The 57,671-nt window shown below is 43.8% G+C and carries 41 protein-coding genes (1 of these 41 running past the window's edge); 30 read left to right on the top strand and 11 right to left on the bottom strand.

Annotation, left to right across the window (positions count from 1 at the left end):
* Nucleotides 1–148: 148 nt before the first annotated feature.
* From ACFFGT_RS03355 to ACFFGT_RS03320, 8 genes are all read left to right on the top strand, one after another.
* Nucleotides 149–595, top strand: a complete 447-nt coding sequence (locus ACFFGT_RS03355; RefSeq protein ID WP_377021091.1) for a Fur family transcriptional regulator — start codon at nt 149–151, stop codon at nt 593–595.
* Nucleotides 592–1,413 (top strand): N-acetylmuramoyl-L-alanine amidase family protein, encoded by an 822-nt coding sequence (locus ACFFGT_RS03350; RefSeq protein ID WP_377021090.1) that lies wholly within the window; start codon nt 592–594, stop codon nt 1,411–1,413. The genes ACFFGT_RS03355 and ACFFGT_RS03350 overlap by 4 nt, the downstream gene beginning before the upstream one ends.
* Nucleotides 1,414–1,564: 151 nt before the next feature.
* Nucleotides 1,565–3,871 (top strand): glycoside hydrolase family 20 protein, encoded by a 2,307-nt coding sequence (locus tag ACFFGT_RS03345; protein WP_377021089.1) that lies wholly within the window; start codon nt 1,565–1,567, stop codon nt 3,869–3,871.
* A 229-nt stretch (nt 3,872–4,100) separates the two neighbouring features.
* On the top strand, nt 4,101–5,522 hold the full coding sequence (locus ACFFGT_RS03340; RefSeq protein WP_377021088.1) for a serine/threonine protein kinase: 1,422 nt from the start codon (nt 4,101–4,103) through the stop codon (nt 5,520–5,522).
* A gap of 18 nt (nt 5,523–5,540) precedes the next feature.
* Nucleotides 5,541–6,506 carry a hypothetical protein gene (locus tag ACFFGT_RS03335; RefSeq protein WP_377021087.1) on the top strand — a complete coding sequence of 322 codons (966 nt, stop codon included), beginning with the start codon at nt 5,541–5,543 and terminating at the stop codon, nt 6,504–6,506.
* Nucleotides 6,507–6,596: 90 nt separating this feature from the next.
* Nucleotides 6,597–8,024 (top strand): PP2C family protein-serine/threonine phosphatase, encoded by a 1,428-nt coding sequence (locus ACFFGT_RS03330; RefSeq protein ID WP_377021086.1) that lies wholly within the window; start codon nt 6,597–6,599, stop codon nt 8,022–8,024.
* Between the two features lie 3 nt (nt 8,025–8,027).
* Nucleotides 8,028–12,104 carry an FtsW/RodA/SpoVE family cell cycle protein gene (locus tag ACFFGT_RS03325; protein WP_377021085.1) on the top strand — a complete coding sequence of 1,359 codons (4,077 nt, stop codon included), beginning with the start codon at nt 8,028–8,030 and terminating at the stop codon, nt 12,102–12,104.
* Between the two features lie 24 nt (nt 12,105–12,128).
* The gene (locus ACFFGT_RS03320) at nt 12,129–12,920 is read left to right on the top strand and encodes an FHA domain-containing protein (protein WP_377021084.1); all 792 of its coding nucleotides are present in this window, start codon (nt 12,129–12,131) and stop codon (nt 12,918–12,920) included.
* Between the two features lie 426 nt (nt 12,921–13,346).
* Here ACFFGT_RS03320 and ACFFGT_RS03315 read toward each other — a convergent pair whose 3' ends face one another.
* Nucleotides 13,347–13,649 carry a GIY-YIG nuclease family protein gene (locus ACFFGT_RS03315; RefSeq protein ID WP_377021083.1) on the bottom strand — a complete coding sequence of 101 codons (303 nt, stop codon included), beginning with the start codon at nt 13,647–13,649 and terminating at the stop codon, nt 13,347–13,349.
* 302 nt (nt 13,650–13,951) lie between these two features.
* Between ACFFGT_RS03315 and ACFFGT_RS03310 the strand changes: the two genes are divergently transcribed.
* The 3 genes from ACFFGT_RS03310 (at nt 13,952) to ACFFGT_RS03300 (ending at nt 16,355) form a co-directional block, all read left to right on the top strand.
* The gene (locus tag ACFFGT_RS03310; RefSeq protein WP_377021082.1) at nt 13,952–14,887 is read left to right on the top strand and encodes a ring-cleaving dioxygenase; all 936 of its coding nucleotides are present in this window, start codon (nt 13,952–13,954) and stop codon (nt 14,885–14,887) included.
* Nucleotides 14,888–14,889: 2 nt separating this feature from the next.
* Complete coding sequence (locus tag ACFFGT_RS03305) at nt 14,890–15,513, top strand: alpha/beta hydrolase (protein ID WP_377021081.1); 624 nt, start codon at nt 14,890–14,892, stop codon at nt 15,511–15,513.
* Between the two features lie 260 nt (nt 15,514–15,773).
* Nucleotides 15,774–16,355, top strand: coding sequence for an RNA polymerase sigma-70 factor (locus ACFFGT_RS03300; protein WP_377021080.1), 582 nt, complete (start codon nt 15,774–15,776; stop codon nt 16,353–16,355).
* 195 nt (nt 16,356–16,550) lie between these two features.
* On the opposite strand, the gene ACFFGT_RS03295 is transcribed toward ACFFGT_RS03300, so the two are convergent.
* Complete coding sequence (locus ACFFGT_RS03295; protein WP_377021079.1) at nt 16,551–17,378, bottom strand: hypothetical protein; 828 nt, start codon at nt 17,376–17,378, stop codon at nt 16,551–16,553.
* Nucleotides 17,379–17,628: 250 nt separating this feature from the next.
* On the opposite strand from ACFFGT_RS03295, the gene ACFFGT_RS03290 reads away from it, so the two are divergent.
* The 8 genes from ACFFGT_RS03290 (at nt 17,629) to ACFFGT_RS03255 (ending at nt 34,986) form a co-directional block, all read left to right on the top strand.
* Nucleotides 17,629–18,789 (top strand): FecR family protein, encoded by a 1,161-nt coding sequence (locus ACFFGT_RS03290; RefSeq protein WP_377021078.1) that lies wholly within the window; start codon nt 17,629–17,631, stop codon nt 18,787–18,789.
* Nucleotides 18,790–19,054: 265 nt separating this feature from the next.
* Nucleotides 19,055–22,405, top strand: a complete 3,351-nt coding sequence (locus ACFFGT_RS03285) for a TonB-dependent receptor (RefSeq protein WP_377021077.1) — start codon at nt 19,055–19,057, stop codon at nt 22,403–22,405.
* Nucleotides 22,406–22,459: 54 nt separating this feature from the next.
* A complete protein-coding gene (locus ACFFGT_RS03280) occupies nt 22,460–23,956 on the top strand; it encodes a RagB/SusD family nutrient uptake outer membrane protein (RefSeq protein WP_377021076.1) in 1,497 nt (498 codons plus the stop codon).
* Nucleotides 23,957–24,128: 172 nt separating this feature from the next.
* Nucleotides 24,129–26,900, top strand: a complete 2,772-nt coding sequence (locus tag ACFFGT_RS03275) for a family 78 glycoside hydrolase catalytic domain (RefSeq protein ID WP_377021075.1) — start codon at nt 24,129–24,131, stop codon at nt 26,898–26,900.
* A 9-nt stretch (nt 26,901–26,909) separates the two neighbouring features.
* Nucleotides 26,910–28,070 carry an acyltransferase family protein gene (locus tag ACFFGT_RS03270; protein ID WP_377021074.1) on the top strand — a complete coding sequence of 387 codons (1,161 nt, stop codon included), beginning with the start codon at nt 26,910–26,912 and terminating at the stop codon, nt 28,068–28,070.
* 21 nt (nt 28,071–28,091) lie between these two features.
* Entirely contained in the window at nt 28,092–30,362 is a 2,271-nt protein-coding gene (locus ACFFGT_RS03265; RefSeq protein WP_377021073.1) for a beta-N-acetylhexosaminidase, read from the top strand.
* Nucleotides 30,363–30,500: 138 nt separating this feature from the next.
* A complete protein-coding gene (locus ACFFGT_RS03260) occupies nt 30,501–32,807 on the top strand; it encodes a glycoside hydrolase family 3 N-terminal domain-containing protein (RefSeq protein WP_377021072.1) in 2,307 nt (768 codons plus the stop codon).
* 4 nt (nt 32,808–32,811) lie between these two features.
* Nucleotides 32,812–34,986: a GH92 family glycosyl hydrolase gene (locus ACFFGT_RS03255; protein ID WP_377021071.1), complete on the top strand. Its 2,175-nt coding sequence runs from the start codon at nt 32,812–32,814 to the stop codon at nt 34,984–34,986.
* A 118-nt stretch (nt 34,987–35,104) separates the two neighbouring features.
* Here the strand turns inward: ACFFGT_RS03255 and ACFFGT_RS03250 are convergent, their stop codons facing one another.
* On the bottom strand, nt 35,105–35,998 hold the full coding sequence (locus ACFFGT_RS03250; protein WP_377021070.1) for an SDR family oxidoreductase: 894 nt from the start codon (nt 35,996–35,998) through the stop codon (nt 35,105–35,107).
* 18 nt (nt 35,999–36,016) lie between these two features.
* On the opposite strand from ACFFGT_RS03250, the gene ACFFGT_RS03245 reads away from it, so the two are divergent.
* Nucleotides 36,017–36,535: a lipocalin family protein gene (locus ACFFGT_RS03245; RefSeq protein WP_377021069.1), complete on the top strand. Its 519-nt coding sequence runs from the start codon at nt 36,017–36,019 to the stop codon at nt 36,533–36,535.
* A 359-nt stretch (nt 36,536–36,894) separates the two neighbouring features.
* On the opposite strand, the gene ACFFGT_RS03240 is transcribed toward ACFFGT_RS03245, so the two are convergent.
* Nucleotides 36,895–37,509, bottom strand: a complete 615-nt coding sequence (locus ACFFGT_RS03240; RefSeq protein WP_377021068.1) for a NanQ anomerase/TabA/YiaL family protein — start codon at nt 37,507–37,509, stop codon at nt 36,895–36,897.
* A 275-nt stretch (nt 37,510–37,784) separates the two neighbouring features.
* On the opposite strand from ACFFGT_RS03240, the gene kduI reads away from it, so the two are divergent.
* The 3 genes from kduI (at nt 37,785) to ACFFGT_RS03225 (ending at nt 40,809) form a co-directional block, all read left to right on the top strand.
* Nucleotides 37,785–38,615 carry a 5-dehydro-4-deoxy-D-glucuronate isomerase gene (kduI, locus tag ACFFGT_RS03235; RefSeq protein ID WP_377021067.1) on the top strand — a complete coding sequence of 277 codons (831 nt, stop codon included), beginning with the start codon at nt 37,785–37,787 and terminating at the stop codon, nt 38,613–38,615.
* A gap of 27 nt (nt 38,616–38,642) precedes the next feature.
* Nucleotides 38,643–39,458, top strand: coding sequence for an SDR family oxidoreductase (locus ACFFGT_RS03230; RefSeq protein ID WP_377021066.1), 816 nt, complete (start codon nt 38,643–38,645; stop codon nt 39,456–39,458).
* Between the two features lie 571 nt (nt 39,459–40,029).
* Entirely contained in the window at nt 40,030–40,809 is a 780-nt protein-coding gene (locus ACFFGT_RS03225; protein ID WP_377021065.1) for a hypothetical protein, read from the top strand.
* Nucleotides 40,810–41,188: 379 nt separating this feature from the next.
* On the opposite strand, the gene ACFFGT_RS03220 is transcribed toward ACFFGT_RS03225, so the two are convergent.
* From ACFFGT_RS03220 to ACFFGT_RS03210, 3 genes are all read right to left on the bottom strand, one after another.
* The gene (locus tag ACFFGT_RS03220; protein ID WP_377021064.1) at nt 41,189–42,973 is read right to left on the bottom strand and encodes a DUF885 domain-containing protein; all 1,785 of its coding nucleotides are present in this window, start codon (nt 42,971–42,973) and stop codon (nt 41,189–41,191) included.
* A 226-nt stretch (nt 42,974–43,199) separates the two neighbouring features.
* A complete protein-coding gene (locus ACFFGT_RS03215; protein ID WP_377021063.1) occupies nt 43,200–44,681 on the bottom strand; it encodes an OmpP1/FadL family transporter in 1,482 nt (493 codons plus the stop codon).
* 33 nt (nt 44,682–44,714) lie between these two features.
* The gene (locus tag ACFFGT_RS03210; RefSeq protein ID WP_377021062.1) at nt 44,715–45,602 is read right to left on the bottom strand and encodes a hypothetical protein; all 888 of its coding nucleotides are present in this window, start codon (nt 45,600–45,602) and stop codon (nt 44,715–44,717) included.
* A 100-nt stretch (nt 45,603–45,702) separates the two neighbouring features.
* Here ACFFGT_RS03210 and proS point away from each other — a divergent pair, with 100 nt between their 5' ends.
* From proS to ACFFGT_RS03195, 3 genes are all read left to right on the top strand, one after another.
* Nucleotides 45,703–47,175 (top strand): proline--tRNA ligase, encoded by a 1,473-nt coding sequence (gene proS / locus ACFFGT_RS03205; RefSeq protein ID WP_377021061.1) that lies wholly within the window; start codon nt 45,703–45,705, stop codon nt 47,173–47,175.
* Nucleotides 47,176–47,317: 142 nt separating this feature from the next.
* On the top strand, nt 47,318–48,457 hold the full coding sequence (locus tag ACFFGT_RS03200) for a cystathionine gamma-synthase (RefSeq protein ID WP_377021060.1): 1,140 nt from the start codon (nt 47,318–47,320) through the stop codon (nt 48,455–48,457).
* Between the two features lie 117 nt (nt 48,458–48,574).
* Entirely contained in the window at nt 48,575–49,369 is a 795-nt protein-coding gene (locus ACFFGT_RS03195) for a TIGR02757 family protein (RefSeq protein WP_377021059.1), read from the top strand.
* Nucleotides 49,370–49,371: 2 nt separating this feature from the next.
* Here ACFFGT_RS03195 and ACFFGT_RS03190 read toward each other — a convergent pair whose 3' ends face one another.
* Nucleotides 49,372–50,331 (bottom strand): hypothetical protein, encoded by a 960-nt coding sequence (locus tag ACFFGT_RS03190; RefSeq protein ID WP_377021058.1) that lies wholly within the window; start codon nt 50,329–50,331, stop codon nt 49,372–49,374.
* A gap of 96 nt (nt 50,332–50,427) precedes the next feature.
* Nucleotides 50,428–51,486 carry a nucleoid-associated protein gene (locus tag ACFFGT_RS03185; RefSeq protein ID WP_377021057.1) on the bottom strand — a complete coding sequence of 353 codons (1,059 nt, stop codon included), beginning with the start codon at nt 51,484–51,486 and terminating at the stop codon, nt 50,428–50,430.
* A 203-nt stretch (nt 51,487–51,689) separates the two neighbouring features.
* Between ACFFGT_RS03185 and mnmE the strand changes: the two genes are divergently transcribed.
* The 3 genes from mnmE (at nt 51,690) to ACFFGT_RS03170 (ending at nt 55,171) form a co-directional block, all read left to right on the top strand.
* On the top strand, nt 51,690–53,057 hold the full coding sequence (mnmE, locus tag ACFFGT_RS03180) for a tRNA uridine-5-carboxymethylaminomethyl(34) synthesis GTPase MnmE (RefSeq protein WP_377021056.1): 1,368 nt from the start codon (nt 51,690–51,692) through the stop codon (nt 53,055–53,057).
* 339 nt (nt 53,058–53,396) lie between these two features.
* A complete protein-coding gene (locus ACFFGT_RS03175; RefSeq protein ID WP_377021055.1) occupies nt 53,397–54,032 on the top strand; it encodes a helix-turn-helix domain-containing protein in 636 nt (211 codons plus the stop codon).
* 2 nt (nt 54,033–54,034) lie between these two features.
* Entirely contained in the window at nt 54,035–55,171 is a 1,137-nt protein-coding gene (locus ACFFGT_RS03170) for a tyrosine-type recombinase/integrase (RefSeq protein ID WP_377021054.1), read from the top strand.
* A gap of 14 nt (nt 55,172–55,185) precedes the next feature.
* Here the strand turns inward: ACFFGT_RS03170 and ACFFGT_RS03165 are convergent, their stop codons facing one another.
* Nucleotides 55,186–57,021, bottom strand: coding sequence for a DUF4365 domain-containing protein (locus tag ACFFGT_RS03165; protein ID WP_377021053.1), 1,836 nt, complete (start codon nt 57,019–57,021; stop codon nt 55,186–55,188).
* A 53-nt stretch (nt 57,022–57,074) separates the two neighbouring features.
* Entirely contained in the window at nt 57,075–57,425 is a 351-nt protein-coding gene (locus ACFFGT_RS03160; protein WP_377021052.1) for a helix-turn-helix domain-containing protein, read from the bottom strand.
* Between the two features lie 110 nt (nt 57,426–57,535).
* On the opposite strand from ACFFGT_RS03160, the gene ACFFGT_RS03155 reads away from it, so the two are divergent.
* Nucleotides 57,536–57,671, top strand: partial view of a hypothetical protein gene (locus tag ACFFGT_RS03155; protein WP_377021051.1) — the 5' portion only. Its footprint extends 56 nt past the window's final position; 136 of the gene's 192 nt are visible here — the first part of the coding sequence; its start codon is at nt 57,536–57,538; its stop codon lies off the right edge, out of view.

Genomic DNA, 57,671 nt, shown 5'->3' with positions numbered 1-57,671 from the left:
ACGAGAGCAACGATGTCGGGGTGAGTAGATACAATATGTTATACTAACGATATAAAAAATACCGTTATAAAAGCTTGCTATTAATGCTGCATATTATAAACCATTGTTAAATTTACAGCCTTATAATAAATAAAGCCCTGATTAATACATGACACAAACCCGCGATATCCATCATTTTGAGCACCTGCTTGATAAGCATCATCTGAAAAAAACTGCGCCAAGGCTGCGGGTTTTGTCTATGATGTCGTCAAGACATTCGGCTACCTCACAGCCCGATCTTGAGAGCCTGATGCATGATATAGACAGGGTTACCCTTTACCGCATTCTTAACGCTTTTGAAGAAAAAGGGATCATTCACAAAGTATTTGATCTAAACGGTACGGCCAACTATGCGCTATGTTCGTCAAACTGTAATGAGCATGACCACCATGACGAGCACCTGCATTTTAATTGTACACAGTGCAAAAATGTATATTGCCTTAATGATATGAATTTGCCTGCCATAAATCTTCCTGCTGGTTTTGAGCCGCACGGCTTTACTTTGTATGCTCAGGGTTTATGCCCTAAATGCAGTAAAAAGGTGGTGAAAAAATGAAAGGCATCAGTACTTTTTTCAGGATGGTGATCCTGTTTTTTATATTGCTCCCTTTCAGTTCATTCGCGCAGCAAAAAGATACTATACCGGCTGCTACAACCACTTTTAAGTTTAAAACGGTTATTATTGATGCCGGGCATGGCGGTAAAGATGCCGGGGCACGTGGCTCGCATTCGTTTGAGAAAAATGTAACCCTGTCTATAGCCCTGAAGCTTAAGGCTGCAATGGATACGGCAATTACCGATGTAAAATCCATCCTTACCCGTGCCGATGATACTTTTATCCCGCTAAACCAACGCTCGGCTATTGCCAATCAAAATCATGGCAACCTGTTCATTTCTATACATTGTAACTCGTCGCCCGAGGGTACTGCTGCCCGTGCACATAAACAAAAAGGCGTATTGCTATTAGTGTACGGCTTTCATCGTCTGAAGGAGCAGGAAGAGGCTGTGCGTGAAAACTCCTCCATATTCCAGGAAAAGGATTATAAGCAAAATTATGAGAGTTACGATGAAAGCGATCCTTCAAACCTCATCATCCTCAATGCCTATATCCAGAAATACCGCAAACAAAGTATCCGTTTTGGTGACCTGCTTGATGATGAGTTTACCGGTGTGGATGGCAGGGAAAGCAACGGTGTAAAGGAACAGGGTGTATTAGTACTGGCCCATAGCGCCATGCCTGCCGTACTGATAGAAACCGGTTTTATCAACAACCCGGAAGAGGAAGAGTACCTAAACTCGGACGAAGGACAGCATGAAATAGTAATGTCGATCATCAGGGCGCTCAGGAATTACCGGAAGGCAATAGGGGCATAATAAAAATTAAGCTCGCAAAGACGCCAGGTTTTTAATCTGCTATCCTTTGCGGCTTCGCGCCTTGCGTGAAAATATCTAACTCTGATCAATAAAGCGATTTCATTATCCACCTTTCCGCAAAAAAAGTATATTCGGCTTTACATTTACTTTGATGGTCAAGCTGTTTACATCCCTTTTAAAACCAATAAAAATTGCAGGCTTTATTTTGATATGTGTTGCCTTTGCTTTACCGGGTAAAGCTCAGATCGCGCCTCAGGGTATAATTCCACAGCCTGTGGAAGTAAAGTATGGCAATGGAGCTTATGCTTTTTTTGAACATCGCATTGGTTTGAGCGATGGCGTGAGCCCGGATAACATTATCTTTTTTAAAAATTATTTCCGTTCCTTAGCCGGTAAGGACTTATCCATTAGCAGGTCGGCGCTTGAAATTTGCGATATCTACCTGAAATTGGATGCAAACAAAGTCAGGGAAAGCGAAGGATATAAATTGGTTGTTGACAGTCGGGGTGTAGTTATTATTGCGCACGATCAGGCTGGTATTTTTTACGGTCTGCAATCGTTAATACAATTACTTAAAGTCAAAGACGGAAAAGTTGAAGTCCAATTTTGCGGGATTACCGATCATCCCTGCTTCCCCTATCGCGGGATGCACCTCGATGTAAGCCGTCACTTTTTTGAACCGGCGGCCATCAAAAAATGGATAGACCTGCTGGCGCTTTACAAGATCAATACCTTTCACTGGCACCTTACCGATGATCAGGGCTGGCGCATCGAAATAAAAAAATACCCTTTATTGCAAAGCATTTCGGCTTATCGGGATGAAACCATCATCGGCCATAAAAAAGACAGTCCGCACAGGTTTGATGGGAAACGTTATGGAGGGTATTACACACAGGATGAGGTTAAGGAGATTGTAAAATATGCTACCCAAAGACATATCACGGTGATCCCTGAAATTGAAATGCCCGGCCATGCTTTGGCGGCACTGGCCGCTTATCCGCAATTGGGTTGTACCGGCGGCCCGTATAAAACAGCTACCTATTGGGGGATTTTTGATGACGTGTATTGCGCGGGTAACGATGAGACTTTTGCCTTTTTACAAAACGTGATGGACGAGGTGCTGCCGCTGTTCCCATCAAAATATATTCACATAGGTGGTGACGAATGCCCTAAAACCAAATGGAAAACCTGCCCTAAATGTCAAAAGCGAATTAAGGACGAACATTTGAAAGATGAAAAAGAGCTGCAAAGCTATTTCATAGGAAGGATGGAAAAATACCTGAACAGCAAAGGCCGGCAAATCATAGGCTGGGACGAAATACTGGAAGGCGGACTTACCCCCGGCGCAACCGTAATGAGCTGGACAGGCGAAGAAGGTGGCATAGCCGCTGCCAAGCAGCACCACGACGCCATCATGACGCCCGAAAAGTATGTGTACCTGGATTACTACCAGTCCCTTTACCCTGCCGAACCATTGGCCGGCGGCGGGTACACCCCGCTAAGCAAGGTTTATAATTATGAACCAATAACCAGCGAACTAAGCGGCGATGAAGCCCAATACATAAAAGGTGTACAAGCCAATGCCTGGAGCGAATACATGGCCAGTCCGGCACAAGCCGAGCGACAGCTATTTCCGAGGATGCTTGCTTTGGCAGAGGTAGCCTGGAGTTCAAAGCAAAATAAAAGCTACCCTGGTTTTTTAAAACGCCTGCGGTATCAGCAGCCTTTGCTCAAAAAACTAAATATAGATGCTGCCGATGTGTTTGACGAGATCACCGATTCGGTAACTGAAACTGCCGATCACCGGGTAGCATTAAGCCTGCAAACCACCTTGCCCGGTGCTGAAATATTTTACAGTGCCGATGGTAGCGAACCGGGATTAAATGCCAAGCAATACAATGAGCCTGTAATTGTTGATGCAACCGGAACCATCAAAGCTTCCGTTTTTTTAAACAGTAAACAGGTTGGCCGGGTTTATGAAAAATCGTTTACTATTCATAAAGCAATAGGTAAAAAGATAACCCTTAAAAATCAGCCGCAGGGTGGCTTTAATCCCGGTAATACCTTTGGTTTGGTAAACGGTGTGTTTGGCAGTGGGCTTTATAATGATGGGCAATGGTACGGCTTCAGCGGCGATGATCTGGAAGCCGTAGTTGACTTGGGCTCAGTGCAAAGCGTATCACAATTAGGCATCAACATATTAAAATACCACTGGCAAAAAATGTGGGAACCAACACTGCTTACCTTTGAAATATCGGCAGATGGTAATAATTATACCGAAGTTTACCGCCAAACTGATTTTCCGGATAATGGCATCAACGCTGTAAGGGCAAACATTCAAACACAACAGGCCCGGTACATCAGGGTAAAAGGAACTAACAAGGGTATTATCCCACCCGGCGAATATATACCGGGGGCAAAAGCATGGCTGATGGTGGATGAGATAGTGATACTTTAGATGTGCAGATGTTTTAAATGTGCAGATTTCAGATGTGCAGATGTGCAAATGAATTTTGCTTAATTAATAAGGATGATTAAATGAATTAATAATCTGCACATCTGCATATTTGCACATCCTCACATCTGCACATTTTTTTTATATTTTTATACCAAACACTAATGCCTGCGTTATGTTGAGTAAAATGTTTAATATTTGTCACTAATACTGATACCCCAAGTATAACTCAATGAGCAAAGTATTTACTATTACCGAAGGTTTGGAAAACATGGGGGCTTTACGAACGGGCGGTCAGGGCTCTGTTTATAAAGGCCGCCGTTACGGGCCAATTATCACAGCGGTAAAACTCCTGCCCACACCTATTCACACCGAAAGCACCGACGATAAAAATTTTCGCAATTTCCAGAACGAGGTCGAAAAACTAAAAAAGGTAAACGAAGAGCCTAACCCCAATGTGGTTAAGATCCTTAATTCGGGTATTACCGAAAGTGGTTCGTTCCCTTTTATCGAAATGGAATATATTGATGGCCCCGATCTGGAAGACCTGCTGAAACCACCTCATGAGGCCATCTTCAGTATTAAAGAGGTTATCAAACTGGCCGATCAGCTGGCAAATGCTCTATCTCACTGTCACAAAGTTTCGGTAAAGCATGGCGATATCAAAAGTAACAACGTAAAATTCAATGTACATACCGGCAACTACGTGCTGCTTGATTTTGGTCTTTCGGCCATGTCTGATGATCAGCGTCGCACCAGTATCCGCCATGCAGGGGCTATCGAATTTATGGCCCCCGAGCAAAACGAGGGGCTGATGTATTTCCAAACGGATGTATACAGCTACGGTATCATTCTGTACGAATTATTAGCCGGGCAGGTACCTTTCCCATTAAAAGATAATGGCGAAACTGCCCGTAACGCGGTAATGCTGGCCCATATGGAGTCGGAAATTCCGGATGTATTGGAGCTGCGCCGAAAAAACCTGCCCGCAAGCTGGTCGGACGAGCAGAAGGAAATGCAAATGCAGGTACCTGCCTGGTTGCTGAAGGTGGTAGCCAAGTGCTTGCAAAAAGAGATTAGTAACCGGTACGCCAATGGCATTGAGTTACAGGAAGCTTTGATGCAGGGCAGCATCGGGGCTATCAGTCCAACGCACCCTGACGAATCATGGAATACCGAAGTTTTACTGAAGGAAAATGAACGCCTGCAGGGGCTGGTATTGTATTACCAGGAAAACGAGAACAAGCAGCCTGTACAGGTAGTTAACAGCGCACCTGTTGATCCCAAAGCCGTACGGATGTCAAAGCCTATCTTTATTATGTTCATGATCTTACTTTGCGGTTTCACTGTGTTTTCGGCAGTAGTGATGGACAAGTTTGGAGGGCGTATTTATCATGGTGTGGTTAACAGGCTGTTTAAACCTTCAAAAAAGCCTGCTGATTCTGCTGCTACTAAGGTTATTCTGCCGGCAAAAAAAGACTCGGTTCAGCCAAAGCCTGAAAATTTTAGAGATGAAAGCAATATCCCGCCGGAAGTTGACTCAACAGCCGATTCGATATTGCGGAATATACAACGTGCAAAACAACAAAAAGAAGATACCCAGTTTTATCGCGACAGCATAAAAAAAGCGGATACTTCTAACTTAAACTTTTAATGATTTAGCAGATACGAAATGGAACCTAAATCAACATTTTGGAAACGGATTGGTCTTCAGGACTGGTTTTTACCCAACGGGAAACCCGTAAACGCGGAGGCTGTAAAAATAAAAGCGCTCACGCCCGATGACGTGTATTTATACATTATCGAAAAATTCAAGGAATCTATCAAGCAGCTTTCCTTTGCCGACAGAATAGTTTTTTACCATGAATTTATCATCAGCTTTAATGAGGAAGATTACCAGGACTTTGTGAACAACCGTTCGGGCTTGTTCGGCATTATCGTTAATGAATCGGTAAAAAAGTTTTATGAGCTGCTGCGCGAGCACCAGGAAGTGGGCAAAAAGGTAGAGCCTTCAAGTTCAAAATGGGTATTCAGGCTGGTATCTCACCCTGATTATAAACGGGGAGATAAGGGCTTTATAGGCAAACTGCTACCCGGAACCAGCACTAAAAAGGAGGCGAACTTACGGGTTACCTTTATTCCTCGTCAAACAGGTGTTGCCCAAACGCTGGATATCAGTAACGAGGTTTTAAAAGGCTTTACTTATTACAGCGAGGGCTATTATGAACTGCCTTATGCTAATGACCTTCATTATAACGAAAAGGATGTAGCTAAACCCGGTACGAAAGTACTGGCCCGCCTGGAAACCATTATGCCCGATAAACAGTTTGTAGGCCGTAAGGTGGAGTATCTGATTAAGGATGATGATATTGTAGTGTCGGGTAATGATGAGGAAAGGGATGAGCAGGCCGTGTTTAAAGTACCGTCGGAATGGGTGAATACGCCGCACCTGCGCATCAGGTTAAATAAGGCCGATGGCAAGTTTTACCTGGCATCATTTGGTGAGCGTACCCTGATCAACGAGTTGGAAGTGGCCGGAAGCGATGTAAACTCGCCGCTATGGGTTGAGTTGCCGTTTAACTCCAGGGTACTGCTTAATGGTATTGTAGGTATCAACATTTTTAAACCCGAACCATAATGTCACAAATATTATCAGTAGGGCTGCTGGCTGTATGTGTGCTGTTATTGGTAGCTCATTTTATCGACATAAAAAAATCCAGTAAAAACCATGGCAAATAATTTTTTCGGGATAACAGATACCGGTAGACAAAGGCAAAACAACGAAGACGTTTTTATTGCCGAAAAATCTGGCGATGGTAATTTCATCATTGCCTGTGTGGTTGATGGGGTTGGCGGTTATGCAGGCGGCGAAATTGCTGCCGAAATTGCCCGCGCCACCATCCTGGAGCAGTTGCAATTTATAGCAGGCGATATAATTCCCTTGCTGGTAAATACGTTCACCATTGCCAATCAGCGTATTTACGACGAAAAAGTACAGAATAAAGATCTTGAAAACATGGCCTGTGTACTTACGCTGGCCGTAGTTGATGTGATCAACAATAAGTTTTACTATGCCCACGTAGGGGATACCCGCCTGTATTTGCTGCGCGATTATTCGCTGATCAAGATCTCGAAAGATCATTCCTTTGTGGGGTTCCTGGAAGATTCGGGCAGGCTGACCGAAGAAGCGGCGATGGATCACCCCAAACGCAACGAAATTAACAAAGCACTTGGTTTTGCCGGGCAGATCAGTAAAGACCCTGATTTTGTGGAGACCGGGAATTCGCCCTTTTTGCCTGGCGATATCCTGCTCATTTGCAGCGATGGCTTAACCGATTTGGTTGATAAAAGTAAGATTACCAGTATTCTTACCAGCAGCGATAATCTCCCCGAAAAAGGAAAAAAACTAATCGACGCGGCCAATAATCGTGGAGGTAAAGATAATGTGACTGTGGTATTGGTTCATAACGATAAGGAACGCAAACAACACAGTGCCACCAAACCTGTGGCTGCTGTAAAAGCCACCGAACAACCGGAAGTTACCCCTGTTCCGGTAAAAAAGCAGGAGGAGCCTTCGCCTGTGGTAAAAACCAAAGGAAACGGCAGTACGGTGGCTGTGCTCACATTGCTGTGCTTTATTTTTTTAGGTGGATTTATCTGGCAGTTTAAGAAGAATATAGATCAGGCCGCTATCCCTAAAAAAACGGATACCCTGGCGGTGCAGCATATAAAAAACGCGGCAGAGCTTAAGCTTCAGGATACTATCAATAAGTTAAAAGGCCATACGCTAATACTTTCGGCGGCCGATTTTAAGCAGCCTATAATATTGAGCGATACGCTGCATATCAATAAGGACAGCCTCTACATTAAAACAAAAGGCGCTATTGTGTTTAAAAAGGATTCCACCTACTCGGGTCCTGCCATTGCGCTGGCTGCTAATTGTAAGTACGTAGTGCTTGATAGTGTAGCCTTTGATGGTTTCCGTACGGCCATCATTACGCATAACGATGCTTTGGTGTTAAAAAATGTGCAATTCATTAACAGCTTAACGCCGGTACAGGCATCGTACATGTTTCCTAATAAAAAATACATTTCGGGCAGGTTGTTTGGCAGTATGTTCAAAACCGATTCTGTCCCCGTTAAAGCTACCCACTAATAAATGGCCCAGGAAAAACCAAAGGTACCCGGCAGGAGAATGGAGCGGCTGTTCCTGTTGCTTACAGGCATATTGCTGGCCGTTTTATTTGTAAGGCTTTACAGCGTATTGCAACTTAAGTTTACGGATGTTGATAAGAGACTGAAGGATGGTACCATCGTAAACCTTAACTCGCCTAATACCGCTCAAAATGTAAAGGCCTTACTTAAAAAAGGCTACTATTTTGATGATCCAAGGGATGTGGATTACATTGAATCGGTGATTGCATCACGTAAAACAACCGGCGACATGGTTGACAACACCGGTGAGCTCAATAAGCGAAAGTACTACGTTAATGCCGATGAGGCTTTTGAAAAAGGAGGCGAGACATTCAAAAAACGCGTACTTACCTCCCGCACACTTTTAGGCTATACCGGCGATGATTCCATTCGTTTTTCTGAGGAATTGAAAAACCCGCCTGCTTTAGGCGCACAAACAGATCTTAACCTCGGCGAATACGACATTAAAGGCACTATACAGCATAAAGGTGAACCCATACCCGGCGTGTTGGTAAAGCTGACCATGATATTGCCGCGCGATAGCATTTTTAGCGATGAGGAAACGGGTGCAAAAACCACATACTCCGAAAATGGTTCGGCCTATAAAAAACTTTATGTACTTAACGATCAGAAAAAGAAGGTACTGCAATCGTTAACCGCCTTTGCCCGTACCGATGCCGAAGGGAGGTTTGTATTTGCTAAGCTGCCAACCGGTAAAGCATTTTCGGTATTGCCCATGCAGCCGGGCTTTGAGTTTGGTCGCTCGCAGGGTATCGATGAACTGGATAAAGACGTAACGTTTAAATTTAACCAGGCTCCGCATAGTATCAAGCTGCTTTCCACCCGCGATTTTAATATCCTGAAAAAGGAAGGTGCTTTTATTGTGCGTTACCAGGATGAGTTTAATATGTGGTACTGGATCATAGCCGTTTGCTTTTTTTTCGGTTTTATCATCATCCACCTGTTGCTCAGCGCCCGGTACCCGGATGCCGATCAGATTATTTTACCGCTGATCATGATGCTTACGGGCATCTCTCTCCTTACCCTGTTGAGCTTGCAGGACCCTTTACGCGATAGGTTTTTAGCTAAGGATACCCTTGTGTATTTAGGCATTGGCATGGCTGGGATCTGTATCATTCAGCTCTTTAACCTGCGTAAGCTTAACCCCGATTCGGGCTTTTACCGTTTGCTTATTTTTAAATGGAGCCGGACTGCAGCCAACGGCTGGCCCTGGGCTATTGTAGCCATGGCGATCCTGTTCTCCACCATTTTGTTTGGTACCGGTCCGGAGGGGAGCGGCGTAAAAGTTAACCTGCTGGGGTTTCAGCCGAGTGAGATCGTAAAATACCTCATCGTTATTTTCCTTGCGGGATTTTTTGCCACTAACGAAAAATTTATCAGCCAATATGCCAGTTGGAGCAAGCGCTGGTCGTTCTTCTCATTCGCACTTATTGCTACGGTAATCACCTTACTATTGTTTTTGGTTTTGGGCGATTTGGGCCCGGCCATGGTGATCTGCTTTACATTCATCATCCTGTTCTCGTTTTCGCGGGGCGATTTTCTGTATATGGCAGGCTTTGTGGTGTTGTTTGTACTCACTACCTGGTTTTTTGATAATGTATGGCTTAGCGCGGGTATTACATTCTTTTCGCTTGGAGGCGTTGTGTTTTTCAGGCGGCGGAGAATGAGCGAATCGGCTATCATGGCTTTGGTGGTGATCACTGCCTTTTTTACCATCGATAAAATTCCCGGTCTTGATAAAATTATCCCCGGTCCGGTTGAGCGTTTGGTGGAACGTAAGGCCATCTGGCAGGATGCCTGGAATAACGAAGTTTATGGCGGCGACCAGGTAGCTAACGGCCTCTGGGCAATGGCCAGCGGAGGTTTAAGTGGTCAGGGCGTAGGACAAGGTTTTGCTAAAACCATCCCCGAAGCCCATACCGATATGATCCTGCCATCCATCGGCGAAGAATTTGGCTGGGCTGGTATGGCTGCTGTGTTCATCCTGTTTTTGCTGTATCTGCACCGTTCCATCATTATTGGCCGGCAAACGGGGATGCCGCTGTTGTTTTATCTCAGTGCGGGCATAGGCGTATGTACCTTTGTGCAGTTTTTGCTGATTGCGGGAGGCTCCATCGGGGCATTACCTTTATCAGGGGTTTCCCTACCATTTGAAAGTTACGGCGGTTCGTCATTGGTAATAAATTTGCTGGCAGCGGGTTTCCTATTATCGGTTTCATCGGTTAGGGGTACGGCCGTACAAATGGATTATATCACCAAACAACAGGATAAAAACCTGGTGCCTGCTTTGGCAGCTGCGTTAGCAGGAGTTGTGCTGTTGGTGGTAAATGTTTCGCGTTATACTACAGATAATAAACAATGGGTTGTAAAACCGGCTTTGGTTGCTGATAAAAGTGGCTTACGCATGTTTAGCTACAACCCACGCATTGCCATATTGATGAATAAGCTGCAGGCAGGTACCATATACGACCGTAACGGCCTTATCCTGGCTACCAGCAAGCCCGAGCTAATCGAAAAACAAAAAAACAAATTAAACGCTTCGGGCATGCTGCATTACGATTTGGATTCGGCGATGCATAAGCGTTTGGATAGGTTTTATCCTTTTGAAGAACAAATGTTTTTCTGGACGGGCGATCAGAACACGGGAGTTTTCAATGGCAGTACCAACGGCTATTTTGCCGAATATGAGCACGCTGCTGAACTTCGTGGCTTTCACATGCCAATTACCAATTATAATGTAAAGGCATCACGTTACCAGGAAGACAGGTTTTTGCCCCGCGGCATGAAAGAAATGACCGTAGCCAAAAAGGACTACAGCGCATTAGCCAACCTCCTCATCAGCGATATCAACGGCCCGGAAGTGGATGCCTTCAAAAACAAGAACCGAGATGTAAAACTCACCATGGATGCCGATCTGCAAACCAGCATCCAGCAATCTATCGCATCTGATACTTCGCTGAATGATAACCGTGTTTCGGTAGTGATAGTTGAATCCAATACCGGCGATGTGCTTACGTCTGCACAATACCCGCTGCCGCCGGTGCATAACTGGGATCAGCTTACCATGCCCATTGCCGATCAGAATAAATTGGCTACCTGGCTAACCACTACCGATCTGGGCTTTACCTATGCCAGTCAGCCGGGCTCAACGGCGAAGGTTTTAACGGCTATGTCGGCATTTAATAAGTTAGGAATAGCCGCTGCTGATGTAGAATATCATGTAAGCACCGAAGAACGGATCCGTACTAAAGGCATCGAACCGGATGAGACCGGGATGATCACCATGGAGCGGGCCATTGCCAAATCAAACAACGTATATTTTATTAAGCTGGCCAACCAGGAACATCTTGAAGAATATATGGCTACGCTGTATCTTAAAACCGGGATGTTTTTGCACGGTGTAGGCGGCTACTATTACAATAAACCGGTATTGAATACCACCCAGGAAGATAAATGGCGCGCCCTATGGCGTAAAACCGAATTTAATACCAAACCGAGATACGACCCTAATAACATCCATAAAACGCGGGCCAAAGGTATTTCGGGCATGGCCTGGGGACAGGGCGAACTGATTGCCACTCCGGCCGCTATAGCAAGGTTGGTATCCGGTGTAGCTAATGGAGGCATATTGATGCCTAACAGGTATGCGCTAAAAATAGCCGACTCGGCAGTGACGGTAAAAAGCGGTATCAAACTGGCCGATGATCCGCGATATGCTGCTTTGTTAAAGCAATATATGATTGAGCAAAGCGCGCCTAAAACCCCTATATTAGGTATCAAGGTAGCCGGTAAAACCGGTACGCCGGAGCGGATTGTGAGGAACCAGAGCGTTAATGACGGCTGGTATGTTTTCTTTGCACCAAAAGAAAAGGGCAGTGGTTATATCGTAGTTTGTATCCGGGTGGAGTCGACCCGTGGCTCATCAGACGCCGTGCACCTGGCTGGGAACCACGTGATCCCATTCCTGTTAAAGAAAGGTTATATAAAAAGCATGGAAACAGAAACTACTACCGAAGAATAGTGTTTAAGCAGAAAGGAAGAGCAAATGGCATTTAGTTTATTTAAAAGAAGCGGCGAAAAACAACCCTGGGATGTAAAAAGCTTACGCGAGGTTATATTACGTTTTATTAAAGAATCGCTGCAAAAGATAGAAGGTGGTGAAGGCGGTCATATAAAAGAGTTGAAGCTTTTTATAGCTTCCGATGCGGAGGATAAACCTATTTACGAAGGGGCAGTTTATGTGCACGATAAACAGCTATTCAAAAATGAAGTCCAAAAAATAGCCGACGATTTCGCCATCAATTTACCATTGGACTGGACTTTGGATGTTGAGTTTACGGAAGAACTCCCGGTAGAGGCAAAACGGATCTCAGACTTGGACGTTGCCTTTGTAATGAACACCCGCAAACAGGTGGCTCATAATGCCGCATCCTTTACGGCCTATCTGCGAATTTTGAGCGGCGAAGCTGAAAAAGAAGAATACCTGATCAAAGCTACAGATCCCAAGCTCAACATTGGCCGGGACAAAAAAGCAGTTACCGAAAATGGTTCGTTCAGGCTTAATCAAATGGTTTTTCCGGGTGAGAGCAGGGACGAAAGCAATAAATACATCAGCAGGCAGCACGCTCACATTGAATGGGATGCCGAAAGCGAACGCTTCATGATCTTTGCGGATGAAGGCGGCGTTCCCCCACGCAATAAAACCAAGATCCATATTGCTGCCGATGGCAAAATGATCAAACTTAATTCAACCCAGATAGGCCACCCCCTGAGCGAAGGCGATCAGGTGATATTGGGGGAATCGGCCGTGTTTTTGTATAGTACGGTGGTGGCTTAATTCTCTTTTGTCATTTCGATAGAGCAGGGCAGAAATGAGCGTCGGGGCGAAAGAGAAATCTTATACTCCCTGCAAAGCGTAGTGCATTGGCGTAGTTTCATGACGCATAAGATTCTCCCTGCGGAAATGACAAACGGGAAAGAAATGTTATTTCGAAAGAGCAGGGCGGACTTAGCGCTGGGGCGAAAGAGAAATCTTATACTCCCCGCAAGGCGTAGTGCATTGGCGTAGTTTCATGACGCATAAGATTCTCCCTGCGGAAATGACAAACGGGAAAGAAATGTTATTTCGAAAGAGCAGGGCGGACTTAGCGCTGGGGCGAAAGAGAAATCTTTTACACCCTACCAAGTAGCTATGGACATTTAATATGTGTATAAGACCTATCTCTACGGGAATGACATTTTTCTTTTGAATTAGCAAAAAATGTTATTCAATTACACTATCATTCAGAAAAGTCCAGCTGGGATTAGTTGACTCAATTAACGCAACTTTCTTTTCTCTGCGCCATTTCTTGATTTCCTTTTCTCTGGCGATGGCACTTTCAATATGAGTAAAGTGTTCGTAATAAACTAAGTGATAGCAATAGTATTTTCCGGTGAATGATTTGTTCGTGCCTTTATTCTCTTGATGTTGCAGAACCCTCACACTTATATCATTAGTGACGCCTATATACAAAACTGTTTTACTTGGATTGGTTGTGATATAAACGTAGTAATTGTGATTCCACATGATTTAAATGTAGATATTTTTCACTCAAAAGAAGACTGTCAATTCTCCTTATAATAAAATCTTATCCAACATGCTTAGTTAAACTTTGCAGGCTAAATTTGCCGGGCTTATAAGATTTCTCTTTCGCCCCGACGCTCATTTCTGCCCTGCTCTATCGAAATGACAATTTTTAAAAGTAAGACCTATTTTCATTCCCCCTCCCCATTTTTCTTATCCTACATCAAGTGCCGCCGGCAATTTTGACCGTAATTTTGAATCATAATAACACAGCAAGTATTAAAAGATTTAAAACAAGGAAGACAATGGAAAACACTATAAACGGCATTCACCACATTACTGCAATTGCTGGCAATGCCAAAAAAAACTATGATTTTTATACCCGTGTACTGGGCTTAAGGTTGGTAAAAAAAACTGTGAACTTTGATGATCCCGGTACTTACCACTTATATTATGGCGATGGAAACGGTACTCCCGGCTCTATCCTTACTTTCTTCCCATGGGAAGGCATAGCTACCGGTCGTCGCGGTGCACGGCAGGTAACCGAAATCGGTTATTCGGTACCTGAAGGCAGTCTTGATTTTTGGTTGAAAAGGTTTGAAAATAACAATGTGATTTACAACAAACCAGCCGAAAAATTTGGAGAGCAATATCTTACATTCCTCGATCCTGATGGTTTGAAATTTGAGCTTATCGTGCCCAAAACTGCCGATAACCGCACACCATGGGAAACTGCTGAAGTAACCGCAGCCAATGCAACCAAGGGTTTCCACAGTATTACTATTACATCAAACAAAATTGAGGCTACTGCCAAAATATTAACCGGTGTTTTAGGCTACCGTTTGTTGGAGCAGCATGTTAACCGCTACAGGTTTATTACCGATGCTGTTGAAAACGCAGCCATAGTTGACCTGGTTGAGGTTCCGGGAGAAGTTGCCGGTCATGTAGCAGGTGGTTCTGTTCACCACGTAGCATTCCGCGTCCCTAACGAAAAAGTGTTGATGGAATACCGCGAAAAAATAGCCGGTCTTGGTTTGCATATTACCGATAAAATAGACAGGAACTATTTCTATTCATTATACTTCCGCGAACCAGGTGGCGTATTGTTTGAAATAGCAACCGATAACCCGGGTTTTGCGGTTGATGAGCCAGCTGAGCTATTAGGTACCGGTTTAAAATTACCTGTACAGTATGAAAACCTGCGCAGCGAGTTAGAGAAAACATTACCATCATTAGTTTAATTATGTACAGGCACACTAAACAGGTTGTTACGGCAGGCGTGCCTGCCGAACAGGCAAAAAAGGCCATCATCATGTTACATGGCCGCGGGGCATCGGCAAGCGGGATCATCTCACTTAAAGATCACCTGGAACTGGATGGTTTTGCCATCTACGCGCCGCAGGCCAATGAACATAGCTGGTATCCTTATAGTTTTATGGCACCGGTTGAAAACAATCAGCCGGCGCTTGATTCGGCCCTTGAGGTAATTGGGGAACTGGTTGATGACCTTAAACAAAAAGGAATAGCACAGGAAGATATTTATTTCCTCGGGTTTTCGCAGGGCGCATGTTTAACGCTTGAATATACAGGCCGCAATGCCGGCAGCTACGGGGGGATTATCGCTTTCACCGGCGGATTGATAGGGGAGCAGCTGGTTAAAGAAAACTATAAAGGCGATTTTAGCAATACCCCGGTGCTTATCACTACTGGTGATCCTGATCCTCATGTACCGGTTAGCCGGGTTAATGAGAGTGCAGAAATATTAAAGGAACTGAATGCGGATGTGACCCTCAAAATATATAAAGGCCGTCAGCATACCATATCCGGCGAAGAGCTGGCGCTGGCAAATACAATATTGAAGAATTGATTGTTTTCAAAGTTGAGTGTTTTAAGAGTGGAGAGCTGCCCGGAGGGGCAGCTCTTTTTTTAACATGTAATATAACAAACGGGATATCCTGTGCAGTTTCAGATAACCCCGGGCTTATTTTATATTAATATATAACAATCAAAAAGCATGGTTAAATGCTTCACTATTAGTTGATAAGCTTAATTGTACTTTTTAAATATATTAAATTAATATTTAAGTAATTTTAGCCTTGGTTTTTCGGATAACTTAATTGGTAAACTATGCCTGATAAAATTATGATGAGCGATATGCAGCTCATTGGCCTGTTAAAGGCTGATGATGAAGCGGCGCTTTCTATGATTTACAGGAGATACTGGGCTTCGCTTTTTAAGGCGGCATACAATATTTTAAAAGATAGACAGGCATGTGAGGATATTATCCAGGAATTGTTTATCAAGCTTTGGGATTGCCGTACCGAAGTTGAGATCAGTATATCGCTGAAAGCCTACCTGTATGCATCTGTACGCTATGGCGTGTACCGGCAAATCCGAACCGGTTCGGTAAAAAGCGAGATCTTTGACGACCTGATAGAACGTCTGCATACCCCCGCCACTCATAACAGTATCGAGCATAAGGAGCTTTTGCTGCAAATAAACCAGGTAATTGATACCCTGCCCGAGAAATGCAGGGAAGTTTACAAGCTCAGCCGTGAAGAGTGCCTTAGCCATAAGGAAATAGCCCTGCAGTTAAATATCTCTACCAAAACTGTCGAAAACCATTTAACCAAAGCGCTTCGCCAGTTGCGCGGTTCGTTAGGTTCTGCTTTTATCCTGGAAGCGTTGATGTTTCTTTTGGATAAATAACATCGGATAAGATTCTGGAAAATATTTGAAAATACAAGTTCTATTCATTGCCGCTGACCGGAGTCAATGGCAATGAATATGCTATTGAATAGTTAAATATTCTGGTTGTTTTTAAACAACTTCTTACTGATTTTGGGGATTTAATAGTTGGTTTTTAGGTGGCAATCGTTTATGCCGCGACAATAACAGTTCATCCTATCTCACCTCGTCGACAATATTCGACTTGATTAACTCTTGATAAGACTTCTTTAACAATTTCAGGCTCTTTTCTTTATCAGCCGGTTTTAGTTTGATATTATTGATCAACAATAACGGTTTGTCGCCGCTGCCAAGAAAGCCAAATTGCAAGCTTTGCAGCGTGTCTTTGCCGCCGTCAAGGGCAAGGTTATTGATCAGATAATAATCCGCCCTCTCAGTAAAGAAATGTTGCGAGGTGTCCGTTTCAATCCGGTAACCTTTTGCCCTTAGTTTAGCCAGCGCCTTTTCTTTTGACATTTTCATCCTGTAGGATTTCCCGATATGAATATCCCCGCCTGGCTGCATATAATACCTGGTGGCCGGTGCTGTAGCCATAAAAACCAACGCAATAGGAACAATGGCTGGAAAATGTAAAAAAACAGGCAAAAAATGGCCGACCCTGTATTTGTCGATACGCTGAATCAGGTACCAGGATAAAGGCAGAACGGATAAAGCGATATAATCGCTATAGTCGACCGTTCTGGTGATCGGTATGAATGAGATTTTATTATAGGCCTCAATAAAGCCTGTTGAAAAAGGCGTTTTCCAAAAAATAAAAAACAGGCCTGTTACGATAACCGACCATTTGGAGAGTTTTGGAAAGAGGAACAATAAAAACATAGGGAAGATCAATAGCCCTGCAAAGTCCGACAGCTTCCCGGTCAGCCAACTGGTATAATGCTGTTTGAAATAATGGTCATTAAGTGCCAATAATAGCAGGCCGGCAATAAATATCCAGTTAAAGATCAGATAGTGATTACGGTTCGCATACATAGGATTTTTCATTGTTTTATATTTTAAAATTGTGATTCGTTTAATTGTCGGGCAATCTCATATATAACCTATTAAATTGTTGGCTTTGCGTAACGGGCGTTTAACGTGAATTTAATAAAATAAGTATTTCTTGTATGTTATTGCCTGCTCATAGATTAAACGGCCCGGACACATGACACCTCTTCAAAAAATATTTTAATTTTTTTCATTTCGGCGTAGGGGATACCCCTGTTTTTTTACTCTCCCTTACAAAACCGTATTTGTGTCAAAACAAGAATTTTTACAACTGATAGATAAATACCTCGCCGGGCAGGCAACTGCAGCGGAGAAGGAACAGTTGTTGAATTTTTTTGAAAGCTTTCAGGGTGATGCCGACGAATGGGATGAAAAAGTTATTGGTGTAAAGCAGGAACTGGAAGACCGCATGTTAAATAACATCAGGAAGGCTATCGCCGAACCTGTATTCAACGCACAGCCTCAGGTTATAAGGCTTCATCTTTTCAGAAATGTGGCCGCCGCCGCTATCATATTGCTGTTATCGGGTACTGCTGTTTATCATTGGTACAATAAACATGAACAGCAAAAAATGGCTGCTCAAAGCAAAGCAATTGTAAAACATGATGTTGATCCCGGCGATAACAGGGCTGTTTTAACCCTTGCCAATGGCACTAAGCTGATATTGGACTCGGCTAAGATTGGTTTGTTGAACCAGTCGGGTAACATCAGCATCAATAAAACACAGGATGGCCAGGTAGTTTATACTGAAGATAAAGACCAGCATCAAAATGGCCCGCTTGCTTATAATACTATTAGTACGCCGAGGGGAGGTCAGTACCAGGTAGTACTTCCTGACGGTTCAAAGGTATGGCTTAATTCTGCCTCTTCCCTGAAATTCCCTATGGCATTTACGGGTAATGAACGCGATGTGGAGCTCACCGGCGAGGGTTACTTCGAAGTAGCCAAAAATAAAACAAAACCTTTTAATGTGATGGTTAAAGATATTGAGGTAGCGGTACTTGGTACACATTTTAATATCATGGCCTATAATGATGAGGCCGCTGTTAAAACTACCCTGCTTGAAGGCTCGGTACGATTAACCCAGGGTAATATAAGTAATTTGCTAAAGCCCGGTCAGCAGGGTGTTATAAATAATAAAGGCATTAAAATTATTGATGTAGATACCGACGAAGTGGTAGCCTGGAAAAACGGCTTCTTTGACTTTGAGCGGGTAAACATACAAGAAATTATGAAGCAGCTTTCGAGGTGGTATGGTACCGAAGTAATGTACGAAGGTAAAATACCTGATGATGAGTTTGTAGGTAAGATCAGCAGGGATGTAAAACTATCACAGGTGTTACATATCCTTGAGTTAAGCCACGTGCGTTTTAGGATCGAGAACAAAAAGATAATTGTTACCCCTTAAAATAACCGGCAACTGATTTTTAACTGCATAACCCAAAATCTATGAAGAAACACTGACGCTCAAAATATTCCAACCTAAGTTCCCTTATCCAAATGAAAGAAAAGCCGGAAGCGCTGCAACGCTTCCGGCATAATGAATTGGATCAAGCTTTCCTGAATTTTCAATAACAGATTTTTTTTAACCCAAACATCACGAAGTTATGCATTTAAACTTTACTGGTAAAGTATTTAGTGCCTTTGGTACACATTCAAAACTGTTTTTGACGATGAGATTAACCGTCTTATTACTAATTATCGGCTGCCTGCAGCTAAGCGCTAAAAGCTTTTCGCAAACTATAACGCTGAATGAGAGAGGGATAGCTATTGATAAAGCTTTTAAAGCAATTGAAAAGCAAAGCGGCTATTATTTTTTTTACAGGTATAAGGATATTTCAAAAGCGAAGCCGGTTAATTTATCATTAACCAACGCAACGCTCCAGGAAGCCTTGCAGCAATGTTTTAAAGATGAACCTTTAACTTATGTAATTGATAATAAAAATATTATTGTTAATAAACAGGATGGTGCCGTTACAAAACCTGCACAAGCACCTATAACTATAAACGGTACTGTTACTGATGATAAAAACCAGCCGCTTCCGGGTGTTAACGTTCGTGTAAAAGGGACTAATGTTGGGGCTGTAACCAATGTTGAAGGTAAATATACCCTCACTGCCGAAGATAACAGTACGCTTGTATTCGCATTTATTGGGTTTCAAACCAAGGAGGAACCGGTAAATAAACGTACTTCAATAAATATTGTACTTGAAGAGGATAACAAAGAATTAAAAGAAGTGGTTGTTGTAGGTTATGGCAACCAGGAACGTAAGGATGTAACCGGTGCTGTTGGTTCGGTAAAAATGGCCAACATCAAAGAGATTAAAACAGCAAGCCTTGACTTGAAACTTGCAGGTCAGCTTGCAGGTGTTACTGTTAACCAGGTAACGGGTACACCGGGTGGCGGCGTATCCGTTAATATCCGCGGCGCCGGTTCAATCGGGGCAGGTGATGATCCCTTGTATGTTATAGATGGGTTTCCTATCTCTCCGGGTTTTGATCAATATTCTAATCCTTTAAGTACCATTAACCCCGATGATATTGAAAATATCAGTGTATTAAAAGATGCGGCTTCTACGGCTATCTATGGTTCACGAGGGTCAAATGGTGTTATTTTGATCACCACCAAAAGGGCAAAAAAGGGCGAGTCATCCGTAACCGTAAATACTTCATCGGGTGTGCAAACCATATTGTCCGGAACCAAACTGAAAATGATGACCGCCGAGCAATATGCGCAATGGCGCATTGAAGCCTTGCAGGACCTGGATAAGGTAAACGGTGTGGCTTTCAGTATTGACCAGGTACCTGAAGCCTTCAGGAACCCCAAGGCACTTGGCAAAGGTACCGACTGGTATGATGCCGTTACCCGTAATGCACCCATACAAAATTACGATGTTACCGTATCAAACGGGACTGATAAGATGCGCTCCTTGTTTTCATTAGGATATTTTGACCAGGAGGGAACCGTGCTCAACACCGGTTTCAGAAGATATTCTGTAAAAGCCAATATGGATGCCGATCTGTTTAAAAACGTTACAGCCGGTCTTAGTATTGCGTCAACTTATAGCCAGCGTAAATTACAGCAAACTGATGGCCATTTTGATCAGGCTATATTAAGCCAGGCTTATCTTGAAAGCCCGCTTACACCTGTAAAACAACCTGATGGTTCATATACCAATGTTGTAGGTTCGGCAGGAAATGAAAATATTCCGGGTACAGCGCTTAATGCAAATCCTGTAAGTGAACTGGTTAATACTACCAATAAATATGCACAATTCCGTACCCTGGCTAATACATACGTTAACTGGGAAATAATTAAGGGATTGGATGTGAAATCGACTTTTGGCATCGATTATCAGAATAGCAACGGCGATTACTTCCGCCCCTCATTCCTGGGCGGTTTTCGTGTTGCAAATAAAGACGGAACGCAGGTTAAAGCTGTCGGGTCATTCAATTCATCAAATTCATTTAACTGGCTCAGCGAAAACTCGGTGAACTATAAAAAAACCTGGGGTAACCATACTTTAAGCGTTTTGGGCGATTATTCGATTCAACAGGAAACCAACCATTACCGTTTAACTTACGGTACAGGTTTCCCGGATGATGTTGTCCATTCAATAAGAGCTGCTACTATTATTACGGCAGATGGCGGTGACGAAGAGTGGAGGCTATTATCATTGATTGGCAGGGTAAATTATGCCTTTAAGGATAAATATTTATTAAGTGCTTCTATACGCCGCGATGGGTCATCGAGGTTTGCGCCAGGGCACCGCTGGGGAACTTTTCCTTCAGTATCAGGGGGCTGGCGGATCTCTGACGAGTCGTTCTTTCCAAAAACAAATGTTATCGACCAGTTGAAATTTACTGCCAGCTATGGTCACGCAGGTAATAACAGCGTAGGTAACTATGATTATATCCCAACTGTTGATGAAACCAATTATACATTTGGCGGAGGGCTGGCTCCCGGAAAATCAATTACTTCGCTTGGTAATACCGAAGTAGGCTGGGAAACCACCAAACAGTTTGATATAGGTATGGACCTTTCATTATTTAAAGGCCGGGTTTATTTAATTGCCGAATATTATAACCGCTTTACTGAACGCTTACTGCAATACATACCGGTACCTTTAGCTTCGGGTTATGGATACGCGTTATCAAATGTAGGTAACGTGCGTAACCGCGGTTTTGAATTTACGGTAACTACCAAAAATATTGTTAGCAAGGCTTTTAACTGGAGTACAGATTTTAATATATCGTTTAATCGTAACAAGGTTTTAAGTCTTGGCCCTACACCTCAAATCTATGACGCGCCCCTGAACGACAACCCAACCAGTATTACCATGGTAGGGTTGCCTCTTGGGCAGTTTTACGGATATATTTTTGAGGGCATATTCCAAAGCCAGGCCGAACTTGACAAATACCCCCACTTTGATGGTGAAAATATAGGTAATGTGAGGTATAAGGATGTTAATGGTGATGGTATAATTGATGGGAAAGACCAGGTACCTATCGGTAACCCATGGCCTAAGTTTACATTCGGCTTTAATAATCATTTCAGTTATAAACAATTTGATCTGAACATTATATCTGCCGGCTCGGTAGGGGGGCATGTATTTGATATGTACAAGCAATTTACTACCAATTTGGATGGCATTTTTAATGTTGAGCAAAGCGTTATAAACCGCTGGAGATCGCCGCAGCAGCCCGGGGCAGGTTTACTGCCTACCACAACTTCAAATACCGGTTTGGCCCGCGATTTTTATCCGTCATACTGGGTTGAGAGTAATTCATATTTAATGGTGAAGAATATCGACCTCGGGTACAACTTCAAAACAAAGTTCAGCAGAAATTTCAGGGTGTATTTCAGTGCTCAAAACGCTATCCTGATAACAGGATATAAGGGAGGTAATCCCGAGGTTGGCATTGAAGGACAACAGGGAAACCGCTCTTTATCGCCTAATGTGAATTTTACAGGCTATCCTGTTTCGGCAATTTACACATTAGGTTGTAACGTGACATTTTAGGCTACACGGAAACTACGGAGAACTCAATTTGAGCAACATTAAGAATCGGAAACCATGAAAAAAAACATATACCTTTTTCTTACCCTGGCAGCTATTGGTTTTTATGGCTGTAAAAAAGATTATCTTAACCTGCAGCCTACAGATACTCAAAACAGCGCCAACTTTTTTAAAACCAAGGCCCAGTTTGTTCAGGCTATTAATGGCGCTTATGCTCCGCTTCAGGGTTTATATACAGGATCGTTTTGGGCAATGGGCGAAATGCGGTCTGATAATACTTCGTATGAATATGATCCCTATGACCGTTCGGGTACCAGTAAGGAAGAGCTTGATGAGTTTCGGGAATTAAATAACAACGACATTGTGCAGGATTACTTTAGCACAAGCTATACCGGAATAGGCCGGTGCAATGTTATAATCAATCGTTTGCCTGCGGCTAAGCTTGATGCTGCAACTACTGATACTGTAGGTGGGCAGGCTTTGTTTTTACGGGCGTTCAATTATTTTAACCTGGTGCGTATGTTTGGCGATGTACCGCTGGTGCTTACCGAGCCAAAATCGGTAGGTGATGCTTATGATCTGTCTACAAAATCGCCGGCAGCATCTGTTTATACGCAGATCATTGCTGATGCGCAGGCTGCTATTGCTAAACTGCCCTTAAGATATGTGGCTACAGCTGATAAGGGCAGGGTTACTAAAGGTACAGCCGAGACGATGCTTGCCGAAGTTTACATGACCCAAAAGAAGTTTAACCTGGCTATACCGCTTTTACGCAGTGTGGTATCATCAGGCGTTTATAGTCTCAACCATAACTACGCCGATAATTTCAACGTGAATACGGAGAATGGGCCCGAATCGATCTTTGAGATTCAATACATAGAGGGTACAAATGGTTTGGGCAGCGATTTTATCGACACATTTATCCCCTGGGATTATTACGATGAAGATGTTACCGGTTACTCCATTGACAATAATGCCCAAAACGGATGGAATATCCCTACGCAGGATTTGGTAAACGCCTTTGAAGATGGGGATGAAAGAAGAGATGCATCACTTATTGATTTTACTTCAGACGAATATGGTATCGATTTACCGTTCATAAAGAAATTTACAGGGCCAAAAACTGCTGTTAAGGGTATTACGCCTAACAACTTTCCTGTTTACCGCTACGCAGATGTTTACCTCATGCTGGCCGAATGTTTGAACGAGCAGGGCTTTGCAGGTGGCGGTGATGCTTTTAAATACCTTAATCTGGTTAGGCAGCGTGCCGGGCTTGAACCTAAATCAATGGGCAACGATAATCCCGATTTAAATGTAAGCAGCCAGGAACAGTTTCGCACTGCAATAGCCCACGAACGCCAGGTGGAGCTTGCTTTTGAAAATCACCGCTGGTTTGATCTTTTGCGTACAGGCAAGGCAACAGAAGTAATGAAAGCACATGCCGCGAGTGAAAGGGCTTACAAAAATGACTCATGGCAAATTAACTCAGCAGCATACAGCAACATCCGCCTGCTTTTCCAATATCCTTTAAACGAAGCAAACCTCGAACATTAATAATGTTACATGGCCCGGTCGAAACTTTTACCGGGCCATATTACGTTTATAAGGTATATTGCAATGAGCGCATCATTTTTTCGGCCTGCTCAATAAAAATAACAGGTGCATATCAAAACAATATCGCTGTTAAAGTATCTTTAATAGCATGAACTATTAAACCCTAAAAGGTATGTGTAAAAAGGTATGCACACGCATCATTATATTGCTTTTTTCTTATCTGCCCATAATAGCACAGGCGCAAAAAGCGCTGCCGGTTCCCCCGCCGTTCCGGGTTGATAATTTGGTTTGCGAGTATAAAATAAACCCCATCTCTGTAGATGAAGCTACCCCCCGCCTTGGCTGGAAACTGATAACCCGCGACCGTAACATTCAGCAAATTGCCTATGAAGTAAGGGTGGGCAGCAATGCGGTATCATTACTTAAAGGCAAAGAACTACTCTGGACATCGGGCAAAGTTGCCTCAGGCGAATCGCTGCACGTTTATTATGCCGGGCCTGCACTTGCCTCGCGCCAGAAAGTTTACTGGCAGGTGCGCATCTGGAACAACAGGCAACAGGTTACCCCATGGAGCATGGTTAACTCCTGGAAAATGGGCCTGCTTAAACCTGCCGACTGGAGTGCCAAATGGATAGAGGACAACTATCAGTCGGATACCACCGGTGGCCCCAGCCCTATGTTCAGGAAGACATTTAAGATTGACCATAAAGTGCGCGCCGCACATTTATACATTACTGCGCATGGTTTGTATGAGGCACAATTTAACGGCAAACGGATAGGCACCGACTATTTTGCCCCCGGATGGACGAGCTATAATAAACGCTTGCAATACCAGGTTTACGATGTAACCGCCGATTTATTGAAAGGTGATAACGCTGTTGGCGTAACCCTTGGCGATGGCTGGTACCGCGGCTATACTTACAACCGTAAAAAGAATGTGTATGGCACCAAGCTTGGTTTGCTTTTCCAGTTAGAGATTGTGTATACCAATGGCAAACGGATACTCATCAATTCGGACAAAACATGGAAGGTTGCTTATGGCCCGATCCGTTCATCATCATTTTTTGATGGCGAGGTTTATGATGCCCGTAAGGAAAAGAAGGGCTGGTCGACCATTGCCTACAAAGATCTCAACTGGGATTCGGTACGTACAATTGATACCGTTAAAGATAATTTAGTGGCTACTTTTGGCCCGCCGGTGCGCAAGCATGAAATTTTTAAGCCGCTTAAAGTGTTTACTACTCCTGCCGGCGAGCATGTGGTTGATTTTGGGCAGAACCTGGTTGGCTGGGTACAATTTAAACTGAAGGCCAAAGCAGGCGACACGGTAAAGTTATTCCATGCCGAGGTTTTGGATCAGAAAGGGAACTTCTACACCAAAAACCTGCGCACGGCTAAACAGGAAAATACCTATATTTTCAAAGGCGATAGTATTGAAACATTCGAGCCGCATTTTACCTTCCAGGGTTTCAGGTATCTGAAGGTAGAGGGATATAACGGTACTTTGGATTCAACAAATGTGGCTGCCTTTGCTGTATACTCAGATATGGCACAAACTGGCATGTTTTCTACCTCCAATCCGCTCATTAACCAGTTACAGCATAATATTCAATGGGGCCAAAAGGGCAACTTTGTTGATGTCCCTACCGACTGCCCTCAGCGCGACGAACGCATGGGCTGGACAGGCGATGCCCAGGCCTTTTGTCGCACAGCTACCTTCAATATGGACGTGGCCGGTTTTTTTACCAAATGGTTAAAAGACCTTTCGGCCGATCAGCATAAAAATGGCGCTGTGCCTTACGTGATCCCTAATATGCTGGATAGTGCTTCGGCCGCGGCTTCGGGCTGGAGCGATGTGGCGACTATTGTTCCATGGAATATTTACCTGGCCTATGGTGATAAGCAGGTGTTAGAAAATCAGTATCCAAGCATGATAGCCTGGGTAGGGTATATCACCCGCCACACCCGTAACGGCCTTTGGGATACGGGTAACCACTTTGGCGACTGGCTGTTTTATGCCGGCACCGATTATGAGGATGGTGCCGCCCTGACCGATAAAAACCTGATAGCCCAGGCATTTTATGCTTACTCAACTCAACTGGTTATCAATGCAGCCACCATATTGGGTAAGGATGATGATGTTAAAAAATACACCCAGCTACTGGCTGATATCAAAAAGGCTTTCCAGGCAGAATATGTTACGCCTAACGGCAGGATGATTTCGGGTACGCAAACATCATATGTGCTGGCGCTGAATTTTGACCTGCTGCCCGAAAACCTGCGCGAATCTGCAGCAAAAAGGCTGGTAAGCAATATTGAGGATTATGATGAACACATTACAACAGGCTTTTTAGGTACGCCCTACATTTGCCATGTATTAAGCCGTTTCGGTCACACTGATATTGCTTATGACCTGTTAATGAAAGAATCATATCCTTCATGGCTTTATCCCGTAAAAAACGGGGCTACTACCATATGGGAACGCTGGGATGGCATAAAACCCAACGGCACCTTTGAAGATCCGGAGATGAACTCCTTTAACCACTATGCCTACGGAGCCATAGGTGATTGGATGTACCGCGTTATAGCCGGCATTAACACTGATGAAGGAGCGCCTGGTTTTCATAAAATAAACATATTTCCACACCCCGGTGGTAAACTAACCAATGCCAATGCCGAGCTGGAAACACTTTACGGGAAGGTAAAATCGGCCTGGAGTATTGATAATGGCATTTTTACCCTTGATATTATCGTACCGCCAAATACCACTGCACAGATCACCTTACCTGCCGTTGATGGCCCGGTGACTGAAAGTAATATCGATATCAACACCAATAAAGACATTGCAAACATCAAACCCGTAGGCGGAGATATGCAAATGGATGTTGGCTCGGGTACTTACCAGTTTAAATACATTTTAAAAACGCATAAAAAAAATAGCTAATAATAACTCATGGCAGCTACAGTGATCAACCAGCAGGAACCGCTTAAAAATACAGGCACAGTAAAGGCAAGCCGCCCAAGGCTCTTGTCGCTTGATTTTTTCAGGGGATTTACCGTAGCCGCCATGATCCTGGTAAATGACCCCGGCGATTGGGGCCATATTTACTGGCCTCTTGAACACTCCAAATGGAATGGCTGTACCCCAACCGATCTGGTGTTTCCATTCTTCCTGTTTATGGTGGGCGTATCCATTGTATACGCCATGGAAAGCAAAAAGGCCGAGGTGGAGAAGCACAACGCTTTGCTGCTGTCCATTCTGCGCCGTACGCTAATCATTATAGCCCTTGGCGTTTGTTTACCCTTGATCAACGATTTTCAATTCGCGCATCTGCGTTTCCCCGGTGTGTTGCAGCGCATCGGGCTTGTGTTTGGTATAACTGCCTTGCTGTATGTTAAAACCGGCATTCGTACACAGGTAATTATTGCTGTAAGTTGCCTTATCGGTTATTATTTATTAATGACCCTGGTGCCTGTCCCCGGTTTTGGTACACCTAACCTGGAACCTGCTACTAATTTAGGTGCCTGGATCGACCGGTCGGTATTTACAGAAAACCATCTCTGGGGTTCATCCAAAACCTGGGATCCGGAAGGTTTACTGGGCACTATCCCATCTGTTGCCACATGTTTATTAGGAGTGTTTACCGGCACCTGGCTCAAAACGGGTAAATTCAAAACCAGTATCGATCTGTCTAAAATGATGGGGGCAGGTATTGTATTGATCGTACTGGCCCTGATCTGGAACACATTCTTCCCCATCAACAAACAACTGTGGACAAGCTCATTTGTGCTGCTTACCGCTGGTTTGGCTATCAACGTCCTGGCGCTATCTTATTGGTTTATCGATATCAAAGGGAATAAAGCTTTGCTACCGCCTTTTCTGGCTTTCGGGCGAAATGCCATTGCTGCCTATGTTTTGGCTGATATTATCCCGGCTGTATTGTCTATTATTCCGGTGCAGAAAACTAATTTATGGTCGTTCACTTACAATCATTTGTTTGTACCATACCTCTCGCCCGAAAACGCATCACTGGCAGGGGCTATCCTAACTGTGCTGATCATTTTTGTCCCGGTCTGGATCCTTTATAAAAAGAATATCACCATTAAGGTATAACCTTATTCATTACCCCCTCAAATGAAGAAAATACTATCGTTAAAATATATAGTTCTATCTGCTTCCTTGCTTTTATCAGTTATAGCGGTAAAAGCACAGTTTCATATTATACCGCAACCGGTGAGCTTAACAGCCGGTAAAGGCAGTTTTTTATTGAGTAAGAATGCCGTGATCGGGGTTAATAAAGAAACTGAACCCATAGGCAAATACCTGCAGGATTATCTTAATCAAAATTATGGGTTTCAAACAACGGTAAAGGTTTTTGAACAGATCCCGGCTAAAACAGCTATCAGGTTAAACAATGTTTGGTCTAACGCGGAAAGCGCCTATACCATGCACGTAACCCCTGCATCAGTAAGTATCAGCGGTAATGGTGCTGGCGTGTTTTACGGAGTACAAACATTGATTCAATTGTTGCCGACAGATAAAAGCCCGGTATTGAAAATAAGCGCCTGCTCCGTTGCAGATCAACCGCGTTTTGGCTGGCGGGGTTTGAGTTTGGATGTAAGCCGCCATTTTTTTACAGTTGATGAAGTTAAAAAATACATTGATGTAATGGCTCATTACAAACTGAATGTGTTTCACTGGCATTTAACCGACGATGAAGGCTGGCGCATCCAGATTGATAAATATCCCCGCCTTACCGAAGTGGGTTCAAAGATCAGTTATTACGCCAAACGGGGAGAGTTTCGTAAGCTGGATAACCTGATTGATGAGGGGAGGGATGGTTTTTATACTAAAGATGAAATCCGCGAGGTGATCAAATATGCGCAGGACAGGTTTGTAACCATCCTGCCCGAAATTGAAATGCCGGGCCATAGTGAGGCGGCTATTTTTGCCTACCCACAACTGGGCTGCCAGGACTCGACAGGGGCTAAACACCGGGTACGCATGCTGGATCCAAGTGAGTATACTTTCAAATTTATGGAAGATGTACTGACGGAAGTGATTGCTCTGTTCCCTAATCAATACATTCACATTGGCGGTGATGAGGCCGAGATGGTTGACTGGCTCAAGAGCCCGACGGCTGTTGCCCTCATGAAGCGCGAGCATCTGAAAAGTGAAAAAGAGGTACAGAGTTATTTTATTAAACGGATAGAGAAATTCCTGCTCTCAAAAAATAAACGATTGGTAGGCTGGGACGAGATCTTACAAGGTGGCCTTGCCGAATCGGCCACGGTGATGAGCTGGCAGGGTGAAGCCGGAGGGATCGCCGCTGCCAAAATGCATCACCATGTGGTAATGACTCCGTTGCCGTACATGTACTTTGACGCTCCGCAGGCTAATGAAGACCTTGAACCGATAGGCTGGAACCCACCGGTTACCTGGCAAATGGTGTACAATTACGAGCCGCAGTCAAAAGAATTAACCAATGCCGAAGCCGAGTATATTTTGGGTGCACAAGGTAATATCTGGAACGAAAAGGTGCCAAACGTACAACACCTCGAATATATGGTTTACCCCCGCGCCCTTGCCGTAGCCGAACTCACCTGGAGCCCAAAAAATGAAAAGGACCTTGAACGCTTCGGCTGGAAAATGAAAAACCAGTATGGCCTGTTTAAGCTGTGGGATTTCAACGCCCGTCTGCCCGATATTGACGGTGTTGATAATGTAATTACTAATAAAAGCAGGTTTAAATTAACGCTGAATTATCCGCTGCAAGGGGCTAAGGTACGTTATGCGTTAAACGGAAAGATGCCGGATAATAATAGCCCGTCTGCACCTTTTCCTGTAAATATTAATGTGCCCTTAAACGATAGCATTGGTTTAAGAACATTTACCACCTGGACACTGAATGATCAGCACGTTCGCCAAACGGCCAGCATCAGGCGTGTGAGTATCAAGCCAGCGCACCAAAAAGTTGCAAATCTGAAACCCGGCATGGCCTATGAGGTTTTTAAAACGAGGGAACATGATATAGCCAAACTGGAAAGCGAAAAACCAGCAGAAACCGGAGAAACAAACCTGATTGTTCCTGTTAAACCTGTTACCGATGGCTACATTAACTGGGTGAAAATTAAAGGTTTTATTAAGATTGAAAAGGAAGCCGATTATGAATTAACCACAGGTTTTGAGGTTAGCCCGGCTTTGTTTTTGGATGAAGTGCCGGTAATAAAAATGGGATTAAATACTTATGTTGAACCGCAAAAAGCTTTATTACACCTTAAAAAAGGCGTATATGCTTTAAGCGGACATTACATTGCCGATAAAGCCAACGAAAACCAAACCCTGATAGAGCTTAAAATTGCGGGTGGGGAAAAGCTTTATCCGAAGTTTTATTTGATGCATTAAAATCTAAAAGCGTCATTGCGAGGAACGAAGCAATCCCCGATCTACAGAGCCACTCTGTATAGTTCGCGATTGCTTCGTTCCTCGCAATGACGGCGCTTAATTTTATGTTTCATCAACAACCTACTAAATTTCATACCCATGCAAAAGAAACTATGCTTACTTACCGCGTTAACTTTTGTAATAAACATTGCCAGCGCGCAGGTTTATAAAGACCCCAAAGCACCTGTAGCTGAGCGGGTGAAAGACCTGCTAAGCCGCATGACGCTGGAAGAAAAAGTGGGCCAGATGAGCATGAACTCCTTAAAAGGCTCCATGCAAAACCCAATTGCTTATGGCGTTTGTGAAAGTCCTTTCACCAATATTAATGATATCTCGGCGTTATCCATCGCCGCAAAAAAGTACGCTAAGGAAAAAACGCGCCTGGGTATTCCGCCTATACAAATAGGAGAGTGCCTGCACGGGCAGCTGGCAGCAGGCGCTACCATTTTTCCGCAGGCCATAGCGCAGGGCAGCACCTGGAACCCGGCACTGATTGAAAAAATGGGTTCGGTAATTGCGTACGAAGCATCCTCATCGGGAGTTGACCAGGCGCTTTCACCGCTGTTTGATCTCATTCGCGACCCGCGTTATGGCCGTAACGAAGAATGTTATGCCGAAGATCCTTACCTCGTAAGCAGAATGGGAACCTCGTTTGTGATCGGGATGCAGGGCGATCCTTCACAAACCATTTACGGTATAGGGAAAGATAAAGTGATGTGTACGGCCAAGCATTTTGCAGCTTACAGCATCCCTGTGGCGGGTATTAATTTGGCCCCGGCATCGGTAGGGGAGCGTGAATTACGCTCAATGTTTTTACCACCTTTTAAAGATGCGGTGCAAAAGGCAAATATCTATGCTGTTATGCCTGCTTACAACGAGATTGACGGCGTGCCCGCACATGCCAATCATTTCCTATTGCAAACCATTTTAAGGCAGGAATGGGGCTTTAAAGGCTATATGTTTTCAGACTATGAAGGTCTTAAACATTTATACACCTTTCACCATATCGCCAAAGATGCCGAAGGTGCCGCGCCCATCGGCCTAAGTGCCGGGGTTGACCTGGAAGCCCCAAGCCCGGATGTATACGATAAACTGATCGGTCTTGTAAAAACAGGAAAAGTAAAAGAAGCACAGATTGACAGCGCTGTTGCCCGGATCCTTACCATAAAATTTAAAGCAGGTTTGTTTGAAAAGGCATTGCCCGATACCTCGGTACTAAAAAAACGGGTGCATACCCCGGAGCATATCGCCCTGTCGCAACAAATAGCCGAGGAATCTATCATCCTGCTCAAAAACGATAAACAGCTTTTGCCGCTCACTATAAACAGCCTGAAATCGCTGGCGGTGATAGGCCCTAATGCCAACCAGGTTCAGTATGGCGATTATAGCTCAACCCGAGATAGCCGCTCGGGTACAACGGTACTTAATGGCATCAGGCAATTGGTTGGCAATAAAATAAAGATCAATTATGCCAAAGGTTGCACCCTTTCAGGTTCAGATAAAAGTGGCTTTGCCGAAGCTGTTACGGCAGCAAAGAATAGCGATGCTGTAGTAGTAGTTTTAGGTACCACCAGCGTAGTATTCTCGGGCGTAGGCTGGAACGGTCACGCACCCGAAAGCGAGCCGAAAGACCCTTTTACCTGTGGCGAGGGTTATGATGTTACCGATATCAACCCTGATGGCGTACAACGTGAATTATTACAGGCTGTTTATAAAACCGGTAAGCCTGTAATTTTGGTATTGGTGCACGGCAGGCCGCAAAGCATCAGCTGGGAAAAGAAAAATATCCCGGCTATTGTGGAGGCCTGGTATCCCGGCGAGCGTGGCGGTAATGCCATTGCCAATATCCTGTTTGGCAAGGTGAACCCATCGGGCAGGTTGAATGTATCTATCCCACAGTCCACCGGGCATATCCCGGTATTTTATAACCATGTGGCATCTAATAAAGGCTTTTATCATAATCCCGGCTCTCCCGAAAAACCAGGGCAGGATTATGTTTTTTCATCGCCCGATGTGCTGTTCCCTTTTGGTTTTGGCTTGAGCTATACCTCGTTTAAATACAGCAATATGCAGGTTTCGGCAGCATCATTCGGCAAAAATGAGGCGGTGACGGTTTCGGTAGATGTAACCAATAGCGGCAGTATGACGGGTAAGGAAGTGGTACAGATGTATCTCGGCAACAAAGTAAATTCGGTAACCACCCCGGTAATGGCGCTTAAGGGTTTCGATAAGATCAGCCTTAAGCCCGGCGAAACACAAACAGTAAAGTTTGTAGTAAAACCCGAAGATATTGCCATTTGGAACAATGATATGAAACTGGTGAGCGAACCCGGTACATTTGATGTAATGATAGCCCGCTCGGCCGAAGAGGTGGTGCTTAAAAAAACAATCGAATACAAAGAATAAAGGTATGAGAAAGCTAACCGCCATTTTGATGCTGTTGATCTCTGCTGTATCAGCCAATGCCCAGTATGGTAAATACGTAAATACTTTCATAGGTACATCGGCAACCGGCCATACTTTTCCGGGTGCTACAGTGCCCTTCGGAATGGTTCAGCTCAGCCCCGAAACCGGCAATTTCGGCTGGAACTATTGTTCCGGTTACCGTTATGAAGATACCGTGATCATGGGCTTTGCGCATACCCATCTGAGCGGCACAGGTGGTGTTGACCTGGGCGATGTACTGTTCTTTCCCTTTCAGGGAGCACAGCCTCAAAAGTTTCAGAGCAAATTTTCCCATCAACAGGAAAAGGCCTCACCCGGTTACTACGAAGTGCTTTTGAGCGATAATAATATCAAGGCACAACTTACGGCTTCCGCGCATACCGGTTTGCACCGGTATACTTTTACTAAAGCAGGTAAGGCCCACCTGCTTGTTGATATGCAAAGCGGATTAGTGGAAAGCCCGGAGCAATTAACAGAACATGTATCCGAAGGGGAGATCAGTATCGATAGCAAAACAACCATCAGCGGTTATGCTTTTTCGAGCCAGTGGGTGGATAAAAAAGTATATTTCACAGCCATTTTTAACCGTGCGTTTACCGGTCACCATTTTATTGATGGCGATAACAAACGCCGTTTGGTGCTTGATTTCGACCTGAAACCCGGTGAAACTATTGAGGCTAAAGTCGGCATCTCGGGCGTAAGCATTGCCGGCGCCCGTAAAAACCTGCTGGCCGAAACGCAGTATAAAACATTTGAACAGGTAAAGGCCGAGGCTGCCCGGGCCTGGGAAAACAACCTGGCTAAACTTAAAGCCGAAGGTACAGAACCAGAGAAGATAGCCTTTTACACCAGCCTGTACCATGCCCTGATCCAGCCCAATAACATTGCCGATGTTGACGGGCAATACCGCGGGGCCGACAGCCTGGTGCACCGCTCGGCAGATAAAGTGTTTTATTCCACGTTTTCGCTTTGGGATACTTACCGGGCTGCGCACCCGTTGTATACTATAATTTGCCCCGACAGGGATGGGCAAATGGTGGAAAGTATGCTACAGCACAATGATGTAGCCGGTATGCTGCCCATCTGGACACTGTGGGGTAAAGAGAGTTTTGCTATGATCGGTAACCACGCCGTACCGGTAATTGTGGATGCCGCCCTAAAGGGTATTAAAGGTTTTGACAAACAAAAAGCTTTTGAGGCTATCAAAGCCACACTCACGCATAATAAAAACCCTAAATACGATTGGAGCCTGTACATGCGTTATGGCTACCTGCCATCAGATACCGTACCGCGCGAAGCCGTTTCCCGTACTTTGGAAGCCGCTTATGACGATTGGTGTGCCGCCCAACTGGCCAAAGCGCTGAACAAACAAAGCGATTATACCTATTTCATCAAACGATCGCGGTTTTATAATAACCTGTTTGATAAAAGCACGCGCCTCATGCGTGGCCGTAAATCAAACGGCGACTGGGTGCAACCCTTTGCCAACCTGGATAGCGGTCAACTGGCCATAGGTGGCGACTACACCGAGGGTAACGCCTGGCAATACACCTGGCAGGTACAGCATGATATCCCCGGTTTAATAAAACTGATGGGCGGTAAAAAAGCATTTTCGGCTAAGCTGGATTCATTGTTTACCATGGATTCTAAAGTATTTGGTAAAGGTTCAACCCTTGATGTTACCGGGCTGATAGGCCAATATGCGCATGGTAACGAACCCAACCATCATGTAGCCTATTTGTATACCCTTGCCGGTAACCCGGCCAAAACACAGGAACTGGTAAGGCAGATTGCCGATCAGTTTTATATTAACAAACCGGATGGCCTGTCGGGCAATGACGATTGCGGGCAGATGTCGGCCTGGTATATTTTTACAGCGATGGGTTTTTACCCGGTTAATCCGGCTGATGGACATTATGTTTTCGGTGTGCCCTTGCTGGATAAATTCAGCATTGCCTTGGCTGGTGGTAAAAGCTTTGTGATAGAAGCAAAGGGGTTATCCAAAGCAAATAAATATGTGCAGAGCATCATTTTGAATGGTAGGCCTTATACTAAAGAATACATCACCCATAAGGATATTATGAACGGTGGGAAGCTGGTGTTTGTGATGGGGGATAAGGCGAAAGCGCCGGTGTTTTAACATAAAGGCAAGTTCAAGCGTCCACGCTTACTGTTTATTGCACGAGAGCGTGGACGCTCACTTTCGGAGGTGATTCAAGCGTGGACGCTTGAACCTGCGTTTTAAACTTGCCTTTATATTATAACAAAACCTTGTATTGATAATCCAAAATCACCTCCACATTTACACTCTCCACAATCTTCCACTCGTTCAATTCCTTAATAAACTCCGGTTTTTCAAGTCCCGAATCAAGGGCCGCCTGTGTGTAAAAATCGGCTTTGGCCGGATGCTTAGACGAGCAGCCATTAAATAAATATCCGAAAGCTTGATTAGCCAGGATTGCCTTGCTGATACCGATGCAATCATCCAGGTGGATCAGGTTCACCGGCGCATCGCCGTTAGGAACAGCCTTTTTACCGGCAAAAAATCGGCCGGGGTTACGCGCCGGGCCAATCAATCCTGCAAAGCGGATAATGGTTGTTTTAAAACTATTCTCAGCAAGAAAAAGGTTTTCGGCCTCAAATAATACCCTGCCGGCTTCGGTATTGGGTTGAGGATCGGTTTCTTCATTTACATGCTTATTGCTATCGGCATAAACCCCCGTGGAGCTGATGAACACCACATTTTGTATAGCAAACTGTTTTATGGCCTTGATAATGCCTTTAACCTTTTCTATAAAAGCAAGACCTTCGCCGCTGCGGCTTTTGGGCGGGATGGCTATCCACAAAACATCGCAATCAAAAAAGTTGGCATCATATATTTCTTCGTTTGGCAAAAAATTAACAACGTAAGGCTTAATACCCATTGCCGTTAGGCTTGCAAGTTTATCGGTAGAAGTTGTTGACCCTTTTACCTGCATGCCATCGGCAATTAACGCTTTACCCAATGCGCTGCCATACCAGCCGCAGCCTAAAATACTAATGTTTGTTTTACCGGGCATGCTATAAAATAATGCTTTGGCGCAAAGGTAATTAAATAATAATATGGTGTTTGGCTGCCGGTAATGTGCTTTTGTTTTAAACTTTTTAGGCATACCGGGCGTTATTGCTTTATGAAGAAAGAGATTATTGTAACCTCTGTAGCATTGGGTTTAACTGCGCTGGCTTTTCAGGCTGCCCGCTGCAAACCACTGGAAACTGTTCCCTACGTCGACTTGAAAAAATATGTTGGTTCATGGTTTGAAATTGCCGCATTACCACAATGTTTTGAATCGGGATGCACCTTTACCTCTGCGGCTTACGGCTTAGCGCCCGATGGCGGTATGATTGTTAAAAACCGTTGTATAAAAGATAATAAGATAAAAATAGTTGAAGGCCGTGCCTTTGTTGCTGATAAAACCAGTAATGCAAAGCTTGATGTGCAGTTTCAATGGCCCTTTAAAGGTAAATACTGGATCATAGCCCTGGCCAATGATTACAGCTATGCAATGGTTGGGCACCCTAACCGTAACTATTTGTGGATCCTGAGCCGCCGCTCAACTCTGGATGAGCAAATCTATAATCAGTTAGTTGTACAGGCTTCTGAACAAGGCTTTGATGTGAGGAAGTTGGTGAAAACGGTGCAGGTGTAGAAAATAATATGTCATTGCGAGTAACCATAAGGAAAACTTTGGAAAAAACGTAATGACATATAAAATATATTTCAGCGATGGTGTGCGTGGGCCGCGTTAGTGATAGTAGCGGATACCGGCCTTGTGGCTAATGCCTGTGCAGTATGAGCGGATAGCACGGGCCGCAGGCAACGCCCATATTCATAAATCGATCAAGGAAAATATATTTAATAATCACTAACTTACAATCACGTCATTATAAGCGATAGCGTGGCAATCGCATACTATACAGAGCGAACCTGCATAGTTCGCGATTGCTTCGTTCCCGAAAAAGGTTCGGGACAGGCTGTTCCTCCTCGCAATGACGCTTTAAAAAGACCCTACTTCGCCACCTTTATCTTAATAACCAGTTTCTTCACCTTATCATACCCATCAACCTTGATGTTTGGCCTGTGGCCGTCGCTTGGGAAAAACAGGAAAAACTCGTCGGGAGTAGCGACATAGTATTTACCGTTGCCGCTGTAATTGGCGCCGTCTTTAGCCGGATCATAAGGTTTGGTAACAGTAAGGCTGTCAAGCGGTGCAACACCAATTTTTTCCTTGCCCTTGATCACATACTGCAGGTCGATATAATTTTGGTGCGATTCCCATGCCGATTGTTCAAACTCTTTTGAGGGGCCTTCGGTAACCGAGGCATAAACATTATCGCCATCTATAGGGTATTTTCCGGGGGCTATCAGGTCGAGGTTTCGCTCACGCAAAAACTCAAAGGCCTTGTCCCATATAGGTTTATTGGCGGCGTATTGTTTTGCAAATTCGAGGTTATTGGTTGATGAGTTTAATTTAAGCTTTAAACCATTTGCCCATATCCGGCTTTTAACCCAGGTTTTTGCACTTTTAACTGTAAGCTCCTGCTGCTGTGCATTAGCAATGCCTGCAACAAGCAAAAAGACAGATAGTAACGCGATGTTTTTGTAGGCTGATAAATGTTTCATAGTTTAGTAATTTACCGGTTGTTAAATTGGTTTTGCCGCGGTGAGGCATCTCATTAAACATCAATTATACAAGCTTAATTAATTTAAATGATATACGGTTAGCTAAATATTTACTTAAACGTTATAGTTTAGTTTAACAGGGCTATTTACCTGTTTAAAAGTTCATGGATAACTATAACGTTGGAGTGAAAATAAGGCCTGAATACCTTTTTTAATACTTTTTAAGGTTGTAGAATTGTAGTTATTAACCAATATCTTCTAAAACAACATTTGCTTTGAAAACAATACACAGCGTTCATCCATCGGATTTTAAAAGCTACGATACCACCACCATACGCGAACGATTTTTGATAGATAAACAGGTACAGCCCGACCAGATCAATTGCACTTATACCCACTACGACAGGATGATTGTAGGTATGGCCAACCCGGTAAGCAAAACACTTGAGCTGCCAAACTATCCAAACCTGCGTGCCGAATATTTTTTAGAACGCCGCGAGATCGGGATCATTAGCGTGGCTGGCCCAGGCATAGTAAAAGCCGACGGACAGGCCTTTGAACTGAATAAATTGGACTGCTTATACATTGGTAAAGGAACTAAAAGCGTGACATTTGAAAGTACCGACGCTTCAGCACCGGCAGTGTTTTACCTGCTATCATCCCCGGCACATGCAACATATCCAACGGCTTTGCTTACCCATGCCGATGCAGTTAAAGTTGAACTTGGTTCGATAGCTACAGCAAACAAACGTACCATTAATAAATATATTCACCTGGAAGGCGTAAGAAGCTGCCAACTGGTGATGGGCTTAACCATACTGCACGAAGGCAGCGTTTGGAACACCATGCCAGCCCACGTGCACGACAGGCGCATGGAGGCCTATTTTTATTTCGATGTACCTCAAGGGCAAAAGATTTTCCATTATATGGGCGAGGGCCAGGAGACCAGGCATATCACCATGGATAATTATGATGCTGTGGTATCGCCGCCATGGAGTATCCATTCGGGTAGTGGTACGTCAAACTACAGCTTCATTTGGGGTATGGCCGGCGAAAACCTCGACTATACCGATATGGACGCAATAGCCATAGCTGATCTTAAATAATCATACATCAACAGAAAACATAAATAAGTGGATAATCAATTTTCATTAGCAGGTAAAGTAATTGTAGTAACCGGCGGAACGGGCATATTAGGCAAGGCCTTTATTGATGGTATAGTTGAAGCAGGCGGCGCGGTAGGCATCCTTGGCCGCAACGCCCAGGTAGCCGAAGAACGCGCAAACGCGATAAATGAAGCCGGCGGTAAAGCCATAGCGCTGGTTGCCGACGTAATGAACGAGGCCGAACTGACAGCGGCTAAAGATAAATTACTGGCAGCTTTCGGCAGGATAGATGGCCTGGTGAACGGTGCCGGTGGTAATATGCCCGAAGGTGTTTTACAGCCAGACGAGGATATTTTTAAAATGAACATCGACGGGATGAAAAAAGTGATGGACCTGAACCTTTGGGGCACACTGATCCCTACGCAGGTTTTCGGCGAGGCCATTGCCAAAACAGGTAAAGGCAGCATTGTTAATATTTCGTCTATGAACAGCAAACGGGCTATAACCAAAGTGTTAGGTTATAACATGGGTAAAGCCGCGGTTGATTGCTATAACCAATGGTTTGCGGTAGAGCTGGCTAACCGTTACGGCGACAGCATCCGGATGAATGCATTGGCACCGGGATTTTTCCTTACTGAACAAAACCGTAACCTGCTCACCAAACCCGAAGGTGGTTATACCCAACGGGGCGAGCTGGTAATTAAACAAACACCATTTAAACGTTTTGGCCAGGCCGATGAGCTTAAAGGCGCGTTGGTATGGCTGTTAAGCGATGCCTCTGCATTTGTAACCGGTTCGATGATTTGCGTTGATGGCGGGTTCTCGATTTTTGGAGGAGTATAGGGAAATAGAATATTGTTAGTCATGTCATTGCGAGGAGGAACGACGAAGCAATCGCACGGATGCATAGCCGCTCTGTATAGTATGCGATTGCCACGCTATCGCTCGCAATGACATGATTTTATTATTGTCCCATCAGGGTCTCTCGCAGAGGACCCTGATGTATACGCCACACTTATTCGCTGTTCTGAATAACCTCGTAGATGTTTAGAACAGCGGTGAACCTCAGGGTCTCTCGCAGAGAGACCCTGAGGGAACGTGAGATAACCTGACTGGGAACTAAAATTAGCTGCAAAACTGAACCCAAACACAAGTGTTCAGTTTTTCAAAAAACAGGGTGTACAATTTTTGACCTTGTGAAATATTAACTTGTTGATTATCAGTGATTATGTGTTCATTTTTGCGAAAGAGGTGATTTTTACTAAAGTTAACTTGTTGATTATCAGTGTTGTTTTTTTTGAAGATAAGTGCAAGTGTTTACACCTAAAAAAATTGAACACCTGGAAAATGGATAAGAAAAGTTAAATCTGTGGTGATAACACCTACCACAGGCTAACCAAATAATAAACCTACTATGAAATTCAAATCATCACTTATCGCCCTGTTCACCCTTGCTGGCTGTACCGCAAGCGCCCAAACCGTAACGCTCGATTATTACTTTAATCACGAAGTACATAAAGGAGCAAACGGGCAACCTGAACGGTTTCATTACCTTTGGGATGAAACGGATAACAACGGTTTCAAGATCTTTGGTGCGGCTTTTACAAGTCGTGGTGCAAAGCTGGACACACTCGGTGTAGCGCCAACTTTAGATAATCTGAAAGGATCATCTGTTTACATCATTGTTGACCCGGATACCAAAAAGGAAAGCCCGAACCCTAATTATATCCAGGAAGATGATATTGAACAAATTGCCGCCTGGGTAAAAAAAGGCGGCGTGCTGCTCATGATGGCAAACGACAGTGTTAACGTGGAACTGCCGCATTTCAATAACCTTGCTGCTAAATTCGGGATGCATTTCAATAACGATTTGCAAAACCACGTAATTGATGATGCTCATTTTGAAGATGGCGCCATCTACGTAAAAAATAACCCTGTATTAAAAACCGCTGCAAAGGTTTTTATGAAGGACGCCTGTTCAATAGGCTTAACCGGGGTTGCCGTACCGGTGCTTAAAAACAAAGAAGGTGCAACCATTATTGCATCTGCCAAATACGGCAAAGGAACAGTAATTGCCGTTGGCGATCCCTGGCTTTACAATGAATATGTAAACGGCAGGCTGCCTTCAGGGTATGAGAACGATAAGGCTGCGAATGATATAGCCCAATGGCTTTTAAAACAGGCGAAGAAGTAACGTAAGCTTATTAATATAACTGGCGCAAGTCTTGCGTTTGGGACGATGAGCGCGGCTGACTTGTGCTTCCCGTCAGTTTTTTGTAAGGCACAAGTGAGCGTCCCTCCAGCCAACCTCACAACACTTGCGCCATTGGGGCTTCCCGCCAGTTTTTTGTAAGGCACAAGTGAGCGTCCCTCCAGCCAACCACACAACACTTGCGCCATTGGGGGGCTTTTAAAACAGGCGAAGAAGTAAGGTAGAACTTAATAATAACCGTCATTGCGAGGTACGAAGCAATCGCGAACTATACAGGGCGGACCTGCAAATCGGGGATTGCTTCGTACCTCGCAATGACGATGGGAATCTGTGATACCGAAAGATTTATCCAAAATCTAATTTACAAAGCCTTCTCCTTCGGTACAAAATCATTCATCACCGCTTCGCGGATCAATGCCGGTGGCAGGATGCCTTGCGACAGGATGAAATCATGGAAATGCTGTGCATTGAACTTACTGCCTAAGGCAGCTTCGGTATCCTTGCGCAGGGCAATCATTTTGGTAAAGCCATAAAAGTAACTGTTAGCCTGGCCTGGGGCGTTAATGGTATAACGTTCAACTTCCTGGCGTGCAAAGGCGCGCGATTGTACTACATCGTTCATCAATACATCAAGCGCCTGTTGCTGGGTTAGTTTGCCGGCTTGCAATTCAGGATCAAGGAAAGCACGGGCTGCCCTGAGCAGGCGATAATCTAACGATACCAGTTGACCTTCCAATGGCATATAAGGGCGGGTAATGTATTCGGAGTATAACCCCCATCCTTCTACATTGGTTGAGTTAAAAGCATAAAGCGCGCGGGCTTGTGATACGCCTTCTTCCACCATTTTATCAAATTGCAATTCATGACCAGGCCTTGCTTCGTGGGCTATGATAGTCCATGAGGCGGCATCAAAAGTAAAGTCGTCATATTTATCGGTAGCTTTTTCGCCTGGAGATGCAGGCATGTTTAACGGCAGCACAAATACACCGCGCTGGCCGGTATTGTTCAGGAATGGCGGCGGTACCATGTGTGGGGCAGGGCTCTGAGCTGTTTCGGCAGCTGAAGCTAAGCGGATAATAGCCGGGCGGTTTGGCAGCGTCACCAGTTGATGATCGCGGATAATGCCTTCAATATCTTTTAAATGCTGCTGGTACAACGGAATGATAGAATCGCCATGGATCTGCTCCTTTTTAAGCTCACGGATCACTGCGCGGTAGTCGCTCGATGGCAGGTTGCGTTTTTTGGCTATTTGTTCGGCAATCGGCTTCATTTCATCCTGAAGTTCCTTGAACAGAGCATGCGCCATTTCGGCTACCTTAGCAGGCGGGATATCAATGCCGTAGGCTTCCAAATTCATGGCATACTCTTCGGGCGGCAACCTGAAATCTGTACGGGCTTTTATCAGTACGTTTGCTTTTACCCATTTGTCATAATCTTCCAGCTGTTTTTTTAGGGTAGCATAAGGTTGTTCCCAGCCGGTCACCTTGTATTTGGTGCAAAGCTCGGCAATACCGCTTACGATGCTTGCATTACGTGACAGATCGGTTTCCATGCGTTGCTTTGATGGATAGATCATGTTTTTGCCTTCCATCTGGTGCTGCACCCGCTCCTTATAAATAGTTGTTAAAGGTTTATAGCCTTTTTCCAGCCCTGCATACTTACGGATGCGCATTACTGCTGCCTGGCGGCGGGCTTCGGGGGTTTGGTCATCAAGCAGTGTTTCCAGTCCGCTGTAAATGGTTGATGAAGCATTTAAAAACGGTACCTGGCGGCTCAGCTCAAAGTCCTGCTGACGGAAACCCAGTTTAAGGTGGGTTATGATGATATTAATATCCTGCTGAATAAAGGTGTTTTTTTCAGCCATAAGTGCTTCGGTAAGTTTGGCAACAACGGCTTCTTCATCCTTACGTTCGGCCAGTATCGTTTGCAAGGTAGGTACTGCAATGTCGCTGTCATATTCGGCCAGCCCCTGTGATGATCCGTACTCTGGCGAGTATTTTTTATCCAGATCAATGATGATTTTAGTGTACTCGTTCGATTTGGCTACCCAGGCTTTTGTTTCTGCAGACTGCTGGGCTGCGGCGTTGAAGCCTATGCCCGTTAACAGCATTAACATGCCAGTGCCTTTTAGTAGGTTTTTATTCATGGTCAATTTAAATTATGAATGGCAAGTTAATTATTTTGCCCGTTGATTTTTTTGATTGCGCTGATTTCGCTGATAATAGCACATTTTTGGTTTTGGCGGATGATTTTGATTGAACACTATTTCGGGATAGCTATAGATCTAAAATAAAACAGCCTGTCTTTTCGTTACAAAAAGACAGGCTGAACAGATCAACGCAATCAGCGTAATCAATCAAAAAAGTCAACGGTTAAAAACGGTATCCTAAGGTAAGGAATGCGTTGTTATTAGTTTTCTTCAGATCGGCAAAAGGACTGGTTGCTCCTACATCATAAGGGAAGATGGTTTGGTTACCGGTTACCCTTGCATAAGTGGCATCAATAAAGTATGGACCGAAGTGTACACCTATACCGCCACTAACTGTTTTAATATCGCTGCCAAGGTCTTTCATTGGGTTGCCTTGCTGGCTGTAACCTCCGCGAAGATAAACCAGGCTGTTCACATTTATTTCGGCACCTACGTGCAGGTTCACGGTTGAACGGTAAAGTGATTTAATATCACTGTTATCGCCATCGGCAGTGTAGCTGTCATTACTGCTTAGGTGTGTAGTGGTATAATCAATATATTCAACATCGCCGCTGATGAAACCGTATTTACCTATAAATACTGCTGCACCACCTGCCAGTTTTAGCGGTGTACGCAGGTTATAGCTTAGCTGATATGGGTCTGATTCATTGTGATGGCTGCTGCCGCCTGTATATTGTGTGGCAAGGCCTTCGGTGTATGAATCATCAATATTATAAAACGTTGGCGAGGTGAACACAAAGCCCAAACGCAAGGCTTGTATGGGTTTATAAATAATCCCCAATTTGGCGTTAAAGCCCGAACCTTTGGTGTTTTGGTCCTGTGCAAAAGTTGATGAAAAATCGGTAGGGTTAGCGTCATTGTTTATAACTGCGTTGCCATTTTCAGTAAACCTGGCATGCGAGTTATACCTGATATCAGTAATAGCCAAACCCAACCCAACATAAAGTTTATTGCTATAGTTAGCGCCGAATGAAAGGTTAAATTCCGACTGACCGCCGGTACGGGTAATACCCGCCAGTTGCCTTACCGGAACGTTCACCGTGCTCGAATAGGAGTTTGGATCAGAAGCAGGGCCAAAGTTATCGATCAATACATGGTCATATGCCCAGCCGTCAAGTCCGTTGGGGTTAACGCTGCCGTATTGGGATACTTCGCGTTTGGCTATACCTGCATAGTAATCAGAAATGGAACTTGTTTGGTTTGTGCCTCCGTAGGCAACGTTTTCGTAAAAGTTATTGGTACGGCTATAGCCGGCACCGTAATTGAAACTTAACCAGCCTTTGCTTTTGTCACGCCTGCCGCTGGTAAGCTGCTGATAAAACACGATGGCGGCGTTGCTCATGTTTACATCGTTACGGTTTGCACTGCCTGCCTGCCCAAAAAAGCTGGAGCTTATTTTTGAGTTATCATACTCGGGAGTAATACTAACCTCCGAGTGGGTGAAAAATCCCAAACCTGCAGGGTTACCGCTTACCGAGCTTAGGTCGCCGCCTACGGCTGTGCCTGCATTGCCAATAGCTTTGATACGTGATGTTGAGCCGGTTTGGAAGGTTGAAAACCTGATGGCATCCTGTGAGTATTGCGCAAAACTATCTTTAGTAATTGCTACTATAGCAATTACGCTTAGTAAATACTTGATTTTCATAAAATTCAGGTAAATAAAATATAAGGTTTAGGTTTAAGGTCTTGATGGTCTGCCGCCACCGCCTCCGCTGCTGCTGCCGGTGCTGCGTGAGCCGCCACCCGAGCTTGATGGTGATGATGATGGTTGAGATGATGTACGTTCAATTTGAGGTTGCTGATAAACCGGCTGCGGATTACGTGATGGCGCTGCATCTGTACGGGCGGGACGGGCGTAACTGTTACCATTGTTGCCATTATTACCGCCGTTACTATATGTTGTTGTTCTGCTGCTGCTAATCGGTCTGTTACGGCCTCCCGGAATGTAGCCTATGCCCGAAACGGCACTGCTAACAGGACGGCCGCTGCCTGCAAAAGGATTGCCGTTGCCGCGGTAAGGTCTTGGTGTGCCTGAGGTGCTTCCTGCATAGTAGCTACCACCATGATAATAAGCCCCACCACCATAACCGTAGCCACCGCCATAATAACCTCCGCCATAACCGTAGCCACCGCCATAGTAGCCGCCGTATCCATAGCCTAATCCCCAGCCAAGACCTCCATAATAACCGCCATAGCCTAATCCCCAGCCGCTACCATAGTAGCCTAAGCCACCATAGCTCAATCCGTAGTTATAATAAGAGTAGTTATTATAAGCCGAATAAAAGTCATCATAATAACCAAAAGGAGAGAAGTAACTGAAACGGTTTATGCGCGAAGCGTAATCATCATAATAAAAGTAATCATCATCGTCATCGCTATAGCCGTCCTGGGCAACCGGAGTTTGGTTGTAGGCTGGCTGCTGTGCATAAACAGGCTCATCTGCTGCTCGTGCATCAGAAAAATAAACATCGTCATTACTTTGGTTTGATGCAAGCTTGGTTGTGGAGCAGGAACTCAGTGCTATGGCACCGATGATAAACATTCCTATCGCAATGTTCCGTTTCATATGCAGGTATGTAAAAAGTTCAAGGTCAAATAAGTTTTAAATTTATAAATTTGGCAGCAATATACAACAATTACACAAGTCCAAATTCTATCCAATCAATATGAGCAAAGGTGTTATTAGTAAAGACGAAGATTATTCGCAATGGTTTAACGACTTAGTAATTAAATCTGACATGGCCGAATATTCGCCGGTTAGAGGCTGTATGATCATTAAACCATACGGTTATTCGATATGGGAAAAGATCCAGGCGGTGCTTGACGGGATGTTTAAAGATACAGGGCACAGCAATGCTTATTTCCCGCTTTTAATACCCAAGTCTTTTTTTAGTAAAGAAGCCAGCCATGTTGACGGTTTTGCAAAAGAATGCGCTGTTGTAACCCACTATCGTCTTAAAAATGATGGTGAAGGAAATATTATTGTGGATGAGGAAGCTAAGCTTGAAGAAGAGTTGATCATCCGTCCAACATCCGAAACCATTATCTGGAACACCTACAAAGGCTGGATCCAGTCATACCGCGACCTGCCAATCCTGGTTAACCAATGGGCAAACGTTATGCGCTGGGAAATGCGGACCCGTTTGTTTTTGCGTACCAGCGAGTTTTTATGGCAGGAAGGCCATACTGCCCACGCAACAGCTGATGAGGCTATAGCCGAAACCGAGCAAATGCTGAACGTATATGCCGATTTTGCCGAAAACTGGATGGCTTTGCCGGTAGTAAAAGGCCGTAAAACTGCCAATGAGCGTTTTGCCGGTGCTTTGGATACTTATTGTATTGAGGCATTGATGCAGGATGGTAAAGCCCTGCAGGCAGGTACATCACACTTTTTAGGACAAAACTTTGCCAAAGCTTTCGATGTAAAGTTCACCAATAAAGAAAATAAAATTGAACACGTTTGGGCCACTTCTTGGGGTGTATCAACCCGTTTAATAGGTGCCCTGATCATGGCGCATAGCGATGATGCAGGCTTGGTATTACCTCCAAAACTGGCGCCAATACAGGTTGTAGTGGTGCCGATATATAAACACCAGGAAGAGCTTGATAACATCAGCGCATACGTCGATTCGTTGAAAAAAGAACTTAAGGCTAAAGGTATTTCAGTTAAGTTTGATAATCGCGACACCCACCGTCCCGGATCTAAATTTGCGGAATACGAACTGAAAGGTGTGCCATTGCGTGTAGCTATAGGCAGCCGCGATATGCAGAACGGTACCGTTGAGCTGGCTCGTCGTGATACTAAAACCAAGGAAACTACTGCACAAGAAGGGCTTGCCGGTAAAATAGAAAGCCTGCTTGAAGAGATCCAGAACAACATCTACAAAAAAGCGTTCGATTTCCGTGCAGAAAATACTACCGAGGTTGATACCTGGGATGAATTTAAACGCATGCTTGACGAGGAGCCTGGCTTTATCAGCGCCCATTGGGACGGTACATCCGAAACCGAACAAAAAATAAAAGAGGAAACTAAGGCGACAATCCGTTGCATACCTTTGGATAATAAACAGGAAGAAGGGAAGTGTATTTTGACAGGGAAGCCGTCAACGCAAAGGGTGTTGTTTGCAAGGGCGTATTAGTCGCCCCCCGGCCCCCTAAAGGGGGAGGGTGTCTGTAGCGAGTTAACTTTAATATCCTTCCCTAAGGATATATTAATGTAAACAGGCTTCATTGTAGGGGATGAAGCGTATTCCAAATTCCCCCTTTAGGGGGTAAGGGGGCATGAAATTCGCAACTAAAGCAATACACGCAGGGCAGGAGCCCGATCCAACTACGGGCGCTATCATGACGCCGATATATCAAACGTCAACCTACTGGCAAAAATCGCCGGGAGATAATAAGGGTTATGAGTACTCGCGTGGTACCAATCCAACCCGTAAGGCATTAGAGGACTGCCTGGCTGCATTGGAAAATGCAAAATTCGGCCTTGCTTTTTCAAGCGGAATGGGTGCTACCGATGCGGTAATGAAACTGCTTGCGCCCGGTGATGAGGTGATAACCGGGAATGACCTTTACGGTGGCTCGTACCGGATTTTTACCAAGATATTTGCAAACTATGGCATCAAATTTCATTTTTTGGATCTGTCTGATCCGGAGCTTGTTCGTGCCCATGTTAACGATAAAACCAAATTGGTTTGGATAGAAACGCCTACTAACCCAACCATGCGGATTGTGGATGTGGAAGCCATAGGTAAAATCACCAAAGAGAAGAATTTACTTTTTGTGGTGGATAATACTTTTGCATCTCCGTACCTGCAAAACCCGATGGATCTGGGTGCCGATATCGTTATGCATTCTGTGACCAAATACATAGGCGGGCACAGCGATGTGGTAATGGGTGCCCTGATGCTGAATGACGAAGATCTGTACAAAAAGCTTTGGTTTATTTATAATGCCTGCGGTGCTACACCGGGGCCTATGGATAGTTTTTTAGTATTGCGTGGCATTAAAACCCTTCACCTGCGTATGAAAGCGCATTGCGAGAATGGTCGTCAGATTGCTGAGTTCTTAAAAGATCACCCTAAAGTTGAAAAGATCTACTGGCCTGGCTTTACCGATCATCCTAATCATGATATTGCCAAAAAACAGATGCGTGATTTTGGGGGTATGATCAGCATTGTATTGAAGGGTGCCGATCTGCAGGAGACTTTCCGCATAGCATCCTCATTTAAAGTATTTTCGCTGGCCGAATCATTGGGCGGTGTAGAATCACTGATTAACCACCCGGTAAGCATGACCCACGGATCTATACCTAAGGCAGAACGTGAAAAGGCTGGTGTAGTTGATAACCTGCTGCGCCTTAGCGTGGGGGTAGAGGATATCGAAGATTTGCTGGAGGATATTAAGCAGGCTTTAAGTTAAGTTTTATATTAAAAAATACGCGTCATTGCGAGGCACGAAGCAATCCCCGATAAGCAGAGCCACTCTGTATAGTTTGGGATTGCTTCGTGCCTCGCAATGACGTTTTTGTAAATATCCATGACAGAAAATCTCAAAGCTTTCCTCGACGGCAAAGTTGCTCAATATAACCGTCCCGAATTTATTGAGAATGACCCGGTAATCATCCCGCATATGTTTAACCAAAAGCAGGATATTGAGATCATGGGCTTTTGGGCTGCTACCTTAGCCTGGGGCCAGCGGGTTACCATCATCAAAAAATGTAAGGAACTTATCACCCTGATGGATGGCGCTCCTTATGATTTCATCATCAATCACGAAGAGCCCGACCTTAAAAAGCTGCTCCAGTTTAAACACCGTACTTTCAACGACGTGGATACGCTTTACTTCATCGCCTTTTTCAGGCAGCATTACGAAAGGTTTGAATCGTTGGAGGATGCATTTGTGCCCCCCGGCCCCCTAAAGGGAGAGGGAAAAGAGCAGGCGGTTGAGCGTTCGCTCAATTACTTTCGCTCATATTTCTTTTCACTTCCTGACTTCCCGCATCGTACAAAAAAACATGTTTCATCCCCCGCGCAAAAATCAACCTGCAAGCGCCTGAACATGTTTTTACGCTGGATGGTACGTAAGGATGATAACGGCGTTGATTTTGGCATCTGGAACCGCATTAAACCTGCGGATCTGATCTGTCCGCTTGATCTGCATGTTGACAGAGTATCGCGTAAGCTTAATCTCATCACCCGCAAACAAACCGACTGGCAAACCGCAGTGGAACTCACCGAAAGACTCCGTGAATTTGACCCGAATGATCCTGTTAAATATGATTTTGCTTTGTTTGGGTTGGGGATTGAGGAACGGTGGGGCGTGCAGTTTTAAGCCTACTTTGCCTTCGCTATTAACTCGTCAAGTGCTTGCTTAACTGTCGGGAAATGCGTGCAAATTCTTGGGTCCATAATATTACCGCCAAAGCCGTTCTCTTCGGTTGAAGCCGTTTGTTCCAATTGCTGAAACTGTGGTTTAAGGTCTTTAGCTTCATAGCTTTGCAATGTCCATATGCTGATTACTTTTACAAAGTCATTGATTTTCTTATTTCTGAGTATATTTAAAAGCAATGTTCTGCTTTGTGGTGTGTTAGAAGCTGCCAAAGCTCTTGCAGCCGATACCTGGCTGTGAAAGTTTACTTCTTCATTTAAAAATGGAATGATCTTATCGTAAAATCCCGTTAAGTTGAGGTGATAAATGCATTCAAGTGCAACGTGCTGGTTGAAAAAAATTGGCAATTCTTCTTTGTCAAATCCGGCAGGTTTTAAGGCAAGGTATTTATTAATGAAATCATTGATAAAACTTTTGTCATATGGCAACCCATGATAGTTATTGAAGATAGCGGTCATCGTTTGCTGGTATATAGGCAAAGTAACCCGGGCCTGGTGATAACTATGGCGATAAGTGGCAGACACAATCCCGTTGTTTATGGCGGCGTAGCCCGCAGTAGGTGTGGCTATACAATATTCATCTTTTTCATTTTTTTTAATGAAGAAATAACAGCTATCTATGTGCTCAAAATGAAATTCAGGACCTTCTCCTGTTGAATAGCTGCAAAGGCTTAAGGCATAAAATTTGGAGATCAGGATTGTTCCTGTTAGTTCTTTGCCGCCTAATTGTTTAAGAATACTTATTGTAACGCCTTTATCCTTGTCAGAAGAAACAACTTTGGCTAACACAAAACTTTCAGCCTCTTTAACTACTTTATCGTGCCAGGGTTCATCCCAGGTTGTTGCTTTTACGGTCGAAATAAACAGGATAAATAATGTGGTGAGCAGGTATCTTAATTTGTACATGATGATAAGGTTTACACGAATAACGACACTAATATAAAAGTATTATTCCATGTCGACTATCGAAATCATTACCAACAATGCTCAATTCATTTATTTCTACGCTTCCTCCTTAAAATAAACCTTATAATAATTCATTGCCCGGCCATCGTCAAAGCCTTTCTCAATCAGTTCTTTATCGCCGTGAATATAGATGTGAAAATTTTTATCAAGCTTTAAAACGCTCTTATAAACACGGGCCTGCTTTTTTACAGCATTTTCTGAGATCACAAAATTATCGGCAATAGGGCTGTCAAATTCCTGCTCGTATTGGTTTTTGAAGCTTTTGAACGATTCAATGGCTTGTTCATTGCCAATTACTTCGTTCGAGAACTCTTCCATATCAAAAGTTTCCTTCTCCTTAAAATATTTCATGGAACGGTTCAGCAGGTCTATCTTATCAGCCTTGCTCATTTCAAATTCTTCGTCGATTTTTTCGGTGATAAAGTTTTTGTAGATGCCCAGCGTATTATTGGTTTGGTTAAAGCTATCATTACGGATCTTTAGTTGCAGAAACTGATCTTTCCAATACATGGCAGCTTCCTGGCCATTGTTGGTTTTATCAACCACTACTACCTTATAACCGTTTTCTTTTTCGATGTTGAAGATCAGTACGCCTTTATCCAACTTGTTGATGTTGATGGCATCCTGCTCATAATCAACCTGGAACCCACCTTTGTCGGGATAAACCTTAAGATAGGTCTCCTTGTTCTCCGATTTGAAGATACCGATGGCATCCAGCGGGTTACCTTCAATTTGTACTTTGTTAAAGTACACTACATAAAGCTCGCCGCCTTTGATATTGGGGTGGAGGGTAACTTTATACAGATGCCTTGCTATTTGTTCGGATGCTTCATGAAATTTAGTATTATCATCAAATACCTGTGTGGCAAAATGATGCAGTTCGTTCAGTCCCAGATCACCGCTGCTGTGCGTGAGGTGGTATACTTCGTTGGCCTTTTCAAAAGGTTTCAGAAAATACTGCATAAGCAGGTTGGGGATGATCTCATCCTTCAGTTCAAGTGGTTGTTCTGAAAGGGCATACATCTCTTCCTGCGATTGATTGCCAACATGATGTACCGAAATGGTTTCGAGCGAAGCTTCAAAAAAAGTTACCATAATTGCCTGCGAAGGTAAAGATTTTAGTTAATGGTTCATGGATCATAGTTCATGGTGCGCCTGCGTTTTTCATGTTCAAGTCATATAGAGTTGGATTAGAAGGAGCCGGTGAGAAAAATCACCACGAAATAACGACCTTTGCACTTTGGTAAATTAGGCGGGCTTCGGCTATGATCTATGAACCATTAACTATCAACTAAAAAATGACAGATAATACCGATACCATAGTAGCCCTTGCCACACCAAACGGGGTGGGCGCCATAGCCGTGATCCGCCTTTCGGGGCCTGATGCCATAACCATTGCCAACAGCGTGTTTAAGGGTAAAGACCTGAGCAAACAGGCATCGCACACTATTCATTTTGGTAGTATTGTAGATGGCAACCTGATTTTGGACGAGGTGCTGGTATCGCTGTTTATTGGTCCGCGGTCGTACACCCGAGAAAATGTGGTTGAGATCTCATGCCATGCTTCGGGTTATATTATTGAAAGCATTATCAAGCTGTTTATCAAAAAGGGGGCACGATCAGCCAAACCAGGCGAATATACCTTAAGGGCATTCCTGAACGGTCAGCTCGATCTGAGCCAGGCCGAAGCCGTTGCCGACTTGATTGCCTCTAACTCTAAAGCATCACAGCAGGTGGCGCTACAACAACTTCGGGGTGGTTTCAGTACTCAGCTGCAAATGCTACGCGAACAACTGGTAAACTTTGCCTCATTGATTGAGCTGGAACTTGATTTTGCCGAAGAAGACGTGGAATTTGCCAACCGCGATCAGTTGAAAAAGCTGATCCATGAGATTACTAAAATAGTGGGTAGATTGATCCAGTCGTTTGAATTGGGTAATGCCATAAAAAATGGTGTAAATACAGTAATAGCAGGCAGGCCGAATGCAGGTAAATCAACCCTGCTGAATGCACTGCTTAATGAAGAACGTGCCATAGTAAGTCATATCCCTGGTACTACACGGGATACAATAGAAGAAGTACTAAACATCCAGGGCATTAATTTCAGGCTGATAGATACCGCCGGGATCCGTGAAGCTACCGATGCCATTGAACAGATAGGTGTGCAGCGTACCATGGAAAAGATCAGCCAGTCGGCCTTGCTGATTTACGTATTTGATGCAGCCGAAATTACCATAGAGGAACTGAATAACGATATTGCCAGCCTGCAAAAGCCAGGTATTACCATGCTGGTAGTGGCCAACAAAGCTGATCTGCTTAACCCTGAGCAATTATCAGCTTTACCCCATACCGATAGAGCGATTATCATTTCGGCCAAAGAGAAACGCCATATTGATGAGCTTAAACACAAGATCTACTCATCGGCCGTAAAAGACCAGCTTAGCGGAGATGAAACCCTTGTAACCAATATCCGTCACCTTGAAGCCCTTCAAAAAACCGAAGAAGCGCTGGTAAGGGTACTGGGAGGCATAGATGGCAGTATTACTTCTGATTTTTTGTCGATGGATATTAAACAGGGGCTTCACTACCTCGGTGAGATCACGGGTGTGGTTACTACGGATGATTTGCTGGAGAATATTTTTAGTAAGTTTTGTATCGGCAAGTGACCCTGTCAAACAACCACAAAAAATGACAAGTTACGGCAAGTAAGCTATTCATTGTTAATAAGTTATGTGTTTTCTTCTTGTCCAAATTCTTGGATAATTGGCCTTGTTTTTCGTATTTTTGTTACTCAGATGTTACTCAAAAATGAATTTTTTTGAGATTTAAAATTTGAGGAGAAATTAAGTCGCCTATAACCGCCTATTTCCGTTTATTGCGCCTTATCAACCCTAAAATGCCCTTATTTGAGGGGGAATTATTACCGATGATAGTTGCAAATTTCATCAGTAATAAAGTCATCGGTTATCTCGCCATATTTAATTAAACTTCTGATTAATAGTGAATTGAAAAAAGGTGAAATTATCGCATGGGCTTGCTTTGCCCAAATTTTGCCAGGCATGATTTTGAAAACTTACCTAATTATGAGTTCTAATTTTACAGTAAACAGAATTTGCGAGCAGTGCGGAAGAGTGTTTTCTGCGAGAACAACGGTTACCCGATTTTGCAGTAAGGTTTGCAACAGCAAAAACGGGAAGATGCGCGCGCGCAATATAAAAATGGCTCCGATGGATCAGGTAGTCAAAAAGGTTTTGAATGAGCGGGTTACTGAAGTAAATGCTGTTGAATTCCTCAATGTCAAAAACGCAGCACAACTGTTGCGCGCATCGGAAAAGATGATCTATCAAATGATCAATACCGGAAAGTTGAATGCTGTAAACCTTTCGAAAAGAAAAACCCTTGTTTACCGAAAAGATATAGACAGGCTTTTCGAACTGCCGCAGGTTATCGAAATAAAAGAGATCATTCAGCCTCCAGTGTCTGAATGCTACAATATGGGAGAGGCACAGCAGATCTTCAACATATCAGAAAAGGCGCTTTTTGATATTATTAAACGAAACAAACTCTTCAAATTTCAGGAAGGGAAGTTCACCTATGTCGCCAAATCAGAATTGAACAAAATTTTTAATCCAGAATTATAAGTATGCCGAAAGTACATATACGGAAAAAGGCGATTACAAATGGACGCCATTCAATATACCTCGATTTTTCGCCCCCTTTACGTAACCCCCAAACCGGAAAACCTCAGCGATTTGAATTTTTGGACGTTTTTCTTTTTGATAAACCGTCAAATATCTGGGAAAAGAGGCATAATATTGAAACAAGTGAGTTGATTGAAAACGTAAGGGCAAACCGGCTGCTTGATATTCAGAATCGAAAATTCGGGTTTATTTCGAACCGAGACCGGAGCGCAAGCTTTATCGACTTCTTTTTTCAGTTTATCTGTACCAGGACAGGTTCCGAATGTGACAACAATGCAATGTCGTATAGGTATTTCGTGGCCTTTGCGGGGCATGACCTGATCTTCAACGATCTTGATGAATTTCTTTGTGAGGATTATAAGAACTTTTTGATGAGTGGTCCGGGGATCAGCAGGAGAGGGGACCCAATTTCTCGCAATACCGCAGCTAATTATTTCGCCAAATTTAGGAATGCAATCAAACGTGCCTACAAAAAAGGGTTGATCACAGTTGATTTGCATAGTCAGGTCGATCCAATTAAACTTAAAGAAACTCATAGAGAGCAACTGGAACTCGAAGAATTTCAACGGTTAGTTGATGCTGAAGCTAAATCCGACCTGATCAAAAGGGCTGCTATATTCGCCGGCCTTACCGGATTGCGGTTTTCGGATGTAAAGACATTGATATGGTCGGAAGTCAGGGGGGACAGAGGCAAATATCATCTGCAGTTTACTCAGGAGAAAACGGAGGGCGCAGAAATTCTCCCGATCTCAAATCAGGCTGTCAGGGTGCTTGGCAAGCGCGGACAGTCTCAGGGGCGCGTATTTCCGAATCTTCATTATTCGAGTTTGAAACCATGCTTCACTGACTGGCTAAAGAATGCCGGGATTGAAAAAAATATCACTTTTCACAGCTTCAGGCATACTTATGCTACCTTACAGCTGGAGTTCGGTACGGAATTGCTTACCGTATCCAAATTGCTGGGGCATAAGAGTATTAAGACGACCCTGATCTATACAAAAGTCAAGGATAAAATGAAGATTGCGGCAGCGAGCAGAATCAAGCTGAACCTCAAAAATCTCAAGGCTGGTAAACGCTGACATATTAATCGGAATTATATTCTTGTGTATTCTTTAGTGATATAACTTTGAATACGCTCTTTTAAAATTTCATTGAGCAGCGTATAGATAGGCGTTTTAGTAAATAAGAAATCTAATGGAGTCGTACCGTTGACCTGCAAATCATAGGTTACACCTTCGTAAGTTAAAGTGCGTTTTTTTTGCTCGTAGATTTCGGCTTGTAATATTGGACTGTCAAATTCATTTTTAAAAAATAAAAGTTTTTTATCTGCGAGACCTCTGGCTTTCAAACGCTGAAACAGTAAACACGGTTTGTGACCTTGCTGCCCGGCCTTAAAAAGACTGAATATCAGCAAGTCATTTTCAGCGAACAGGCCTAAATCGTCTTTAAGAAGAGGAAAATGCTGATCAACCATTTTTCCGTAAGCATCTTTAAAGTGTTTGAAAAATAGTTCTGCTGACTCTTCAAGAATAGATTTTTCCAGGTTCTTCAAGGCCATTATGCCCGAGCCGCCTCTATAGTATTTTCCCGGATAGACCTTTTTAATGCGGTTTATCTCTGAGATTTTTAATCTGTCCATGAAATATATCAGGAGATTAAAATCAAATTTTACAGATGTAAGCGAAACGTATACATTCGGAACATATTTTTTTTCGATACTTTCTTCTGCCTTGCTGATCCGCTGGAGAAAGTATGGTTTTTCGTGCATATCAGCAAAATGGTCAATATTTGTTATGTCGTATTGAACACCCGCTGCATAGTTGGTAGTTTGCTCTGCAACAACGGGCATGATGATAAATAAAAGGTCATGCAGCCGCTGTATTTCTAAATCATCCCATTCTTTACTGATACCGAGATATGCCTGAAATGTATTAATGAAACTTGCGAGATACTCATGCGCAAGGAAAGCATTGTCAACAGCCAGGTTGGTTTTACCAATAAATTTTTTGATATCACCCCGTAGCAGATTTAATGCAGTTTTCTTCGGTTCGTTCTTAATTGAGTTAGTTTGGTTGCTCGAAACGATCACTGATATACCGTCTTCAAACAAATCCTCTGGCTTTATGGTGTCATCTTTTTTTAACTCTCTGATCAGTGGAGCGTTGGTATAGTACGATTGCGGAAATAAGATAAACCTGCTTGAGGCTTTTTTGTATTCTATGATCCCGATACTTATTTTCCAGCAGCCATAAAAGAGGATGTCCTTGATAGCTTTAAACTCTCTGTCAAGCATTGAATTATAGTGATCAAGAAACTGATGAATTTCCCGAATGTCCTGGCCTTCTAAGCTGTAAGCTGGCTGAAAATATTTTCCCAGCTTCCCTAGTTGTAACTGAAGTGATTTAAGCTGTTCCTGGACCTGCGGGTATAATTGTATTCTATCTATTCTGTCACCAATTATTTGGGTCCATTCGCTGATATAATTTTTATTTTTTTTTGAGATTAAATTAGTGGACGGGATCGGCACCATCACGGTTTTGCCCTTTCCTTTTTCCTTGTAGGTTTGGCAAGTTTTGTCGTCAAGGTGTAACCAATAGGCAACTTCGTTGATTTGATCTGCAACTATAAGTATAAATGGTAGTAAATTCTGCTCGGCATAGGCAAACTGGCTTCGTTCACACTGGTATCTGGGATTTTTGATGTGGGCAGTTTGTAAGGTTTTTAATTGTATATCGATCATTCCCAAAGGCATATTTTGCGCATCGGTAATAGTCAGTAACCCGTCGGAATTTGGATATTTATCTGTTGTTTTTATATTCCCCTTGATAAAATTTCGATCCAAACAGTATTGTAGAATATCAGCAGATCTTTCTTCACTTGGTGTTGTTGATGTAAACGAGGCTGGCTTGGTGTGATTGGTTTTTGACATAGCAATTGATGTCTAAAGATAAGTTTATTCATCGGTCCAAGCATAAAGGTGATTCAATAATTAAGCTTATCCCTTCTTTGCCTGCCTGGAAAGCGATTTTCAGCAACAAATCTAATTTCCGCTGCGGTTTTCTTTTTACCGAGCTGAACCCACTCTTTTAATTCCGTCTTATTGAAATAAAGCCTTTTTCCCGGTTTGCTGACAGGTATTTCTTTCCGGCTGACCTTGTTATATAATGATGCAACAGAAACCTTAAGAAATTCAGCTGCCTCCTTTATATCAAGTAATTCATTTGCATCTTCTTCTTTCGGCTGCAGATTTAGTACCATGTTTTCAATCAGTTCCACTTTTTCAAACAGCAGACGCACCACTTCAGGAAGTTCATTAAAATTGAAAGAGTCCATAATGCAATAATGGAATTTCTATGATTAAATCTTTGACCAGTTTATCAGTACTACAGAGATTTATTTTGGTAACCATATAGCAGTTGGAACAAAGTTGGTATCTTGTACAAATGGAAATCTATAAAATAGATGAATGTATAGAAGCAGCATCTTCTCTATCTGAAAAGTTGAAGAAATTAAAACGAGATATTGAGAATGATCCCGATGCTTTTAAGGATAATTTGCCGTTTATAACTGAAGAGATAA

Source organism: Mucilaginibacter angelicae (assembly GCF_042434235.1).
Lineage (GTDB): Bacteria > Bacteroidota > Bacteroidia > Sphingobacteriales > Sphingobacteriaceae > Mucilaginibacter > Mucilaginibacter angelicae.
Note: the sequence above shows the minus strand (reverse complement) of the source record. Positions and strands in the feature narration are given on the sequence as shown.

Bases quoted from the DNA above. Each gene is read 5' to 3' on its own strand.
- ACFFGT_RS03355 (WP_377021091.1), top strand. From the start codon at position 149: ATGACACAAACCCGCGATATCCATCATTTTGAGCACCTGCTTGATAAG.
- ACFFGT_RS03350 (WP_377021090.1), top strand. From the start codon at position 592: ATGAAAGGCATCAGTACTTTTTTCAGGATGGTGATCCTGTTTTTTATA.
- ACFFGT_RS03345 (WP_377021089.1), top strand. From the start codon at position 1,565: ATGGTCAAGCTGTTTACATCCCTTTTAAAACCAATAAAAATTGCAGGC.
- ACFFGT_RS03340 (WP_377021088.1), top strand. From the start codon at position 4,101: ATGAGCAAAGTATTTACTATTACCGAAGGTTTGGAAAACATGGGGGCT.
- ACFFGT_RS03335 (WP_377021087.1), top strand. From the start codon at position 5,541: ATGGAACCTAAATCAACATTTTGGAAACGGATTGGTCTTCAGGACTGG.
- ACFFGT_RS03330 (WP_377021086.1), top strand. From the start codon at position 6,597: ATGGCAAATAATTTTTTCGGGATAACAGATACCGGTAGACAAAGGCAA.
- ACFFGT_RS03325 (WP_377021085.1), top strand. From the start codon at position 8,028: ATGGCCCAGGAAAAACCAAAGGTACCCGGCAGGAGAATGGAGCGGCTG.
- ACFFGT_RS03320 (WP_377021084.1), top strand. From the start codon at position 12,129: ATGGCATTTAGTTTATTTAAAAGAAGCGGCGAAAAACAACCCTGGGAT.
- ACFFGT_RS03315 (WP_377021083.1), bottom strand. From the start codon at position 13,649: ATGTGGAATCACAATTACTACGTTTATATCACAACCAATCCAAGTAAA.
- ACFFGT_RS03310 (WP_377021082.1), top strand. From the start codon at position 13,952: ATGGAAAACACTATAAACGGCATTCACCACATTACTGCAATTGCTGGC.
- ACFFGT_RS03305 (WP_377021081.1), top strand. From the start codon at position 14,890: ATGTACAGGCACACTAAACAGGTTGTTACGGCAGGCGTGCCTGCCGAA.
- ACFFGT_RS03300 (WP_377021080.1), top strand. From the start codon at position 15,774: ATGCCTGATAAAATTATGATGAGCGATATGCAGCTCATTGGCCTGTTA.
- ACFFGT_RS03295 (WP_377021079.1), bottom strand. From the start codon at position 17,378: ATGAAAAATCCTATGTATGCGAACCGTAATCACTATCTGATCTTTAAC.
- ACFFGT_RS03285 (WP_377021077.1), top strand. From the start codon at position 19,055: ATGAGATTAACCGTCTTATTACTAATTATCGGCTGCCTGCAGCTAAGC.
- ACFFGT_RS03280 (WP_377021076.1), top strand. From the start codon at position 22,460: ATGAAAAAAAACATATACCTTTTTCTTACCCTGGCAGCTATTGGTTTT.
- ACFFGT_RS03275 (WP_377021075.1), top strand. From the start codon at position 24,129: ATGTGTAAAAAGGTATGCACACGCATCATTATATTGCTTTTTTCTTAT.
- ACFFGT_RS03270 (WP_377021074.1), top strand. From the start codon at position 26,910: ATGGCAGCTACAGTGATCAACCAGCAGGAACCGCTTAAAAATACAGGC.
- ACFFGT_RS03265 (WP_377021073.1), top strand. From the start codon at position 28,092: ATGAAGAAAATACTATCGTTAAAATATATAGTTCTATCTGCTTCCTTG.
- ACFFGT_RS03260 (WP_377021072.1), top strand. From the start codon at position 30,501: ATGCAAAAGAAACTATGCTTACTTACCGCGTTAACTTTTGTAATAAAC.
- ACFFGT_RS03255 (WP_377021071.1), top strand. From the start codon at position 32,812: ATGAGAAAGCTAACCGCCATTTTGATGCTGTTGATCTCTGCTGTATCA.
- ACFFGT_RS03250 (WP_377021070.1), bottom strand. From the start codon at position 35,998: ATGCCTAAAAAGTTTAAAACAAAAGCACATTACCGGCAGCCAAACACC.
- ACFFGT_RS03245 (WP_377021069.1), top strand. From the start codon at position 36,017: ATGAAGAAAGAGATTATTGTAACCTCTGTAGCATTGGGTTTAACTGCG.
- ACFFGT_RS03240 (WP_377021068.1), bottom strand. From the start codon at position 37,509: ATGAAACATTTATCAGCCTACAAAAACATCGCGTTACTATCTGTCTTT.
- ACFFGT_RS03225 (WP_377021065.1), top strand. From the start codon at position 40,030: ATGAAATTCAAATCATCACTTATCGCCCTGTTCACCCTTGCTGGCTGT.
- ACFFGT_RS03220 (WP_377021064.1), bottom strand. From the start codon at position 42,973: ATGAATAAAAACCTACTAAAAGGCACTGGCATGTTAATGCTGTTAACG.
- ACFFGT_RS03215 (WP_377021063.1), bottom strand. From the start codon at position 44,681: ATGAAAATCAAGTATTTACTAAGCGTAATTGCTATAGTAGCAATTACT.
- ACFFGT_RS03210 (WP_377021062.1), bottom strand. From the start codon at position 45,602: ATGAAACGGAACATTGCGATAGGAATGTTTATCATCGGTGCCATAGCA.
- proS (WP_377021061.1), top strand. From the start codon at position 45,703: ATGAGCAAAGGTGTTATTAGTAAAGACGAAGATTATTCGCAATGGTTT.
- ACFFGT_RS03200 (WP_377021060.1), top strand. From the start codon at position 47,318: ATGAAATTCGCAACTAAAGCAATACACGCAGGGCAGGAGCCCGATCCA.
- ACFFGT_RS03195 (WP_377021059.1), top strand. From the start codon at position 48,575: ATGACAGAAAATCTCAAAGCTTTCCTCGACGGCAAAGTTGCTCAATAT.
- ACFFGT_RS03190 (WP_377021058.1), bottom strand. From the start codon at position 50,331: ATGTACAAATTAAGATACCTGCTCACCACATTATTTATCCTGTTTATT.
- ACFFGT_RS03185 (WP_377021057.1), bottom strand. From the start codon at position 51,486: ATGGTAACTTTTTTTGAAGCTTCGCTCGAAACCATTTCGGTACATCAT.
- mnmE (WP_377021056.1), top strand. From the start codon at position 51,690: ATGACAGATAATACCGATACCATAGTAGCCCTTGCCACACCAAACGGG.
- ACFFGT_RS03170 (WP_377021054.1), top strand. From the start codon at position 54,035: ATGCCGAAAGTACATATACGGAAAAAGGCGATTACAAATGGACGCCAT.
- ACFFGT_RS03165 (WP_377021053.1), bottom strand. From the start codon at position 57,021: ATGTCAAAAACCAATCACACCAAGCCAGCCTCGTTTACATCAACAACA.
- ACFFGT_RS03160 (WP_377021052.1), bottom strand. From the start codon at position 57,425: ATGGACTCTTTCAATTTTAATGAACTTCCTGAAGTGGTGCGTCTGCTG.